This window comes from Xanthobacter sp. ZOL 2024 (assembly GCF_052932325.1).
In genome coordinates, this window is record NZ_CM128808.1 from 561724 (window position 1) to 617511 (window position 55788).

At 69.5% G+C, this 55788-nt stretch carries 52 protein-coding genes (2 of these 52 cut by a window edge); 25 read left to right on the plus strand and 27 right to left on the minus strand.

Going from position 1 to position 55788, the window contains the following annotated elements; genetic code table 11:
• The 4 genes from ACU4E7_RS02780 to ACU4E7_RS02795 form a co-directional block, all read right to left on the minus strand.
• Positions 1–745: the 5' portion of a glutamate-5-semialdehyde dehydrogenase gene (locus tag ACU4E7_RS02780; RefSeq protein ID WP_447021578.1), read on the minus strand. Its footprint begins 497 nt before the window's first position; 745 of the gene's 1242 nt are visible here — the first part of the coding sequence; the start codon lies at positions 743–745; its stop codon lies off the left edge, out of view.
• 290 nt (positions 746–1035) lie between these two features.
• Positions 1036–2178 (minus strand): glutamate 5-kinase, encoded by a 1143-nt coding sequence (proB, locus tag ACU4E7_RS02785; protein ID WP_238120568.1) that lies wholly within the window; start codon positions 2176–2178, stop codon positions 1036–1038.
• 155 nt (positions 2179–2333) lie between these two features.
• On the minus strand, positions 2334–3368 hold the full coding sequence (gene obgE / locus ACU4E7_RS02790) for a GTPase ObgE (protein WP_238120567.1): 1035 nt from the start codon (positions 3366–3368) through the stop codon (positions 2334–2336).
• An 84-nt stretch (positions 3369–3452) separates the two neighbouring features.
• Positions 3453–4082, minus strand: a complete 630-nt coding sequence (locus tag ACU4E7_RS02795) for a ferritin-like domain-containing protein (RefSeq protein ID WP_447020571.1) — start codon at positions 4080–4082, stop codon at positions 3453–3455.
• Positions 4083–4319: 237 nt separating this feature from the next.
• Here ACU4E7_RS02795 and ACU4E7_RS02800 point away from each other — a divergent pair, with 237 nt between their 5' ends.
• Positions 4320–6521, plus strand: coding sequence for a primosomal protein N' (locus ACU4E7_RS02800; RefSeq protein ID WP_447020572.1), 2202 nt, complete (start codon positions 4320–4322; stop codon positions 6519–6521).
• A gap of 24 nt (positions 6522–6545) precedes the next feature.
• Here the strand turns inward: ACU4E7_RS02800 and ACU4E7_RS02805 are convergent, their stop codons facing one another.
• Positions 6546–7109, minus strand: coding sequence for a hypothetical protein (locus ACU4E7_RS02805; RefSeq protein WP_447020573.1), 564 nt, complete (start codon positions 7107–7109; stop codon positions 6546–6548).
• A 716-nt stretch (positions 7110–7825) separates the two neighbouring features.
• Between ACU4E7_RS02805 and pdeM the strand changes: the two genes are divergently transcribed.
• Entirely contained in the window at positions 7826–8518 is a 693-nt protein-coding gene (gene pdeM / locus ACU4E7_RS02810) for a ligase-associated DNA damage response endonuclease PdeM (protein ID WP_447020574.1), read from the plus strand.
• Positions 8519–8599: 81 nt separating this feature from the next.
• Here pdeM and ACU4E7_RS02815 read toward each other — a convergent pair whose 3' ends face one another.
• The 3 genes from ACU4E7_RS02815 to ACU4E7_RS02825 all read right to left on the minus strand — a co-directional run bounded on the left by ACU4E7_RS02815 (position 8600) and on the right by ACU4E7_RS02825 (position 11277).
• On the minus strand, positions 8600–9175 hold the full coding sequence (locus tag ACU4E7_RS02815; protein WP_447020575.1) for a Smr/MutS family protein: 576 nt from the start codon (positions 9173–9175) through the stop codon (positions 8600–8602).
• The gene (gene mltA, locus ACU4E7_RS02820; protein WP_447020576.1) at positions 9172–10329 is read right to left on the minus strand and encodes a murein transglycosylase A; all 1158 of its coding nucleotides are present in this window, start codon (positions 10327–10329) and stop codon (positions 9172–9174) included. Before mltA ends, ACU4E7_RS02815 begins: the two co-directional genes overlap by 4 nt.
• Positions 10330–10554: 225 nt before the next feature.
• Positions 10555–11277 carry a Tim44/TimA family putative adaptor protein gene (locus ACU4E7_RS02825; RefSeq protein WP_447020577.1) on the minus strand — a complete coding sequence of 241 codons (723 nt, stop codon included), beginning with the start codon at positions 11275–11277 and terminating at the stop codon, positions 10555–10557.
• 339 nt (positions 11278–11616) lie between these two features.
• Between ACU4E7_RS02825 and ACU4E7_RS02830 the strand changes: the two genes are divergently transcribed.
• Positions 11617–12555 (plus strand): glucokinase, encoded by a 939-nt coding sequence (locus tag ACU4E7_RS02830; RefSeq protein ID WP_447020578.1) that lies wholly within the window; start codon positions 11617–11619, stop codon positions 12553–12555.
• Between the two features lie 27 nt (positions 12556–12582).
• Here the strand turns inward: ACU4E7_RS02830 and ACU4E7_RS02835 are convergent, their stop codons facing one another.
• The gene (locus ACU4E7_RS02835) at positions 12583–13443 is read right to left on the minus strand and encodes a LysR substrate-binding domain-containing protein (protein WP_447020579.1); all 861 of its coding nucleotides are present in this window, start codon (positions 13441–13443) and stop codon (positions 12583–12585) included.
• Between the two features lie 122 nt (positions 13444–13565).
• Between ACU4E7_RS02835 and ACU4E7_RS02840 the strand changes: the two genes are divergently transcribed.
• On the plus strand, positions 13566–14489 hold the full coding sequence (locus ACU4E7_RS02840; RefSeq protein WP_447020580.1) for a DMT family transporter: 924 nt from the start codon (positions 13566–13568) through the stop codon (positions 14487–14489).
• On the opposite strand, the gene ACU4E7_RS02845 is transcribed toward ACU4E7_RS02840, so the two are convergent.
• Positions 14477–15367, minus strand: a complete 891-nt coding sequence (locus ACU4E7_RS02845; protein WP_447020581.1) for a hypothetical protein — start codon at positions 15365–15367, stop codon at positions 14477–14479. The two genes, ACU4E7_RS02840 and ACU4E7_RS02845, sit on opposite strands and share 13 nt — an antisense overlap.
• 272 nt (positions 15368–15639) lie before the next feature.
• Here ACU4E7_RS02845 and ACU4E7_RS02850 point away from each other — a divergent pair, with 272 nt between their 5' ends.
• Both ACU4E7_RS02850 and ACU4E7_RS02855 read left to right on the plus strand, forming a co-directional pair.
• Complete coding sequence (locus ACU4E7_RS02850) at positions 15640–16428, plus strand: Bax inhibitor-1/YccA family protein (protein ID WP_238120557.1); 789 nt, start codon at positions 15640–15642, stop codon at positions 16426–16428.
• A 221-nt stretch (positions 16429–16649) separates the two neighbouring features.
• Positions 16650–17171 (plus strand): N-acetyltransferase family protein, encoded by a 522-nt coding sequence (locus tag ACU4E7_RS02855; RefSeq protein ID WP_447020582.1) that lies wholly within the window; start codon positions 16650–16652, stop codon positions 17169–17171.
• Positions 17172–17246: 75 nt separating this feature from the next.
• Here ACU4E7_RS02855 and argB read toward each other — a convergent pair whose 3' ends face one another.
• Positions 17247–18152: an acetylglutamate kinase gene (gene argB, locus ACU4E7_RS02860; RefSeq protein ID WP_447020583.1), complete on the minus strand. Its 906-nt coding sequence runs from the start codon at positions 18150–18152 to the stop codon at positions 17247–17249.
• A 321-nt stretch (positions 18153–18473) separates the two neighbouring features.
• Here argB and ACU4E7_RS02865 point away from each other — a divergent pair, with 321 nt between their 5' ends.
• A complete protein-coding gene (locus tag ACU4E7_RS02865) occupies positions 18474–20051 on the plus strand; it encodes a hypothetical protein (protein ID WP_447020584.1) in 1578 nt (525 codons plus the stop codon).
• Between the two features lie 95 nt (positions 20052–20146).
• Positions 20147–21280, plus strand: coding sequence for an alpha-D-ribose 1-methylphosphonate 5-triphosphate diphosphatase (locus ACU4E7_RS02870; protein WP_447020585.1), 1134 nt, complete (start codon positions 20147–20149; stop codon positions 21278–21280).
• Positions 21281–21301: 21 nt separating this feature from the next.
• On the opposite strand, the gene ACU4E7_RS02875 is transcribed toward ACU4E7_RS02870, so the two are convergent.
• Entirely contained in the window at positions 21302–22378 is a 1077-nt protein-coding gene (locus ACU4E7_RS02875; protein WP_447020586.1) for a DUF2125 domain-containing protein, read from the minus strand.
• Positions 22379–22534: 156 nt separating this feature from the next.
• Between ACU4E7_RS02875 and ACU4E7_RS02880 the strand changes: the two genes are divergently transcribed.
• Positions 22535–23107 carry a gamma-glutamylcyclotransferase gene (locus ACU4E7_RS02880; protein WP_447020587.1) on the plus strand — a complete coding sequence of 191 codons (573 nt, stop codon included), beginning with the start codon at positions 22535–22537 and terminating at the stop codon, positions 23105–23107.
• A gap of 163 nt (positions 23108–23270) precedes the next feature.
• Here ACU4E7_RS02880 and ACU4E7_RS02885 read toward each other — a convergent pair whose 3' ends face one another.
• The 5 genes from ACU4E7_RS02885 to ftsE all read right to left on the minus strand — a co-directional run bounded on the left by ACU4E7_RS02885 (position 23271) and on the right by ftsE (position 27063).
• On the minus strand, positions 23271–23729 hold the full coding sequence (locus tag ACU4E7_RS02885; RefSeq protein ID WP_238120550.1) for a hypothetical protein: 459 nt from the start codon (positions 23727–23729) through the stop codon (positions 23271–23273).
• A 32-nt stretch (positions 23730–23761) separates the two neighbouring features.
• Positions 23762–24562 (minus strand): lysophospholipid acyltransferase family protein, encoded by an 801-nt coding sequence (locus ACU4E7_RS02890; RefSeq protein ID WP_447020588.1) that lies wholly within the window; start codon positions 24560–24562, stop codon positions 23762–23764.
• A 24-nt stretch (positions 24563–24586) separates the two neighbouring features.
• Positions 24587–25381, minus strand: coding sequence for a YdcF family protein (locus ACU4E7_RS02895; RefSeq protein ID WP_238120548.1), 795 nt, complete (start codon positions 25379–25381; stop codon positions 24587–24589).
• A 70-nt stretch (positions 25382–25451) separates the two neighbouring features.
• Positions 25452–26417, minus strand: coding sequence for a cell division protein FtsX (locus ACU4E7_RS02900; RefSeq protein ID WP_447020589.1), 966 nt, complete (start codon positions 26415–26417; stop codon positions 25452–25454).
• Entirely contained in the window at positions 26404–27063 is a 660-nt protein-coding gene (ftsE, locus tag ACU4E7_RS02905) for a cell division ATP-binding protein FtsE (protein WP_238120893.1), read from the minus strand. The genes ACU4E7_RS02900 and ftsE overlap by 14 nt, the downstream gene beginning before the upstream one ends.
• A gap of 182 nt (positions 27064–27245) precedes the next feature.
• Here ftsE and hpt point away from each other — a divergent pair, with 182 nt between their 5' ends.
• Entirely contained in the window at positions 27246–27782 is a 537-nt protein-coding gene (hpt, locus tag ACU4E7_RS02910; RefSeq protein ID WP_238120546.1) for a hypoxanthine phosphoribosyltransferase, read from the plus strand.
• 6 nt (positions 27783–27788) lie between these two features.
• On the opposite strand, the gene ppc is transcribed toward hpt, so the two are convergent.
• Positions 27789–30587 (minus strand): phosphoenolpyruvate carboxylase, encoded by a 2799-nt coding sequence (gene ppc, locus ACU4E7_RS02915; protein WP_447021579.1) that lies wholly within the window; start codon positions 30585–30587, stop codon positions 27789–27791.
• A 123-nt stretch (positions 30588–30710) separates the two neighbouring features.
• Positions 30711–31616 (minus strand): hypothetical protein, encoded by a 906-nt coding sequence (locus tag ACU4E7_RS02920; protein WP_447020590.1) that lies wholly within the window; start codon positions 31614–31616, stop codon positions 30711–30713.
• Between the two features lie 172 nt (positions 31617–31788).
• Here ACU4E7_RS02920 and ACU4E7_RS02925 point away from each other — a divergent pair, with 172 nt between their 5' ends.
• The 3 genes from ACU4E7_RS02925 (at position 31789) to ACU4E7_RS02935 (ending at position 33036) form a co-directional block, all read left to right on the plus strand.
• Positions 31789–32091: a hypothetical protein gene (locus ACU4E7_RS02925; RefSeq protein WP_238120544.1), complete on the plus strand. Its 303-nt coding sequence runs from the start codon at positions 31789–31791 to the stop codon at positions 32089–32091.
• 37 nt (positions 32092–32128) lie between these two features.
• Positions 32129–32407, plus strand: a complete 279-nt coding sequence (locus ACU4E7_RS02930) for a hypothetical protein (RefSeq protein ID WP_238120543.1) — start codon at positions 32129–32131, stop codon at positions 32405–32407.
• A gap of 104 nt (positions 32408–32511) precedes the next feature.
• Positions 32512–33036 carry a prolyl-tRNA synthetase associated domain-containing protein gene (locus tag ACU4E7_RS02935; protein ID WP_447020591.1) on the plus strand — a complete coding sequence of 175 codons (525 nt, stop codon included), beginning with the start codon at positions 32512–32514 and terminating at the stop codon, positions 33034–33036.
• 177 nt (positions 33037–33213) lie between these two features.
• On the opposite strand, the gene ACU4E7_RS02940 is transcribed toward ACU4E7_RS02935, so the two are convergent.
• Positions 33214–34905, minus strand: a complete 1692-nt coding sequence (locus ACU4E7_RS02940) for an acyl-CoA dehydrogenase family protein (protein WP_447020592.1) — start codon at positions 34903–34905, stop codon at positions 33214–33216.
• 97 nt (positions 34906–35002) lie between these two features.
• A complete protein-coding gene (locus ACU4E7_RS02945; protein WP_447020593.1) occupies positions 35003–36094 on the minus strand; it encodes an FUSC family protein in 1092 nt (363 codons plus the stop codon).
• A gap of 234 nt (positions 36095–36328) precedes the next feature.
• On the opposite strand from ACU4E7_RS02945, the gene ACU4E7_RS02950 reads away from it, so the two are divergent.
• Both ACU4E7_RS02950 and ACU4E7_RS02955 read left to right on the plus strand, forming a co-directional pair.
• Entirely contained in the window at positions 36329–37207 is an 879-nt protein-coding gene (locus ACU4E7_RS02950; RefSeq protein ID WP_447020594.1) for a YihY/virulence factor BrkB family protein, read from the plus strand.
• A complete protein-coding gene (locus ACU4E7_RS02955; RefSeq protein WP_447020595.1) occupies positions 37204–37674 on the plus strand; it encodes an MmcB family DNA repair protein in 471 nt (156 codons plus the stop codon). Before ACU4E7_RS02950 ends, ACU4E7_RS02955 begins: the two co-directional genes overlap by 4 nt.
• 26 nt (positions 37675–37700) lie before the next feature.
• On the opposite strand, the gene ACU4E7_RS02960 is transcribed toward ACU4E7_RS02955, so the two are convergent.
• Together ACU4E7_RS02960 and ACU4E7_RS02965 are read right to left on the minus strand one after the other, a co-directional pair.
• On the minus strand, positions 37701–38255 hold the full coding sequence (locus tag ACU4E7_RS02960; RefSeq protein WP_238120537.1) for an ActR/PrrA/RegA family redox response regulator transcription factor: 555 nt from the start codon (positions 38253–38255) through the stop codon (positions 37701–37703).
• 80 nt (positions 38256–38335) lie between these two features.
• On the minus strand, positions 38336–39691 hold the full coding sequence (locus ACU4E7_RS02965; RefSeq protein WP_238120536.1) for an ActS/PrrB/RegB family redox-sensitive histidine kinase: 1356 nt from the start codon (positions 39689–39691) through the stop codon (positions 38336–38338).
• A 173-nt stretch (positions 39692–39864) separates the two neighbouring features.
• On the opposite strand from ACU4E7_RS02965, the gene ACU4E7_RS02970 reads away from it, so the two are divergent.
• Entirely contained in the window at positions 39865–41295 is a 1431-nt protein-coding gene (locus tag ACU4E7_RS02970) for a polyhydroxyalkanoate depolymerase (protein WP_273546098.1), read from the plus strand.
• Positions 41296–41368: 73 nt separating this feature from the next.
• Entirely contained in the window at positions 41369–42127 is a 759-nt protein-coding gene (locus ACU4E7_RS02975; RefSeq protein WP_238120535.1) for a M48 family metallopeptidase, read from the plus strand.
• Positions 42128–42246: 119 nt separating this feature from the next.
• On the opposite strand, the gene ACU4E7_RS02980 is transcribed toward ACU4E7_RS02975, so the two are convergent.
• Together ACU4E7_RS02980 and ACU4E7_RS02985 are read right to left on the minus strand one after the other, a co-directional pair.
• Positions 42247–43305 carry an AbrB family transcriptional regulator gene (locus tag ACU4E7_RS02980; RefSeq protein ID WP_447020596.1) on the minus strand — a complete coding sequence of 353 codons (1059 nt, stop codon included), beginning with the start codon at positions 43303–43305 and terminating at the stop codon, positions 42247–42249.
• On the minus strand, positions 43302–44543 hold the full coding sequence (locus ACU4E7_RS02985; protein WP_447020597.1) for a pyridoxal phosphate-dependent aminotransferase: 1242 nt from the start codon (positions 44541–44543) through the stop codon (positions 43302–43304). The genes ACU4E7_RS02980 and ACU4E7_RS02985 overlap by 4 nt, the downstream gene beginning before the upstream one ends.
• Before the next feature lie 214 nt (positions 44544–44757).
• Between ACU4E7_RS02985 and ACU4E7_RS02990 the strand changes: the two genes are divergently transcribed.
• Positions 44758–45348 (plus strand): malonic semialdehyde reductase, encoded by a 591-nt coding sequence (locus ACU4E7_RS02990; protein ID WP_447020598.1) that lies wholly within the window; start codon positions 44758–44760, stop codon positions 45346–45348.
• A 77-nt stretch (positions 45349–45425) separates the two neighbouring features.
• Here the strand turns inward: ACU4E7_RS02990 and ACU4E7_RS02995 are convergent, their stop codons facing one another.
• Entirely contained in the window at positions 45426–45875 is a 450-nt protein-coding gene (locus tag ACU4E7_RS02995) for a GlcG/HbpS family heme-binding protein (RefSeq protein WP_447020599.1), read from the minus strand.
• Between the two features lie 61 nt (positions 45876–45936).
• Positions 45937–46785 carry a bestrophin-like domain gene (locus tag ACU4E7_RS03000; RefSeq protein ID WP_447020600.1) on the minus strand — a complete coding sequence of 283 codons (849 nt, stop codon included), beginning with the start codon at positions 46783–46785 and terminating at the stop codon, positions 45937–45939.
• 218 nt (positions 46786–47003) lie between these two features.
• Between ACU4E7_RS03000 and ACU4E7_RS03005 the strand changes: the two genes are divergently transcribed.
• The 7 genes from ACU4E7_RS03005 to truB all read left to right on the plus strand — a co-directional run.
• Complete coding sequence (locus tag ACU4E7_RS03005) at positions 47004–47519, plus strand: universal stress protein (RefSeq protein WP_447020601.1); 516 nt, start codon at positions 47004–47006, stop codon at positions 47517–47519.
• 312 nt (positions 47520–47831) lie between these two features.
• Entirely contained in the window at positions 47832–48674 is an 843-nt protein-coding gene (rimP, locus tag ACU4E7_RS03010; RefSeq protein ID WP_447020602.1) for a ribosome maturation factor RimP, read from the plus strand.
• Positions 48674–50272, plus strand: a complete 1599-nt coding sequence (gene nusA, locus ACU4E7_RS03015; protein WP_238120527.1) for a transcription termination factor NusA — start codon at positions 48674–48676, stop codon at positions 50270–50272. Before rimP ends, nusA begins: the two co-directional genes overlap by 1 nt.
• Before the next feature lie 19 nt (positions 50273–50291).
• Positions 50292–51095, plus strand: a complete 804-nt coding sequence (locus ACU4E7_RS03020; protein WP_238120526.1) for an RNA-binding protein — start codon at positions 50292–50294, stop codon at positions 51093–51095.
• On the plus strand, positions 51092–54268 hold the full coding sequence (gene infB, locus ACU4E7_RS03025; protein ID WP_447020603.1) for a translation initiation factor IF-2: 3177 nt from the start codon (positions 51092–51094) through the stop codon (positions 54266–54268). The genes ACU4E7_RS03020 and infB overlap by 4 nt, the downstream gene beginning before the upstream one ends.
• 278 nt (positions 54269–54546) lie before the next feature.
• On the plus strand, positions 54547–54963 hold the full coding sequence (rbfA, locus tag ACU4E7_RS03030; protein ID WP_447020604.1) for a 30S ribosome-binding factor RbfA: 417 nt from the start codon (positions 54547–54549) through the stop codon (positions 54961–54963).
• Positions 54960–55788, plus strand: partial view of a tRNA pseudouridine(55) synthase TruB gene (truB, locus tag ACU4E7_RS03035; protein ID WP_447020605.1) — the 5' portion only. 254 nt of this gene lie beyond the right edge of the window; 829 of the gene's 1083 nt are visible here — the first part of the coding sequence; its start codon is at positions 54960–54962; the stop codon falls past the right edge of the window. The genes rbfA and truB overlap by 4 nt, the downstream gene beginning before the upstream one ends.

Genomic DNA, 55788 nt, shown 5'->3' on the forward strand with positions numbered 1-55788 from the left:
GGCGCATCTTGGCGTTCAGCACCACGGTCTTGGCCATGTCGAGGTCGGCCGCCTTGTCGATGAACACATGGACGATGCCGTCCAGATGGGAGAACACCGGCACCCGCGCATCGCTCTGCACCCGGGCCACCAGGCTCTTGCCGCCACGCGGCACGATCACGTCGACCGTGCCCTCCAGGCCGCCGAGCATGAGGCCCACCGCCGCCCGATCGGAGGTGTCGACGAACTGCACCGTATCGGCCGGCAGGCCCGCGGACGCAAGGCCAGCGACAAACGCCCGATGGATGGCCCCCGAGGAGGCCAGGCTGTCGGAGCCGCCGCGCAGGATCACCGCATTGCCGGAGCGCAGGCAGAGCGCGGCGGCATCGGCGGTCACATTGGGCCGGCTTTCATAGATCACCCCGATCACCCCCAGCGGCGTGCGCACCCGCTCGATGAGCATGCCGTTGGGCCGTTCCCAGCGCTCGGTCACCTTGCCGACGGGATCGGCCAGGCCCGCCACCGCCTCGATGCCCTCGGCCATGGCCTCGATGCGCGCAGGGGTGAGGGAGAGCCGATCGAGGAACGAGCCGCTCACCCCTTCCGCCTGGGCGCGGGCCACATCCCGCGCGTTGGCGGCGAGAATGTCGGCGGTCGCTGCCCGCACCGCGTCGGCGGCGGCTTTCAGCGCGTTGGTCTTGGTGTCCGCATCAGCGAGGGCGAGAACACGCGCGGCGGCGCGCGCCCGCTTGCCCATGGCCAGCATGGCCGCGGCGAGATCGGCCGGCGGCACCGCGCGCTCCGCGGCAGCGGGAACGGTCAGGCGGGCGGCAGAGGCGATAGCCATGGCGAAACTCACGATCAGGAACGACACCGCCCCCGGCCCTGTGAAGTGTGGCCCGAGAGAGGCAACAGAGCGTGTTCTTTAGCACGCTCCTGGGGAAATACGACAGATGCTCGGTCGAGAAGCGTTAATATGGTGCCGTTGAGAGGAATTCGAGACGTGATCGCGCGGCTGTGACGCGCGGCTATAAGGCTCGGGTGTGATGCGCGCGCTCACTCCACGCCGAGCGCCATGTCGTCCCGATGCACCATTTCCGAGCGCCCGGTGATGCCCAGCAGCGCCTCGATCTCGGCGGTGGGCCGGCCCATGATGCGACCCGCGTCGTGGGAATCATAGGCCACCAGCCCCCGGCCCACCTCGGCCCCATCGGGCCCGCGCAGCAGCACCGCATCGCCGCGCTGGAATTCCCCCTCCACCCGCTTCACCCCCGCCGGCAGCAGGCTGGCGCCGCGGCGCAGGGCCGCCACCGCGCCCTCGTCCAGATAGAGGGTGCCATGGGGCTCCAGGGCGCCGGCGATCCAGCTCTTGCGCGCCCGCACGGGATTGGCGGAGGTGAGGAACCAGGTGCAGCGCCCGCCCTCGCGGATGCGGCGGAGCGGATTCTTCACATGGCCGGAGGCGATCACCATGTGGGTGCCGGCGGCGGTGGCGATCTTGCCCGCCTCGACCTTGGTACGCATGCCGCCGCGCGACAGTTCCGAGCCCGCCGCCCCGGCCATGGCCTCGATCTCGGCGGTGATGCGCGGCACCACCGGAATATGGGCGGCGTTAGGGTCCTTGGCCGGCGGGGCGGTATAGAGGCCGTCGATATCGGAAAGCAGCACCAGCAGATCGGCGCTGGCCATGGTGGCGACCCGGGCCGCGAGGCGATCATTGTCGCCATAGCGGATTTCGGAGGTGGCCACCGTGTCGTTCTCGTTGATGATCGGCACCGCTTTGAGGTCCATCAGCCGCGCCAGGGTGGAGCGGGCGTTGAGGTAGCGGCGGCGCTCCTCGGTGTCGCCCAGGGTCAGCAGCACCTGGCCGGCGTTGATGTCCTCATGGCCGAGGGCCTCGGCCCAGGTGCGGGCGAGGGCGATCTGGCCCACCGCGGCGGCGGCCTGGCTGTCCTCCAGCTTCAGCGGCCCGGCCGGCAGATGCAGCACCGTGCGCCCCAAGGCGATGGCGCCGGACGACACCACCATCACGTCGCAGCCGCGCCGGTGCAGGGTGCCGATATCCTCCACCAGAGACACCAGCCACGGCAGCCGCACCCGGCCCCGGTCGCGATCCACCAAGAGGGCGGACCCCACCTTGATGACGATGCGGTGGAAGTCGGTGAGGGCGGGCGGATTGGCGGGGACCAGGGAGGTCATGGGTTCAAAGACCGAGAATGCGCGATCCGGGCACCGGGCCCGAAATGCGGGAGGAAGCGTCCCCAAACGGGAAAGGCGCGGCATGCGCCCGGGCGACGGCATAGGCCATGCCATCGCCGGAATTCAAGCCCGGCGCGCGGGCCGAGACCAGAGCCTCACGGCCGCCATTCGGGCCGTGGCTCTTCTTCCTTCTCCTCCACCCGTGCCTCTTCGACGATGCCGAGCAGGGCCCGCAGCGCCTCCTGCACCCCCTGGCCCGACTGGGCGGAGAGCAGCAGCGGCGTCTTCTTGGCGGCGCGCTTCAGCCGCTCCTTCTGCTGCTTCAGCAGTTCGGGCGAGAGCGCGTCCACCTTGGACAAGGCGACGATCTCCGGCTTTTCATCGAGTCCGTTGCCATACGCGGCGAGCTCGGCACGCACGGTCTTATAGGCCTTGCCGGCATGCTCGCTGGTGCCATCCACCAGATGCAAAAGGGCGCGGCAGCGCTCCACATGGCCGAGGAACCGGTCGCCGATGCCCACCCCTTCATGCGCCCCTTCGATGAGGCCGGGGATGTCGGCGAGCACGAACTCGCGCCCGTCCACCCGCACCACGCCGAGGCCAGGATGCAGGGTGGTGAAGGGATAATCGGCGATCTTCGGCTTGGCCGCCGTGGTGGCGGCGAGAAAGGTGGATTTGCCCGCATTGGGCAGGCCCACCAGGCCGGCGTCGGCGATCAGCTTCAGGCGCAGCCAGATCCACCGCTCCTGGCCCTCGAGGCCGGGATTGGCGCGGCGCGGGGCCTGATTGGTGGAGGTCTTGAACTGGGCGTTGCCGAAGCCGCCGTTGCCGCCTTCCAGCAGCTTGATCTTCTGGCCCACCTCGGTGAGGTCGGCGAGTACCGTCTCCTCGTCCTCATCGAGGATCTGGGTGCCAGCCGGCACCTTCAGCACAATATCGGCGCCCCTGGCGCCGGTGCGGTTGGCGCCCTTGCCGTGATCGCCCTTCTTGGCCTTGAAATGCTGCTGGTAGCGATAATCGATCAGGGTGTTGAGGCCGTCGACGCACTCGATCCACACGTCGCCACCGCGGCCGCCGTCGCCGCCGTCGGGGCCACCGAATTCGATGAACTTCTCGCGCCGAAACGAGACGCAGCCGGCACCGCCGTCGCCCGAGCGCACATAGACCTTGGCTTGATCGAGGAATTTCATGGCCAGGAGGTAGACGGGCGCTTGAAGGAACGCAAGGGGGACACCCAAAGAACGGGGCCCGGCGGAACCAGGCACCCCATCGCCTCAGGCGCCGCGGCGGTGTCGCCCGGCGAGCAGCGACAGCGCTCCAAGCCCCAGCGCCACGACCCCTGCCAGCGCCAGAGCCACCGGCACGCCGGATGACGGCGCGCCCGACGCCGGGCGGTCCCGGCCCGGCGTCGCGGCCGCGAAGGGCTGCCCCCGGCCCCGGCCGCCGCCCGCGCCGCGGCGGGCAAGGCAGCGCTGGAAGGCGGGCAGATGGCGCTCACCAGAAGCGGTTTTCAGAGCGTTGAAGACCGCCACCGCATCCGCCGGCATGGGGTACGAGAGGAAGTTCTCATACATGGCCACATTTTCGATCTCGTCGGCGACGCCGGCGGCGCAGCATTCGGCAAGGGTAGCGGGCAACACCACCTTCCCCGCCCAGTCGTTGACCGGCAAGGGCACCCCATGGCGCGCGCACAGGCGCTGCAGCGCCTGGGCATGGGCCGCTTCGGAATGGACGATATTGGCGAACGGCCGAACCGGGCCGAACCGGCGGATCACCGCGTCATAAACCGCCAGCGCATGCCATTCGTCATAAAGGCCGATGCGCAGGGCCTGCACGAGAGGCGGGCGGGGATCGTTGGGGTCGATGCGGCGGGCCGCCAGCAGGCGGGCGTCGGGATTGCTCATGATGTCGCTCCTTCCCTTACGTCTACCGCTCCACACCACCAGCCGCATTGCGATTCATCATCGCTCAATGGGCCCCGGCGCGGGGCATGGGGCGGGGCATGAGGCGTGGCATGGGGCGGCGCTGGCGTCACCGGGGACGGCCACGACGTGGCAACCCGCCGTGGCGCCATCGCCCGCGGGCCGCTCGCGATCACCCCGCCCTTTGACCTTTGCCGCCGGCCGGCCCAAAACACCGGCATGTCGCCGCCCTTCCCGCCGCCGGCCCTGCCCACCGTCGATGTCCTGCTGCCGCTCGGCCTGGACACCCCCTATTCCTACCTCCGGCCCGAGGGCATGCGCCTCCATCCGGGGGATCTCGTGAACGTGCCCCTCGGCACCAAGAGCGTGATGGGCTGCGTGTGGCCACGCGATCCGGCGGCGGAAAGCAAGCCCCTCGACGTCAGGAAGCTGAAGGCGGTGAAGACCCGGCTCGATTATGCGCCGCTGCCGCCGGATCTCCTGAAGCTCATCGACTGGATGGCCGATTACACCCTCGCCCCGCGCGGCATGGTGCTGCGCATGGCCCTGCGCCACGGGGAAAGCCCCGGCCCGGGTCGGGAGCGGGTGGGGGTGCGCGCCACCGGCCGCACCCCCGAGCGCATGACCGCCGCCCGCGCCCGTCTGCTCGCCTTCGTCTCCGACGGCTTCATCCGCGGCAAGAGCGAGGCGGCGCGGGAGGCCGGCGTGTCGCCGTCCGTGGTGGATGGGCTGATCGACGACGGCGCCCTGGAATCCCTGGTGCTGCCACCGGAACCGGCGGCCTATCCGCCGGACCCGGACCATGCCACCATGCCCCTCTCCGAGGTGCAGGGCGCCGCGGCCGAGACCCTGAAGGCGGCGGTGGCGGCCCATGCCTTCAAGGTGTTCCTGCTGGATGGCGTCACCGGCTCGGGCAAGACGGAAGTCTATTTCGAGGCGGTGGCCCAGGCGGTGCGGGACGGGCGGCAAGCCTTGATCCTGCTGCCGGAAATCGCCCTCACCCAGGCGTTTCTGGATCGCTTCACCTCCCGTTTCGGGGTGAAGCCGGCGGAATGGCATTCCGGCGTCTCGGCGCGCCGGCGGGCGAAAATCCTGAACGGCGTCGCCTCCGGCGAGGTGAAAGTGGTGGCGGGGGCCCGCTCGGCCCTGTTCCTGCCGTTCCAGAACCTCGGCCTGATGGTGGTGGATGAGGAGCACGACCCCGCCTACAAGCAGGATGACGGGGTGTGCTACCACGCCCGCGACATGGCGGTGGTGCGGGCGCGCCTGTGCGCCACCCCCATCGTGCTCGCCTCCGCCACCCCCTCCATCGAGACCGAGGTGAACGCCCGGCGCGGCCGCTATAGCCGGCTCGCCCTGCCGGTGCGGTTCGGCGGCGCCAAGGTGCCCGGCCTCACCCCCATCGACCTGCGGCGGGAAGGCCCGCCGCGCGGGCGCTGGATCGCCCCGCGGCTGGAACAAGAGATCAACACCACCCTGGAGGCGGGCGGACAGGCGCTGTTGTTCCTCAACCGGCGCGGCTATGCCCCACTGACCCTGTGCAACGCCTGCGGTCACCGCATGCGCTGCCCCTCCTGCACCGCCTGGCTGGTGGAGCACCGCTTCCGCCGCCGCCTTACCTGCCACCATTGCGGCTATCAGGCGCCGGTGCCGGAGGAATGCCCCAAGTGCGGCGCCAAAGACAGCCTGGTGGCGGTGGGCCCCGGCGTGGAACGGCTGCAGGAGGAGGTTCAGGCGCTGTTTCCCACGGCCCGCAGCCTGGTGCTCTCCTCCGACCTGTTGGGCGGGGTGGAGCGCATGCGCGCCGAGCTCGATGCGGTAGCGAAGGGCGAGGTGGATGTGGTGGTGGGCACCCAATTGGTGGCCAAGGGCCACAATTTCCCGGGTCTTGCCCTGGTGGGGGTGGTGGATGCGGACGTCGGCCTCGGCCAGGGCGATCCGCGCGCCGCCGAGCGCACCTTCCAACTGGTGCACCAGGTGGCCGGCCGCGCCGGACGCGGCAAGACCGAGGGGCGCGGCTTCATCCAAACCCACATGCCCGAGCATCCGGTGATGAAGGCGCTGGTCACCGGCGACCGCGAAGCCTTCTACGACAGCGAGATCGCCGCCCGGGAGGGCGCCCAATTGCCGCCGTTCGGCCGCATGGCGGGGCTCATCGTCTCCGCCAGCGAAGCCCATGTGGCGGAGGGCTTCGCCCGACGCCTCATCGCCTGCGCGCCGATCCGGCCCGATGTGCGCATCCTCGGCCCGGCGGAAGCGCCGCTGGCGGTGCTGCGCGCCCGCCACCGCTGGCGCCTGCTGGTGCGCTCGCCCCGCGGCACCGACCTTTCCGCCTATCTGCGCGAATGGCGCGCGCTGGCCCCCAAGCCCACCGGCAACATCAAGGTGGTGATCGACGTGGACCCGCAGAGCTTCCTGTGAGGGCCGAAGCGCCATCAGGCGCACTCAGCCATGGGCCTTTGCGCAGTCCTTGGCGATCTCGCTGTGGGTTCTGAGACGAAACGGAAAGAAGGGGAAAAGCGTTGCCGCAATCCGCGTCCATTTGCTGATCTTGAAGCACTCCTCGTCGGAGGAACCGAGAGCCTTTGCAGCGGCATTATAGGCAACCGCATCCGGAACATCCGCAATCGGTGGCTCGTCTGCATAAATCCGCACCATGTCGCCAGACAATTGACAGATTTCTTTCTGATCATCTGCCGCCATAGCCTCGACCCGCGCGAGGATATCGTAGTATTTCTGCTGCAAGACTTGGTGAGTTCGCGCCCGCCCCCCAAAATCAAACACCAGTTGAATGGCGCCCAGAGCGGCGGTTGCGACACCGAGCCAAACATCGGCAGCAGAGTCTCCCAGGATCCGGCTCGCATTGGCTGCCGCGGCGGTGCCCAGGAGAATGATCAGGAACGTTACGATGCGATTGGCCGCCTCGAGCCAGCGACGCCGAGCGGTGTGATAGAGCGCGTTCCGAAGCGCATGGAAGCGAAGCCCCTCACGGGTTTTCAGATCGCTCATGTCTTGTCTTGCTCCGGATCGGACCCGGGCGGCGGCGGGAGCTCTTTTTCCTGTTCTGACTTCTCCTTCACCAAGGACTTCGGCATGGGCCGCGGACCGCAATGGCTGATCGCCGGCGAACTCTTCTCCGGCCACAATCGACCCGCGATAGGCCGCGCCTCCGGGCGACCGGGCCTCTTATCGTCGCGATCCGCCATGTTTCCATCCCCTGCCGAAAAGGCCACCTGCCACAAAACGGAAAAACGACCGGACACAGCAACCGGCCCCACGCGCTTCGCACCAAGGCTCCTCATCGGAGCAGCGCGCAGACCTGGACCGGCGAAAAGCTCACCCTCTAGCCACCACCCGACTTCGGACCGGGAGGAGACTCCGCCGGCTTAGGCGAATCTGATGCGCCCGCGGGCTTGGTGTGCGCAGGCTTCGGCTTCCCACCGAGGGATTCCGGCGCCGGCCGTGGCCCCATCGACTCCATAATTGCCTGCTGCGCGTGCGATGGCCCGCCGGGCTTACCACTCTCCGTAGCCATGACCATAACCTTAGATTGTTTATGACTTAAATAACCTCATAAATTGTAATTTATTTCTACCTCCCTTCACATCCCGGATGGGCTGCATCGAACGCGACTAATCCGGCAAGCGACAATCGCTGTATCCGTTACACTCATTCCCCGCCCCGCCGCACTGTCCCTGCACCGCTCGCCCATGCACAATCCGCCCATGCTCGCCGCTGCCGAATCGCCTGTCACCACCATCGCTCTTGCCGGCGCGGAGCTGGTGCTCGACCCTTTGGGGGCGGCGCTGTGGGTGGAGGAGCGGCTGCTGGTGGTGGCCGACATGCATCTGGAGAAGGCCTCGGCCTTCGCCCGGCGCGGCCAGATGCTGCCGCCGTTCGACACCGCCGAAACCCTCGCCCGCCTCACCCGGCTGGTGGAGCAGCACCGGCCCCGCGCGGTGGTGGCCCTGGGCGACAGCCTGCACGACCGCTGGGCGGATGAACGGCTGGCGTCCGCGGCCCGCGACACCCTCCGCCAGCTCGCCTGCGGCTGCGATCTGATCTGGATTGCCGGCAATCATGATCCCGCCCCCCATGGTCTGGGCGGCCTGTGCGTGGACACCCTCGCGCTCGGCCCGCTGCAGCTGCGGCACGAGCCCAGCCCGGGACCGGCCGTGGGGGAAGTCTGCGGGCACCTGCACCCCGCCGCCCGCGTCGGCGTGCGAGGCGGCAGCGTGCGGCGGCGCTGTTTCGTCACCAATGGCGCGCGCCTGATCCTGCCCGCCTTCGGCGCCTTCACCGGCGGCCTCGACGTGCGGATGCCGGCCATTGCCGACCTGTTCGCAGCGGACGATTTCGAGGTGCATCTGCTGGGCGAGGGCCGCACCTTCCGCATGCCCGCCTCCCGGCTGCGATAGCCCCCTGGCGCGCGCCGGCGACGCACCGCAGCGCCATCGCGGTCCATCGGCCTTGAAGGCGCGTCTCGGCGTGACCGGCCCCTAAAGGGCCCCGCGCCGGCGGCGGATGCGCACGTAGAGGGCGCCCTCCCCGCCATGCCGGCGGCTGGCGGCCTCGAAGCCCAGCACTACCGCGCGCAGATCCGGCTCCGCCAGCCACAGCGGCACCGCCCGGCGCAGCACGCCGCGCCCTTCACCGAACGGCGCGGCGCCCAGCCGCTCCGGATCGCCCTTGCCGGTGATCACCAGCACCACCGCATGGCCGAGCGCCTGCGCATCTTTCAGGAACAGGCGCAGGCGGTGGTGGGCGGCGGCCTGGGTCAGGCCGTGCAGATCGAGGCGGGCATCCACCTCCGCCCCCCGCCCGAGGCGTCGCCGGGCCTTGGGATCCAGCGGCGCCAGCGGTAACGCGGCCTTTGGCCGCGCCGCCGGACGCAGCGGCGCGGCCTGGGCCTCCCGTGGCGGCGGCGGTTCCGCGAGCGACGACAACGGCCCCTCGGCCGGCGGGCCCGGCTCCGCGGCGGGGGCCGGGCGCAGCGGTGTCACGGCCTGCACCACATGCGCCCACAGCGCCCGCTCCTCGGCGCTCAGAATGCGGCGGCGGGGACGCCGGCTCATGGTGCTTTCGGCTCCTGCCTGTCATCGGCCGCAAAGCGCGGTGCCAGCATGATGAAGCGGCCGGGATGGCGCAGCCGGCCGGCCACCGCCCCCGCCTCCGGGCCGGCCCCCAGATAGAGATCCGCCCGGGCCGGGCCGACGATGGCCGATCCCGTATCCTGCGCGATCATCAGCCGCCGGAACGGCTCCAGCACGCCGGGGCCGGTCAGCGGCAGGTCGGCGGCCACGAACACCGGCGTGCCATAGACATGCAGCCTGCGGTCCACCGCGAGCGAGCGCCCGGCGGTCAGTGGCAGGCCCTGCGCGCCCAGGGGACCTTCGGCGCCGGACAGGGGCACGGCCTTGAAGAAGACGAAGGCGCGGTTTTCCCGCCGCAGCAGCCGGCCCGCCTCGGGATCCTGCTCCATGAAGGCGCGGATGCGATCCATGGACATCTCGTCTTTGGGCACCAGCCCGCGGGCGATCAGCAGCCGGCCGACCGGGGTATAGGGAAAGCCATTGTAGCCATCGTAATTGAGCCGCAGCACCGTCCCATCCGGCAGCCGCACCCGGGCGGAGCCCTGGATCTGCATGAAGAACAGGTCGATGGGATCCCGCAGATAGACGATCTCCAGGCCGCGCCCGGCGAGAGCGCCATCCTCGATCTCGGCACGATCGTAATAGGGCACCGGGCGCACCCCATCCTGCCGCCACGCCGCGCCGCCGTTGGCGGTGGGCCCGGCGGCCATCACCAGGTCGTCGGGCCGGGCGTAGACCGGCACGTCGAAGCCAGCGCCGGGGCGCAGCGCCCCTTCCACCTCGGGTTCGTAATAGCCCGTGAAGAAGCCCCCCTGGCGGCCGTCCGGACGCACCTCATAGGGCTGGAAATTGGCCTCGAAGAACAGCCGCGCCACACGCCCGGTGGGCGCCGCCACGCCCAGCGCCGCAGCCGCCGCACAGGCGTGGCGCAGGCCTGCGCGCAGACCAGGGGACGCATTCGACCCGGCGCCGGGACGCAGGGCCGCGCAGCTGTCGCGGAAGGTCAGGAAGGCCGCGGCCAGGTCGTCGTCCGCCCAGCCCGGCACCGCGGCGAAGTCCAGCGGCGCGAGATCGGCACCGGGAAGGACCGGCGGCGGCAGCAGAGTGAGCGGGGGCAGCAGGGTGAGCGGGGGCACGGCAGCTCCAGGCGGCTCCAGCCGGGACGCGGCCGCCCCGGCGTGCGGCATCGCGCCGTTCAATCCCAGCGCCAGCAGAAGCGTGGCGCCGGCCATGCGCCACCGCCCGCCCGCCCGCCAGCAGCTCAAACGGCGAGGGGACGCCCCATTCTCGGAGCATGGGCCCCTGCGGAACAGGCCTTGCGACAGGTCGCGCACCACCGGCGCCCCCTCACACGGATGCCCTTAGGCCGATGTGCCGGTCTGCACCAGCTTCCAATTGGGGTCGCGGGAGCCGAGATCGCGGGCGAAGGTCCACACGTCGGTCACGTCGGCCACCGTATCGGGGCTGCCATCCACCACGCTGCCGTCGCGGCCCCGCGTCACGCTCACCAGCTGCGACACGAAATGCACGGTCAGCCGGGCGGTCCGCCCCTCCATCACCGCGTTCTCCAGCTCGGCCTTGGAGATGGCCACGAAACGGCTCTCCATGCTCTCGCCCCGGCTCTCACGATCGGCAATGGCGGCAACAAAGCTGTCGTAGACCTCCTTGGCGAGGAGATCCTTCAAGGTCCGCCGGTCCCCATTGGCGAAGGCGGTGACGATCATCTCATAGGCGGCCTTGCTGCCGGACAGGAAATGCTTGGCATCGAAATCCGGCTCCTGGCGGGCGATCTCGTCCAGGGTGGCGGCCATGGCGCTGCCTTCCGGCGCGACACCCTCCCAGCGGTACTTGGGCGCCTCTTCCTCCTCCGCTTCGGCGGCTGGCGGAGCGCCCGGGGTGGTGGTGTTGCGCTCGGGCAAGCTCACGACATTGTCACCGGTGGGCTGCGGCGGCCGGGCGGTGTCGCGGGAATAGGGATCATACGGCGGGCGTTCGCGGCCGGTGCGCTGGCCCAGCACGCTGCGCAGCCGCACGAAGATGAATACGGCCAGGGCCAGGAAGATGATCGTATAGATATCGAGCACTGCGTTTCGCCATGCCTTGCGGCGCCGCGACCCATGCCGCCGCGCCTGTTGCCTCGGGAAAGGCGCGCCCGCCGGAATGTCGCCGCATCCGGACCGCGCCTCATCTGCCATATGTACGTCGAACGGGGCCTGTCGCCAGCCCTCACCACCGCCTGCCGCACATTTTCTGATCCAGCTTACGGCAGGTCACGATCCCGCGCCACCTGCCCGTCATGCATCGGCGCAGTTGTGCTCCGCGCCCGCCGCACTGCGGCCGCGCCGGCGAGGCCGTGGGTGTCCTTTCTTCCTTTCTCAACGTTCCACCCCTAGATTGCCCCGGCCCACCTGACCGGACGAACCATGGCTCCCACCGTCTTGCTTGCGGACATCGGCGGCACCGTCACGCGCATCGCGCGGGCCGGCGCCGATGGCGCGCCTTTCGACATTCGCCTGGAGGCGAATGATTCCTACGGTTCCATCGAAGAGTTGCTGAGCGCCTATCTGTCGACCACCGGCGGCGAGGCGCCCCGGGCCGCGGTGCTGGCGGTGGCTGGGCCTGTGGATGGCGACGAGGTGCGCCTCACCAACCGGGACTGGTGCTTCACCCGGCCCGGCCTCGCCGCCGCCTTCGGCTTCGAGCGGCTGGAGGTGCTGAACGATTTCGTCGCCTTCGCCCACGCCATCCCCGCTCTCGGCCGCGATGACCTGCAGAGCGTCGGCGTCGGTCGCGCCATGAAGGGGCGGGCCATTCTCGTCTGCGGCCCGGGCACCGGCTTCGGCACCGCCCTGCTGCAACCCCAGGGCGACGGCTATGAAGTGCTGCCCAGCGAGGCCGGTCACATGCGGTTCGGCGCCGTCACCACCGACGAGGCCCGGGTGATCGCCCACATGGTGCGCGATCTCGGCCCGGTGGTGGTGGAACATGTGCTGTCCGGCGGCGGCCTGGTGCGGCTGCACCGGATCCTGTCCGGAGAGCAGCTCTCCTCCCACGCCATCATCAAGGCCGCCACCCAGGGCCAGCTCTGCGAGAAGGAGAGCTGCGCCATCTTCCTGCGGGTGCTGGGGCGGGTCATGGGAGACCTCGCGCTCACCTTCCAGGCGTTCGGCGGCGTCTATGTGGGCGGCGGGGTGGGGCGCGCCATGGCCCCCCTGTTCGCCGACAGCCCATTCCGCACCGCCTTCGAGGAGCACCCCCCGTTCGCCGACCGGCTGGCACAGATTCCCGTGCAGGTGGTGACCCATGCCGCCCCGGGCCTGATCGGCGCCGGGCGCGTCGGCCGCCGGCTGCTGCGGGCCTAGTCTCCGCCGGCCCGGCTCACCCCCCGCTCAGGCCGCACGGCGGGCGCCGGCCTCCTCCTCGCAGAAGGCGATGATGGCGGCGGCCAAAGCGTCCACCGCCGCGGCCGGGCGCTCCGCCAGGCACAGGGCCAATTCGGTGGGCTGGATCGCCGGCAGGCCGTCGGCCGCCGCCAAGATCCGCTGGCCGGGCGCACAGGCGCGGCGCTCCAGCAGGGCCACCCCGAGGCCCCCCGCCAGCGCCGCCTCGATGCCCACCAGGTTCGGGCTTTCATAGGCGATGCGCCAGTCGCGGCCGGCGCGCTCCAGCGCATGCACCGCCCGGTCGCGATAGAGGCAGCCCTGCGGGAACGCCACCAGCGGCACCGGCGCGTCCGGCGCCGGCTCGAACGGCCCGGCCACCCACACCAGCCGCTCCGGCCACACCGCCCGCGCCGGCAGGCCGCCCGGAGCGCGCTTCATCAGCGCCAGATCCAGGTCGCCGCGCGCGAGGTCCGCCGCCAGGGCACTGCTGAGGGCGCAGCGCACGGACAGGCGCACATGGGGATGGCTGCGGGCGAAATCGGCGATCAATCCGGTAAGGGCGGCCACCGCGAAATCCTCCGGCATGCCCAGCCGCACCACCTCCACACTGCCCTCGGCCAGCGCCGCCCGAGCCTCGGCGCTGAGGGCGAGAATCCGGCGGGCGTAGGACAGCAGGCGTTCCCCCTCGCCGGTGAGGCTCACCGTCCGCGCGCCGCGCACCAGCAGTTCGTGGCCCGCCTGCTCTTCCAGGCGCCGCACCTGCTGGCTCACCGTCGATTGAGTGCGGTGCACCCGCTCGCCGGCACGGGTGAAGCCCCCGGCATCCACCACGCTGACGAACGCCTTGAGGAGGTCGAGATCGAACATCGGCGCCACATATTCATATTTCCACTACCGAACATCAAAACATCGAATTTCTAAATGCACCAGCCCTGTGCATGCTGGTGATGGCCCACTGTCGTCGCACGGTGGCGCTTCTAGGATGCCTGATGACCACACCCCTGACCTCCACCGCGCGCGCGCCCTCCGGCTTCGATGGCAGCCTGGTGCCCATCATCCTGTTCTGCCTAATCTGGAGCTCCGCCTTTGCCGCCGCCAAGACGGCGGTGGTCGACTGCCCGCCGCTGCTGCTGCTGTGCGCCCGCTTCCTGCTGGCGGGGGGCGTGCTGCTGGCGGCCTGTGCGCTCATGGGCCAGTTCTCGCGCATCAGCTGGCGGACCCTCGCCATGTTCGCGATCATCGGCACTCTGAACAACGCGGCCTATCTGGGCTTCAGCTTCATGGGCATGACCACGGTCTCCGCCGGCTTCACCGCCGTCGTTGTCAGCGCCACCCCGCTGCTCACCGCCCTGGCCGCCGCGCCCCTGCTGGGGGAGCGCCTGACGCCGCGCAAGCTGGTGGGGCTGTTGCTGGGATTCGTCGGGGTGGCGTTCGTGCTGCGGTCGCGACTGGGCCAGGGCCATGAAGACCCCCTTGGCACGGTGTTCGTGCTGGCGGCCCTGGTCTCCCTCACCGCCGGGACCCTCGCCTACAAGCGCATGCGTCTGCCCGCCGGCACGCTGGTGATGGGCAGCGGCATCCAGGCCCTCGCCGGCGGGGCGGTGCTGGCGCCCATCGCGTTCCTCATGGAAGACCCGGGGCAGGTGCACCTCACCCCCTCGCTGGTCACCGCCTTCCTCTATCTCACCCTCGCCGGATCGGTGGGGGCCTTCAGCCTGTGGCTGCTGATCCTCAACCGCTCCAGCGCCACCAAGGCCAGCGCCCTGCACTTTCTGATGCCGCCCCTGGGCCTCATGTTCGGCTGGCTGCTGCTGGGCGAGACCGTGCCGCCCCTGGACATTCTCGGCATCGTGCCCATCGCCCTCGGCATCCGGCTGGTGACCACCCAGCGGGCATCGGTTCAGAAGCGATAGAGCGCACTCAGCACCAGCCCATTTTCCTGGGGGGCATTGCGAGCGAAATAGGTGGTCACCACAGCCGCCTGCAGGGTCAGGGCCGCGCTCCAGTCGAAGGCGGCCCCGAGCTGGAGCTTGTAATATTCGTACGACACATCGAAATAGGGCCCCTCGCCGGCGCCCTCCGACATGACGTTGAAGAACTGCACCAGCCCCTGCCAGCGCTCGGTGAGGCGCACCCCCAGGGTCACATCCAGGTGCAGTTCATCCGGCGGATCGCCAAACCGCTGGCGCTGCGCCAGTTGCAGGTCGAGAAACGCCGCCCGCTCCCACAGCATGAACGAAAAGCCCGCCAGCAGCCGCAGGTCCAATTCGGGGTCTTCATAGCCGACCGCGGCGGCGCTGCGGGACTGGCCGGTGCCGGAAAACCGCCCGACCACCTGGCCGGAGACCACCACCCCCTCCCCCTGCCAGAGGCGGACACGGGCGCCGGCGTCCGTATAGCCAAGGCCGGTGTAGGACGAGGGGTCGGGCGCGCCCAGGGACACCGACAACAGCTGTGGCGCCGCCAGCACCGTCAGCCAGTCGGTCAACCCATACTCAAAGACCAGCGTCACCTCGGCCTTGTCATAGGGACGACTGTCGTAAAGAGCCGATGACGGGCCGAACTCGGACGACGCGTGGGCCAGGGTGGTCTGGGCGATGATCTGGCCTTCCCCGGGCCGCAGGGTCCACGCACCCGCCCGCGCCTCCTCCGGGCACAGGAGCATGGCGAACGGCCACAACAGGGGCGACCACGCCGCGACGCCGACGAACGGCAGGCCCCGAGTCTCCTGTGTCCTGTGCGTCTCCCGTGTCGCCAGCACCGCATGCGCGGTGGACGCGCGGCCGTGCACACGGCGTGCGCCCGCCGCACAACGCCATAGATCGCGGGTCCGCCCCCCAGCAGATCTCATCGCCGCCACACCCCCTGATCCACTATAGCGGATGCCGCAACCAGACGGGAGCGGAGAAGCGCGCCAAATGGCCCCTGACCTAGAGTGACCTTGCGTAAATTTCATCTTGGCTCGTCTTGCCCGGCTATGCCGAACCCACCATATTGACGCACGAACCCCCCGGTCCGTGTCGGGCATGGGCCGGGTTTGAAGTTTCTTAAAGGGGAACGACGATGTCCGATTATGATCGCAACGTCGCCGGGCGTTGGAACCCGTCGGTGGCACGCTCGCAGGCCGCGATCGACCAAGGTCTCCGCTCATATATGTTGAGCGTGTACAACTACATGGCGCTGGGCCTCGCCATCACCGGCGCGGCTGCGCTCGGCATCTACATGCTGTCGGTGACCACCGATCCGAGCCTGGCGGCGGGCCGGGTGGCGGGCGGCATCATGCTGACCCAGTTCGGCTACACGCTGTTCGTGAGCCCGCTGAAGTGGGTGGTGATGCTCGCGCCGCTGGCGGCCGTGTTCTTCCTCAGCTTCCGCATTGAGCGCATGAGCGTCTCGGCGGCCCAGCTCACCTTCTGGCTCTATGCCGGCCTGGTGGGTGTCTCGCTCGCCACCATCTTCCTCGTGTACACGCACGAGAGCATCGTCCGGGTGTTCTTCATCACCGCGGCCTCGTTTGGTGCGCTGAGCCTTTATGGCTACACCACCCAGCGCGATCTCTCCGGCATGGGCTCGTTCCTGATGATGGGCCTGTTCGGCATCATCATCGCCTCGCTGGTGAACATCTTCCTCGGCTCCACGATGCTGCAGTTCATCGTGTCCGTGGTCGGCGTTCTGGTGTTTGCGGGCCTCACCGCCTACGACACCCAGCGCATCAAGGAGATGTATTTCGCCGGCGACGATACGGCCGTGATGGGCAAGAAGGCCATCATGGGCGCCCTTGCCCTCTACCTGGACTTCATCAACCTGTTCATGATGCTGCTCCAGCTGTTCGGCAACCGCGGCAACGACTGACGCTGCGACGCCCGACGGATCTTCGGAAACCCCGGCTTCGGCCGGGGTTTTCTTTTGCGCCGCGCCGATGGCAGCCCCGCTCGGCGACGCATGACCAAAGCGCATGAACCAAGGGCATGCGGGGTTGCTATAAGAAGAGCCGCCCGCCGCGTGGGGCACCCCGGCCAGCCCCTGGCCGGGCCCACGCGGCGCCCGTTCTAAAAGCCCTGGAAAGACAGGCCATGCCGATCCGCGCCGCCTCCCCAGAAGACAGCTCCGCCATCGCCGCCATCTATGATGCCGCCGTGCTCGCTGGCACCGCCTCCTTCGAGATCGACCCGCCCGGGCCCGAGGAGATGGCGCGCCGCCGCCAGGCGGTCATCGACGCCGGCTATCCCTTCCTGGTGATGGAGGAAGACGGCCGCGTTGTGGGCTATGCCTATGCCACCGCCTTCCGTCCGCGGGTGGCCTACAAGCACACGGTCGAGAATTCCGTCTATGTGGATGAGACCCAGCACGGCCGCGGCATCGGCAAGGCGTTGCTGGAGGCGCTGATCAGCGAATGCGAACGCCGCGACTTCCGCCAGATGGTGGCGGTGATCGGCGACAGCGGCAATGCCGGTTCCATCGCCTTGCACCGGGCCTGCGGCTTCGCCCCCATCGGCATCCTGCCCGCCACCGGCTTCAAGCTCGGCCGCTGGATCGACACGGTGCTGATGCAGCGCGCCCTGGGCGCCGGCGCCACCACCGCGCCAACCCTCTGAACACATGTGTGGCCCCGCGCTTTACGGCGCGGGGCCACACCATCGGGTCAACAGGGGCGCGGCGTGGCCCGGGGGTCAACGGGTGATGAGGGTGCCCGCGCCGTGGTCGGTGAGCAGCTCCAGGAGCACCGCGTGGGGCACCTTGCCGTCGAGGATGACCACGCCTTCCACGCCCTTCTCCAGGGCGTAGATGCAGGTTTCCACCTTGGGGATCATGCCGCCGGAGATGGTGCCATCGGCGATCAGCGCATGGGCCTCGGCGATGGTGAGCTTGGGGATCAGCACCTTGTTCTTGTCGAGCACGCCCGGCACGTCGGTGAGCAGCAGCAGCCGCTTGGCGTGCAGCGCGCCGGCGATGGCGCCGGCGAAGGTGTCGGCATTCACATTGTAGGTGCCGCCATCCACCGCCGCGGCCACCGGCGCCAGCACCGGGATGAGGTCGCGGCCGAGGATCTGGTCCAGCACCATGGTGTCGACCGTGTCGGGCTCGCCGACAAAGCCGAGGTCCACCACCTGCTCGATCTTGCTGCCGGGGTCCACCACGGTGCGGTTGGCCTTGCGGGCCCGCACCATGTTGCCATCCTTGCCGCACAGGCCGATGGCCTTGCCGCCCGCCTCGTTGATGAAGCCGACGATCTGCTTGTTGATGGAGCCGGCCAGCACCATCTCGACGATCTCCACCGTCGCCTTGTCGGTGATGCGCAGGCCGCCGGCGAATTCGGACTTGATGCCGAGCTTGGACAGCATGGCGCCGATCTGCGGGCCGCCACCATGCACCACCACCGGGTTCACGCCCGCCTGCTCCAGCAGCACGATATCCTGGGCGAAATGACGCGCCACCTGCTCGTCACCCATGGCGTGGCCGCCATATTTCACCACCACGATGGCATCATCGTAGCGCTGCATGTGCGGCAGGGCCTTGGCCAGAACCTCGGCCTGCAGCTGGGCTTCCGCGATGGAATTGGGGGCGATGGCGCTCATGACGGGGCTCGCAGGCTGAAGGGATGCCGGACGGCGCCCTCATAGCCGGTTCGGCGCGCGCCGGGAAGGGTGGCGGGATCTGTTGATGGCCCGCCGCGTCCCCATTTTCAAGATCACGAGAACGTGATCAAAATCCGCCTCCGGCCCACCACAATCGAGGTGCGAAGAGCGCGGCCGAACCGCGCTGACGCGGCTGCGAAGGCCCGTTGTTTTTCGCGGGTCGGCGCACACTGACGTCAGCCTTTCCTGAAGTGACCTACGCGTCGTACCCCTCAACCCAGCGTGCGCATCCCCGATGCGCCTCGCAAGGCAGAACACGCCATGTCCGCGCCTTCCCGTCTGCCCCCGCGCCGGCCGCTCAACCTGTCCGTGCGGACCATCGCCATCCTGTTCGTGGTGTGCCTGGCTCTGGTGTCCATCCCGATCCTGACCCACCCCATTCCGCCGCTGTCGGATTATGTGAACCATCTGGCGCGCATGCATGTCATCGCCGCCCTGCCCCACGACAAGGATCTCGCCCGCTTCTACGCGCTGGACTGGTCGATCCTGCCGAACCTCATGATGGATCTGGTGGTGCCGGTCATCGACCGCTTCACCAACATCTATCTGGCCGGTGAGATCTACACGCTGATGTGCTTCGCGCTCATCGTCGGTGGCACCCTCACACTGCATCGCGCGCTGTTCGGCCAGTGGTCCGCCATCCCGCTGCTGGCGTTTCCGCTGCTGTACAACAGCATCTTCCTCATCGGCGTGATGAACTATTATTTCGGCATCGGCCTCGCGCTGTTTGCCCTGGCGTTCTGGAGCCTGCTGCGGGAGAAGCCTTGGCCGTGGCGGTTCGCCGTTTCCACCCTGTTCATCGTCGCCCTGTTCTTCTGCCACCTGTTCGCGGCGGGGGTCTATGCGGTGGGCATCCTCTCGTTCGAGCTCGCCCGCCTGTTCGGGCGGCGGGAGACGCCGCTGCTGCCGCGGCTGGTGGATTTCGTCGCCTCCGGCCTGCCGTTCGCCATCATCATCCCCATGCTGCTGGCGAGCCCCACCTGGGGCCTGTCCACCCAGAACATCTGGGAGCCGCAGGGCAAGCTGCAGGGCGTCGAATTCGTCATCAACGTCTATTACGACCTGGTCGCCTTCGGCCTCACGGCGGTGGTGGTGCTGGCGGCGGCCTGGGCCATTCAGCACCGGCTGCTGCGCACCGCGCCGCTGCTGCTGCCGCTGCTGCTGGTGTCGGTGACCATCTATCTCGCCATGCCCCGGGTGGTGTTCGCCACCTATATGGCCGACCAGCGCATGCCCATCGCCATCGCCTTCATGGTGCTCGCCACCATCCGCGTGGACCTGCGCCACCGGCTGGCCCAGCGCGGCTTCATCGCGGTGCTGCTGGTGCTGCTGGCGGTGCGCGTGGGAGAGGTGCAGCTGGTGTGGAACCGGCTCAGCCAGTGGACCACCAATTTCGACAAGTCCATCACCCTCATCCACCCCGGCTCGCGGGTGCTGGTGGCCTATGCCGACCTGCAGGGCGGCAATGATCCGCGGGACCTTGGTCTCGTGCATGCGGCCTGCCTCGCCATTATCGAGCGCTCGTCTCTGGTCACCACCGCCTTCACGGTGAAGGGCAAGCAGATCCTCAGGGTCAACCCGCCCTATCGCGACCATGTGGACACCGAGGACGGCACCCCGCCGCAGGTGGAGCAGCTCCTCATTACCGAGGACGAGCCCACGGTGGACGGGCCGCGCTATTGGGACCTGTGGCCCAGGAATTTCGATTACGTCTATCTGCTCTTCACCGAGCGCGGCGCGCCGAATCCCGACCCCGACCGGCTGAAGATGATCTATGAAGGCGAGCGCTTTCAGCTTTATCAGGTCATCCCCCCGCCCCCGGCCAGCGCCGAGAAGTGAGGGTCGACCGGCAGGCGCTCCCGGTCACGGGGGCGTCATGCTTTTCTGGCAGGCCCTCGCCTCTCAGCCGTCTGCCACGACCGGATCGTCTTCTGATGGAAACCGTCTACACCCACGCCCGCCTCATCCTCGACGACACGGTGCTGGACGGCACGCTGGTGGTGCGTGATGGCCGCATTGCCGCCGTGGAGCCAGGCCGCAGCCGGCTGCCCGGGGCCGTCGACTGCGCCGGGGACTATCTCAGCGCCGGCCTCATCGACCTGCACACCGACGCGCTCGAAACCCATTTCGTGCCGCGCCCCAAGGCCTATTGGCCCGATGCCCGCGCCGCGGCGCTGGCCCATGACGGGCAGATCATCGCCAGCGGCATCACCACCGTGTTCGACGCCATCTGCGCCGGCGGCTTCGACCAGGCCAAGGCGGCGCGGCGCGACCTGTTCACGGTGATGCTCGATGCGGTGGAAAACGAGCAGGCGCTGTTCCGCGCCGATCACCGCATCCACCTGCGCTGCGAGATGACCGACCCGGACCTTCTGGCGCTCGCGGAGCCGGCCCTCGGGCGCGCCGCCGTGGGCCTCGCCTCGCTCATGGACCACACCCCCGGCGCGCGGCAATGGCGCAATGTGGACAGCCTGCGCACCTTCCTGCTCGGCATCGGCAAGACGGCGGAGGAGACCGAGACCGAGATCGTCGAGCGCTCCGCCCGGGGCCGCGCGGCGGTGGCGCGGAATTTCGAGCCCCTGGCGGCACTGCTGCGGGACCGGGGCGTGGTGCGCGCCAGCCATGACGACACCACCGTAGAGCATGTGGAAATGGCGCGCGGCGCCGGCTGCGTGATGAGCGAGTTTCCCACCACCCGTGAGGCCGCCGCCGCCGCCCGCGCGGCGGGCCTCGCCACCATCGGCGGGGCGCCGAACGTGGTGCGTGGCGGCTCCCATTCGGGCGGCGTCGCCATGCGGGACCTGGCCGCCGCCGACCTCCTCGATGCCCTGGCGTCCGATTACGTTCCCGCCAGCCTGCTGCAGGCGGCAGTGGGGCTGCATCGCATCCACGGGGAGCCCCTGCCCCGCGCCTTCGCCCGCGTCACCCGCGCGCCGGCGGAGATGGTGGGTCTCACCGATCGCGGCCGTTTGGCCGTCGGCCTGCGGGCCGACGTGCTGCGCTTCCGCGTGGTGGACGATACGCCCGTGGTGCGCGAGGTGCTGGTGGCCGGCGCCCGCATGCATTGAGCGCGCCGGGAGACGCCCGCCCTAGAAGGCCGGCGGCACCATGCCTACCGGGAAGCCCCCCAGGCGCAGGGTGCCATCCTTGAACGACAGCGCGAAGGTCACCCCCGGCCGCCCATCCACCGGACCTGGACGCCCGACCATGGCGAGCGCACCGACGATGGGCGAGAGCTCGCTGGGGATGACGCCGGCGCGATCCAGCTGCTTCACCAGGTCGTTCAGACCGGAGAAGCCGAGATCGAGATTGCCATTGAGGCGCCCCTGCGGATCAAGGCCCAGCACGCCCTTGGCCGAGGCGGAGAGGTTCGGCGCCGACACGGTGAAGCGCTCCAGCCGCGCCACGCCACCGGCCGCCGCCCAGGCCCGCAGCCGCTGCACCAGCGGCATGGGTCTCAGGTCCGCAGCGGCGGTGACGATGCCCTGCACGGTGACGTCCACCGGCCCCTCGCTGCCAGCCTCCTTGAACAGCGCGCTTTCGCCACCGTTCAGGCCGAAGGCATAGTCGAGCGCATCCGGCCCCGCCTTGCCCGGCAGCCGCCGCACATGGAATTCCAGCAGCCGCGCCATGAGCAGCGGGCCCTGCGGCGCGCCCACCGCTTCCGGCTTCTCCAGCACCGGCTCGTGCGCCACCAGGGAAAAGCGCTGCGGCTGGCCGCTCAGATCACCCACGCCGCTCATCTGCAGCAGGCTCCACCGCGCCAGATAGGCCGCGCCGGTGGTGAGATCCTCCACCCGCGCCGGCCCGGTGAACTCCGCCACGATATGATTGGGCGCCCAGATCTGCGCCACGGTGCGCGACGACACGGCCGTGACACGCATCGCATCGCCGCCGCGGGTCTCCAGGCTCGGCGTGGCGCAGGTCAATTCAAAACGGAAGGGGAACCCTCCCAGTCGCCGGTCCGGACAATTCCACACCCGCCCGAGCTTGGCCTCGCGGCCCACCCAGGCATCGAGCTCATGCTCGGCGCGGTTGGCGGCATAGACCCACACCGCGCTCCACCCCACCGCCAGCAGCACCAGCAGCGCCACGGGCGCGATGACGATCCAGCGCCGGGCACGGCTGCGGCGGGGAGGCTTGGAAGGCTGATCGGCGGCCGTCATGGGGATCCTTGGGGGCTGATCCATGGGGAACAACTGGAACCGGCGCACGGCCGGCGACCGCCTCGCGAATCGCGGGGGGTCCCTTGCAGCCGGGCGCCCACGCTGTTAGGCGACGCGGGGTTGCAACTGTCAACGCCGAGAGCATCGCCGAACATTATGAGCGAAGTGCGGGAGCCTTGCCACGACCACTGGGTGTTCGCCTATGGCTCGTTGATGTGGAACCCTGGGTTCCCCTTCGAGGAGCGCTGCGAGGCGCGCCTCATCGGGGCCCATCGGGCGCTGTGCGTCTATTCCTTCCACCATCGCGGCACGCCGGAGCGGCCCGGGCTGGTGTTCGGGCTGGAACGCGGCGGCTCCTGCCGCGGCATTGCCTATCGGGTCGCGCCGGCCCATTGGCCGGACACCCATGCCTATCTCACCGCGCGGGAACAGATCTCCGGCGTGTATCTGGAAACCACCCGGCGGGTACACCTGCTGGATGGCTCGCGCCGCGCCGCCCCGGCCATCGCCTATCTGGTCAACCGGGGGCACAGCCAATATGCCGGCATCCTCGATCGCGAAGAGCAGCTGCGGCTGGTGCGGCGCTCCCACGGACAGTCCGGTCCCAATGCGGATTATGTGATCGCCACTGTCGGCAGCCTCGAGGCCATGGGACTCGCTGATCCCGAACTCAGCTGGATCGCCCGGCAGCTGCGCCACCCGGCCCATCCCGCCGGCGACGCCCCCTAGCCAGCACGCCCGGCGCGCGGCGCGACGGTTCACGCCTCATATCGGCAGGAGAGAGCCGCGCGAGAAGCGCGCGGCACGACCGGCGCTGTAAGCCACCGTGGTGCACAACCCCGTCCCGCCCGCACGCGCTGTAGCGCCCGGCCGGTGTGGGTGGTCGTCCCCCTCAGGCGGCGTGACGGCCACCACAGGGCGCCGGCAGCAGGCCGGCAAAGCGGGCGCGACCCTCGGAGCCGCGCGGCCGTCCCTCGCCGGCGCGGGCATCCACCGTGCGCGGCTGCGGCGCCGGCCGGTTGAGATAGCGCCGCAGGCCTTCCGCCTGTTCGTCTTCGCCCAGCACATGGATGTGGATTTCTTCCGCATCCAGCCGCTGCGCCGCCTGACGGGCCACCTCGCCGGCCGGGCCCACCCACATGGCGATGGAGCCCGCCGGGGTGCGCCGCGCGACGATGGCGACGGCATCCGGATAGTCCGGCGCCGCATCGGCGGGATAGACCGAGAACACATGCCGCGTACCGTCGGTGTCACGCCAGAAGCGATAGCGCGCGCCAAGGGCGCCATGCTTCAGGCCGCTGAGGCAGCCGGCATCGGACAAAGGGGTCAGGAGCGAATCAGTCGCGTTCATGGGAACGAAACTAGAACACCCAAGAATCCCGATCAAGAGTTTTCCACAGGGGTGGACAGCGGGGATCCCGCCAGCCGGTCGGCCAGCTCCTTCGGCGCCCGCGCGCCGAGCTCCCGCAGCCCGGCTTCGAGCAGGCGGTCGCTGGCCCCTTCGATGTCGTGCTCCAGGCGCGCCATGAAGTCGGCGCGGCCCAACCCCGCAGGGATCGGCGGCAGGATCTCGACCCGGATCGTCCCCGCCCGCTTGGTGATGGCGCGGCGCGGCCAGAACAGGCCCGAATTGAGGGCGATGGGCAGGCAGGGCACGTCGAGGGCCCCATACAGATGCGCCACGCCGAACTTGTAGTCGGGCGGCGCCCCCGGCGGGCGGCGGGTGCCCTCGGGAAAGATGAGGATCTGCCGCCCCTGCCCCACCTCGACCCGGGCCGCCCGGGTCATGGCCTTCAGGGCCGACATGCCGGCGCTGCGGTCCACCGGAATCATCCCGGTCTTGGCGAGGAACCAGCCGAACACGGGAATGCGGGTCAGTTCCCGCTTGAGGATGAAGGCGGGGTCGGCGAACAGCGGCAGCAGCGCGAAGGTCTCCCACGCCGACTGGTGCTTGGCGGCGATCAGCAGCGGCCCGGGGGGAATGTTCTCACGCCCGCGGATCTCCACCCGCGTGCCGCACAGGAGCCACAGAAGGGTGTTGTTGGTGGCTACCCAGTACCGCACGGCGGTCCGCCACAGGGCCGCGCGGGAGAGGAAGGGCAAGAGCGGCGTGAACGCCAAGAGATAAAGCGTCGTCACCAGAAAGAAGACCATCTGGAACACGAACGAACGCAGCGCCGTCACCGGGCAAGCTCCCCTCCGCCGGCATCAGGGCGAAACGCGCGCCTCGGCGGGGGCGTGCGACCGCGCGGCGTCGGCCTCGGCCACGGCTTGCGCCGGGCGGATCTTCGCCTTAGCCATCATGTACTTCAAATATTCCTTGAAGAGCAGCTTCAGGGTGGCGGGATTGCGCCACCATTGCTCCGCCTCCATCCGCGAGGTGACCACGGGATAAGCCACCAGCTCCACATCGGGCAGGGAGCGGTTCAGTTCCACCAGGGCGCGCGGCATGTGCCAGGCGGAGGTCACCACCACCAGCGAGCGGAAGCGCTGGCTGCGCGCCCATTCGGCCGCCTCGATGGCATTGCCCCTTGTGTTGAGGGCCTTGTGGCCGAGATCGATGCAGCAGGTCAGCAATTCCTCGCCCGATGGCAGGGTGCGCTTGAGCTCGAGCGGAGAAGTGATGGGATTGACCCCGGTGATGAGCAGCCGCCGCCCCCGCCCCTCCGCCAGCAGATTGACCGCGTCAGCGATGCGCGAGGCCCCACCGGTGAGCACCACGATGGCGTCGGCGGGCTTGATCTGGATGGGCTCGCGCACCGGGATCTGCGTCAGGAAAGCAAGGAAGCCGGCGAACACCGTCAGGCCACCGAGACCCACCAGCAGCACCACCGCGATGAGACTGCGGCGCAGCAACTGGCGGCGCCAGCCACGACCCGGCGCAGGCGCAGGCCCAGCCTCGGCCTGTGCGGCCGCGGTCAGCGCGTCGTGCTCCTCCGCCGTGCGCCCCTCTTCGTTGCGATGCTCGGATCGGCCAGGGGGCGACAAATCAGTCGCGTTCATACCCCAACCTTGCGGGCTGAATGCGGCGGCGGCGAGGACTTCACCGCCGCATGCGCGACGGCTGCGGCCTTCATTGGATCGTTCTCAACGTACGGTAAACGGTGATGCGCGACGTGAGCGCCGTCGCCAGGGCCACCACCAGCACCGCGCCGGCAATGCCCACGAAGCCCCAGATGCCGGGGTTGAGCCAGCCGAGGAAGGTCGGGTCCTCCGGATCGCCCACCAGCCCGAAGCGCGGCAGGCCGACGATGGCGCCGAACAGCAGCGCTGCGGCGCAGCCGCCGATCACCCCGCCCTGGGCGCCGATCTTCAGGAAGTGCCGCTGGAACTGGGCGGCGATGAAGCCGTCGCGGGCGCCGACGAAATGCAGCACCTCCACCACCGCCCGGTTGGTGGCCACCGCCGCCCGGGTGGCGAACACCACCGAGAGGATGGTGGCGAGCCCCACCAGCACCAGCAGCACCACCCCGGTGAGCACGACCCCTTCCGCCATGGCGCCGAGCCGGCGCGACCACAGGCGATGATCATCCAGGGAGGCGGTGGGAATGCGATCGGACAAGGTGCGGCGCAGCTTGGCGAAATCCACCGCCGCGCCGGGCGCGAGCTTCACCACCACCACCCGCGGCACCGGCAGGTCGCCGAGGTCGAGCCCGGCGCCGAGCCACGGCTCCAGCAGCCGCCCGGTTTCCTCTGTGGAAAGGATATGGGCATCGGTGACGCCGGGCGTGGTGCGGGCGATCTCGGCGGCCTGCTGTACCTGGGCGTCGGTGAGCTTGCGGTCGCCGGCGCGGATCTGGATGGTCACCTCGCGCGTCACGTCCGAGCGCCAGTGGCTGGCGGTGGAGCGCACCGCCAGTGCCGCGCCGATGGTGAGGGAGGCGAGAAAGGTCATGATGGCCACCACCGCCACCAGCGCCCGGCCGGCGATGGTGGCGCCGGGCACGATGGAGGTCTGCGGCCGCGCCTTGGGCGGGCGCGGCGCGCCCTCGGCGGCCTTTGGCGCGCCGTTGGCGGGGGCGGTGTCAGTCGTAGACATAGAGGCGACCGTCCGCGATCACGAGGCGCCGGGCGTCGTACTGGTCCATGAGCGCGATGTCATGGGTGGCCAGCAGCACGGATGTCCCGGTGCGGTTGAGTTCGATGAACAAGCGCAGCAGCCGCCGCGCCAGCGTGGGATCCACATTGCCGGTGGGCTCGTCCGCCAGCAGGAATTCCGGCCGGCCGATCAGCGCCCGGGCGATGGCCGCCCGCTGCTTCTCTCCCCCGGACAGCACCGGCGGCAGCACGTCCATACGATCGCCCAGGCCCACCCAGTGGAGCAGTTCGGTGACTTCGCCGCGATAGCTCGCCTCCTCCTTGCCGAGCACCCGTAGCGGCAGGGCCACGTTCTCATAGGTGGTGAGGTGGTCGAGCAGGCGGAAATCCTGGAACACGATGCCGATGCGCCGGCGCAGCACCGCCACCTCGTCCGGATCGAGCGAGGACACGTCGCGCCCGAACAACGTGATGAGGCCCCGGGTCGGCCGCAGCGACAGGAACAGCAGGCGCATCAGGGTGGTCTTGCCCGCGCCCGAGGGGCCCGTGAGAAACTGGAACGACTTCGGCGCGATGCTGAAGGTCACGTCCTTCAGCACCTCCGAGCCCATCCCGTATCGCAGGCCGACATTCTCGAACCGGACCAGATGTTCCACCCTTCCCCCGAATCGTCCGTGGCAGTTGCGAAAGCAACATAGACGATGCCGGCGGGCCCGCCCACCGCCGGGCCGTGGGCGGCACCGGTGGTGCCAGGGATGGCGGTGGGCGGGCGGCGATCTGGACGGCTGCGGGCATCCGGTCCATGCTCCCCGCCTTGCTGAGAGGAACCATGTCCCTACCCAACATCTCCGTGCTGTATGACGAAAACCGCATTGCCGCGCGCAATCACGCCATAGCCGGCGAGATTGCCGCCATCGAACCGCAGAACCTGCTGGCGGTGGCGGTCCTGAAGGGCTCGTTCATGTTCGCCGCCGATCTGCTGCGGGCCATGCATGCCTCCGGCCTGGTGCCGGAAGTGGAGTTCATGCACCTGTCGTCCTATCGCGACGCCACCGTCTCCTCCGGCCATGTGGATATTCTGCGCGACCTGGAAAGCGACGTGCGCGACCGCGACGTGCTGCTCATCGACGACATCCTGGAATCCGGCCGCACCCTGGCCTTTGCCAAGGACCTGATCATGGCGCGGGGCGCGCGGCGGGTTCTGGTGTGCGTGCTGCTGGAAAAGCCCGGCAAGCGGGCGGTGCAGATCAAGGCCGATTTCGTCGGCTTCGAGTGCCCCGACGTGTTCGTGGTGGGCTACGGCATGGACGTCGCCCATGCCTATCGCCAATTGCCCTTTATCGGGCACATCCAGGGCCTGGAGTGAGCCGCCTCAGCCGGAGTTGCGCAGGCCCGCCGAAATGCCGTTGATGGACAGCTGAATGCCGTGCAGCACCTGCTCGGCATCGGTCCTCCCGGCGCTTTTTTCCCCTCGCCGATGTAGCTTCAGGAACTCGATCTGCAGGTGGTTGAGGGGATCGAGGTAAGGGAAGCGGTTGCGGATGGAGCGATCGAGGGTCGGGTTGCCCTCCAGCAGCCGCTCCTGGTCCATGATGGCGTTGAGGTGGCGCACGGTGCGTTCATATTCAGCCCGGATGCGGCCGAAGATCGCCGCACGCAGCGCCGCGTCCTCCACCAGCTCGGCATAGCGCGAGGCCACCGCCAGCGAGCTCTTGGACAGCACCATGTCCATGTTCGACAATTGGGTGCGGAAGAACGGCCACTGCCGGTACATGTCCTTGAGGAGCGCGAGCCCCTGCGGGCCACGGGCGGCGAGGAACGCCTCCACGGCGGCGCCGAAGCCATACCAGCCGGGCAGCATCAGCCGGCACTGGGCCCAGGAAAACACCCAGGGAATGGCCCTGAGCGCGGTGATTGCCCGCGTCTTGGTGCGCGAGGCCGGCCGTGAACCGATGTTCAAGGTGGCGATCTCGCTGATCACCGTGGAGGCCCAGAAATAGTCCTCGAACCCCTCGGTTTCGTAGACGAGGGCGCGATAGGCCTGGAACGCGGTGGCGGACATCTCCTCCATGGCGCTCAGGAAAGCGGCGCGCGGCGCGCTCTCCTGGGGCTGCAGCAGCGAGGCATCCAGGGTGCCGGCCACCAGCAGCTCCAGGTTCCGCCGGCCCACCTCCGGGTGGGAGTATTTCGAGGAGATGATCTCGCCCTGTTCGGTGATGCGGATCTGCCCGTTCACCGCACCGCCCGGCTGGGCCAGGATGGCATCATAGCTCGGCCCGCCGCCGCGCCCCACCGAGCCGCCACGGCCGTGGAACAGGCGCAGCCGCACCTGATGGGCGCGGAACACCTCGATGAGGCCGATCTCCGCCTTGTACAATTCCCAGCCGGAGGTGACGAAGCCGCCGTCCTTGTTGCTGTCGGAATAGCCGAGCATCACCTCCTGCTCCTGCCCCCGGCTCGCCACCAGCCGGGCATAGGCGGGCAGTGCCAGGGCCGCATCCATCACCCGGGCGCAGGCCTGCAGGTCGCCGATGGTCTCGAACAGGGGAATGATGTTCACCGCGCTGGTGCCCGCGGCGGTGACGAGGCCCACTTCCTTCAGCAGCAGCGCCACCTCCAGCAGGTCGGAGACGCTTTCGGCCTTGGAGATGATGGCGTTGGGAATGGCCAAAGGCCCCAGCGTGCGGTGGGCCTCCGCCGCGGCGCGGAAGATGGCGAGCTCGGAGCGCGTCTCCTCGGAATAGTCCACGAACGGCGAGGCGAGCAGCCGCGCGGTGCCCAGTTCCCGCACCAGCAGCGCCACCCGCGCCGCCTCGTCGAGGCCGGCATAGCCGGTGCCCGGCGCCACCTTCTCGAACAGCTCCGCCACGGTGCGCGCATGGACCTCGGAATTCTGCCGCAGGTCCAGGCAGGCGAGATGAAAGCCGAAGCAGTCCACCGCCCGCCGCAGCAGCCGCAGCCGGCCCCGCGCGAGGATCCGCGAGCCGTTGGCGCACAGGGAATGGTGGATGACATCCAGATCGGCCCGCAGCGCCGCCGCCTCGCCATAGGGCCGCGCCGACCCTGGCGCAGCGGCGCCGTCGAGGGTCAGCGCCGTGGCCCGCAGCCGCTGCAGGATGTGGGCGAGAACCAGCCGATAGGGCTCCTCGCGCCGGCTGAGGGAGGGATCGGTGGACGCCGCCGCCAGTGCCTCCAGCTCCGGCGAAACGCCCACCAGGCGGCCGGCGATGGACAATTCCGACGCCAGCGCCGTGAGCTCCGCGTCGTAATGGGCGAAGATGCGGGCCCGGTGCAGACGCATGGTCTGCTCGAGCACCTCGGCGGTGACGAAGGGATTGCCGTCCCGGTCGCCGCCGATCCAGCTGCCCATGCGCAGGAAGGAGGGCAGCTCCCGCGCGGCCGCAGGCGTCTCGCGCGCCCCGTCTCCGGTCACGTCCCCCGTGCCCTGCCGCGCCAGCTGGTCCTCCAGGGCGCAATAGAGGCGCGGCAGCTGATCGAGGAAGGTGTAGTCGTAATAGGACAGGCCGTTGGTGACCTCGTCCTGGACGGTGAGCTTGATCCGGCGCAGCAGCGCCGTCTGCCATAAGGTGAGCACGGCGCGGCGCAGGGCGTCGTCCTCCGCCTCCCGCTCCTCCGGGGTGGGGGCCACCCGTTCGCGCCGGTCGAGCAGAGCGGCGATTTCCATTTCCCGGTTCAGGGTGCTCTTGCGCCGCACTTCGGTGGGATGGGCGGTGAGCACCGGGCTGATGCGGGCGCCGGCGAAGACATCCGCCAGCACCTCGGGCGCGATGCCCCGCGCCGCCGCCGCATCGAAGGAGAAGCCGAGGCTGCCCGGCAGGGGCGGCGCACCGGCGATGGCGCGCGCCCGCGCCAGCCGGATGTGGTGCTGATCCTCGGCGAGATTGGCCAGGTGCGAGAAATAGGAGAACGCCCGGATGATCTCCACCGCCCGCTCCGCCGACAGGTGCGCCAGCAGCGCCTCGAGATCCTGGCGGGCGGCCTCGTCGCCATCGCGATGAAAGCGGATGGACGTCCGGCGGATCTGTTCCACCAGATCGAACACCACCTCGCCCTGCTGGGCCCGCACGGTGTCGCCGAGAATCCGGCCGAGCCGGCGGATGTCCGCCCGCAGGGGCAGATCGTCCAGGCTGTGGTTCTGGCCCTCGTCCATCGGCTCAGCGGCCAATGGCTCGGCGGTGTCGAACTGCGGCTCGTACCCCGTCATCCGCGCTCCCCCATTTCTGTCGTTGCACGTCAGTCTCAGGGAATTGATGGGATGGCGGAAGGCGTGAGATCAGCGCAGGGGGGCCGGCTCCGCCAGCGATGCCTTGGCGGCGCACGCCAGCAGCGCGAAGGTGGCGGCGAAGAAGTCCGCCAGCGCGTCATGGCCGAGCGCCGTCAAGACGCCGCCACCGCCGCCCTCGTCGCGCTCCACCAGCCCGGCCGCCTGGGCATCCTTCAGCAATTGCAGCACATGGGCGCGGGACACATGGAACCGCCGGGCGAGATCCGCGATGGAGGGGCTGGGCTGGGCGCTCGCCTGCGCCACGTGCAGGGACAAAAGCACCATCAGGCCGCTGTCGCGATCGGCGAGGTCGGCCAGCAGCGGCGCGTGGTCCAGCACCCGGAAACCGGAGCGGAAGCTGTCGCCGAGGGCGATGGCCAGGCGGTTGAAGAAGGCGGGATCATCGAGCCGGGCCGCCACCGTGGCCACCTGCGGATCGATCTGCGAAATGGCCTGGAACTGGCTCACCCAGCGCTGCCGGTGCAGCGCCAGCATTCGCGCCGTGGGGGCCAGCGGCTTCGAGCGCCGGTCGCCCCCCTCTTCCACCGGGGCGAGGTAGCCGCCCCAGCGCATCAGCGCCAGCATGGCCTTGGCGCGGCCCCGGCTGCACACGCCGGTTTCCGCCGCCAGCGCCGCCATGCGTCCGACGGTCAGGCTGCCGCCCTGCACCTCCGGCAAAGCATGCAGATAGAGCGCGAAGAAACCGAACAGCGTGCGCCCGCGATCATTCAACACCCGGTTGAGCAGACGGTTGCCCGTGTAGAGCGCGGCGAGCGCTGCCGCGCTCGACGTCATGGCGCGGGCGAAATCCGGATGGGCCTTGAGCCGCTCCAGTGTCGCCGCGCTTACCCCATCCACCAGCCATGCGGGCGCCGGCGCCGCAGCGCCGGCCGCCCATTGCTTCACCCCAATCACGATGCCCCCCGCACGGGCTCACCGCGCGCAGCCCTCGACCTGCGGCGGAACCTCACCTGATCCCCACGACCACGAAAAGGGCACAATCGGCCCATTGCGGTCAATGTTCGTCATTGAGATGCCCCCGTCACCTGCCTAGCGGTGGGGCGTTCCTCCTGTCACGAGGCAGATCATGAAACGGATCGCCCTTTCCGCCCTGGCGGCGCTCGGCCTGCTGGGCCTGGCGGCCCCCACCGCGGAAGCCGTTGTCTATTGTAAGAGCGTAGGTGTGCCCAAGGGCTGCGTGGCGCGTCCGGCAGCGCCGGCGGCACGGGCCGCGGTGCACTGCACCCGGCCCGGCTATCCGGTCGGCTGCGTGCCCGGTGCCGGCGCGCCGGGCGTTGGCGTCACCCGTGGCGTCGGCGTGGGTGCCCCCGGACCGGGCGTCGCCCCGGCCAATGCCGGCGGCCCCGTCAACCGGGTCGGCATCCGCTGACGCCCGTTCCCACCGCATCACAGGAGACAGAAGAGTGATGAAGACGTTCGTTTATGCGTGCGCCACCCTCGGCGCGCTCGTGGCCGCCGCCCCGGCCTTCGCCGACCAGGCCGCCGCCACCAAGTGCGCCTCGGGCCTCGATGCCAACGGCCAGGCCATCTATGCGGCGGCGGCGCCGCAGGCGGCCTCCACCTCCGACCTGCGCGGGCTGATCACCAGCGTCACCAAGTCCCTGGTGACCGGCGGCACCGTGCCCATGGGCGCCGCCCGCGGCGCGGCGGAAGCCGCCGGCACCTGTCTCGCCAAGCTGCGCTGAGACCACGCGACAGGGGCGCCGCGCGGCCGGCCCTTGCCGGAACCGCGCGGCGCCCGTTATGGAGGGGGCACCCCTGATGCCCCGCTTGGGGCGGAGCCCTGCTGATGCCGCTCACGCCCGATGCCCTGCTGGCCCTCCTGGCCGCCCACCAGATCCCGGCCGAAACCTTCGATCACCCACCGCTGCACACGGTGGCGGAATCCAAGCTCCTGCGCGGTGTCGTTCCCGGTGCGCAAACCAAGAATCTGTTCCTGCGGGACAGCAAGAAGAACTACTTCCTGATCTCCCTGGCCGCCGATGCCGTGGTGAACCTCAAAAGTCTGCGCGAGCCGCTCGGCGCCCGCGGCTCGCTCTCCTTCGCCAGCCCGGAAGCCTTGTTCGAGCGGCTCGGCGTGCTGCCCGGCTCGGTCACCCTGCTGGCCCTCGCCAATGATCCGCAGCACACCGTCACCGTCGGCATCGACGCGGCCCTGCTGGCGGCCGATGCCATCGGCTGCCACCCGCTCACCAACACCCGCACCACGGTACTGACGCCCGCCGCGCTGCGCGCCTTCCTGGCGCTGACCGGCCACAGCCCCATCCCCCTGGCGCTGGCGCCAGCCGCCTCGGACGCGTCGCCGTCCGCCTGACAGCGCCTCGGGACGCCGCCCTGCCAACATTCCTGAAGGCTGACGCCGCTTCCATGCGCGGGGGCACGCGCGCCCCGCTTCGACGCAAAAACGGCGGGGCGAGCGCCGATCCACACAGGATCCGACGCCCACCCCGCCGATGCCGCAGTGGCCCGCCCGGAGCCCGGGCGGGGAAGCTCAATTGCCGCCGTCGAGCAGGCGGCGGGCGATCACCTGGGCCTGGATTTCCGCCGCGCCCTCGAAAATGTTGAGGATGCGGGCGTCGCACAGGATACGCGACACCGGATATTCCAGCGCGAAGCCGTTGCCACCATGGATCTGCAGGGCGTTGTCCGCCGCCGCCCAGGCAACGCGGGCGCCGAGCAGCTTGGCCATGCCGGCCTCCAGATCGGTGCGGCGCCCCTCATCCTTGGCGCGGGCGGCAAAATAGGTGATCTGGCGGGCGATCATGGTCTCCACCGCCATCATCACGATCTTGTCGGCCACCCGGGGGAAGGCGAACAGCGGCTTTTTGAACTGGATGCGCTCCTCGGCATATTTCAGGCCCACCTCCATGGCTGCCTGGGCCACGCCCACGGCGCGGGCGGCGGTCTGGATGCGCGCGCTCTCGAAGGTGGTCATCAGCTGCTTGAAGCCCTGGCCTTCCTCGCCGCCCAACAGATTAGACGCCGGCACCGTGAAGCCGTCGAAGCCGATCTCATATTCCTTCATGCCGCGATAACCGAGCACCTCGATCTCGCCGCCGGTCATGCCCTCGGCCGGGAACGGAGTCTCGTCAGTGCCGCGCGGCTTTTCCGCCAGCAGGATGGACAGGCCCTTGTAGCCCGGCTCGTTCGGATTGGTACGCACCAGAAGGGTCATCACGTCGGCGCGCACCGGATGGGTGATCCAGGTCTTGTTGCCGGAGACCTTGTAGACATCGCCCTCCTTCACCGCGCGGGTGCGCAGGGAGGCAAGGTCCGAACCGGTGTTGGGCTCGGTAAACACCGCCGTGGGCAGGATCTCGCCGGAGGCGATCTTGGGCAGGTAATGGGCCTTCTGGTCCGCAGTACCGCCGGCCAGGATCAGTTCGGCGGCGATCTCCGAGCGGGTGCCCAGCGAGCCGACGCCGATATAGCCGCGGGACAATTCCTCGGTGACCACGCACATGGCCTCCTTGGGCAGGCCGAGGCCCCCGAAATCCTCCGGAATGGTGAGGCCGAACACACCCATCTCCGAGAGCTGGGCGATGATCTCCAGGGGGATGTACTCGTTCTTCAAGTGCCATTCGTGGGCATGGGGCGCCACTTCCGCTTCCACGAAGCGGTGCATCTCCGTGCGCATGGCCTCCATGGTCTCGTCGAGACCCGCCTCGCCGATGGTGCCGGTGGGATGGGTGGTGCGGATGATGTCGGCGAGGGCGGCGCGGCTGGCGGTGGTGTTGCCATGGGCCAGCAGCTGGGCGATGGCCGGTTCGGCCGCCAGCTCGGAGATGGTGGAGATAGGCAGGTAAAGGTCGGTGAGCCGGACAATCTCGCCCTGGCTCATGGGAATGCCGCCAAGGATCTGGGCGACATACTCGCCGAGGCCGATCTGCACGATCAGCTTCTCGGTGGCGCCGAACTTGCCCATGTCGGCCAGGCGGTCGGCATAATGGACCAGCTCGCGCACGGAGAAGACATAGGTGGCGAGCCAGGCAAGGCCATGGGTGGCGCGCTGCTCGCGCTCCAACAGCGCGGACGAGATCTTGCCGCCCTCGCTCACCTTGGCGCGAATCGTGGAGGTCGCTTCCGCCAGCAGTTTCTCCAGCGTGTCCGTCGCCACCCGGCCGAGGGCGACCGCATCGATGGGGCTCTGATCGAGCGGACGGAGGGCAGCGGTGGCGGACATGGACGATCTTCTCCCATTCGTTGTGCAACGCGAAATCTATCCTTGCCCCGGAACCATTCCAAGGCAATGGCAGATTGAATCCCGATAGAATTACCCCTCACTCGCCGCTGGCATCCATCTCGGCCAGGCGCTGGGCGAGGTCGTCGAGATTGTCCCGCACATGGCCGCAGGCGGAAATGGCGGCAAACAGCGCGGTCAGCTCGGCGCCGCCCATGCTGTCGAGATTGCCGGCGGCATTGAGCCGGTCCACCTCCCCCTGGAGGGCGCTCACCGCCGCCCGCGCCGTCAGGGCCGCGCCGGTGACATCCACATCCTTCTCACCGTCCAGCCGGCGGGCCAGGGTGGACATGTAATCGGCGAGCCCCGCCACCGCCGCGTCGAGGTGCGGCGACACCAGCGCCACCAGCGGCGCCGACAAGGTGGCGTCCGCCCCGCGCAGCAGGATGATCACCGAATGCCACAGCCGCCGGCAACTGCGCACCACCGGCGTGGGATCGGAATAGCCCGACAGGGCCCGCTCGGCCTTCGCCTCGGCGATACGCGCGTCGGCGGCGCGCAGGGCATTGCGGGCCTGGGTGTTGAGACTGTCGATGCGCGCCGGGTCGAGCCCCCGCCCCAAAACCCCGTCGCGCCCCAGCGCCAGCAGCGTGCCGCACAGCCGCACCGCCGTGGCGCAGTGGGGAAACAGGAAGAACAGGGCGCGGGCCGGCAGCACCAGAAGCGCGCACAACACCCCGACCACGCCGCCCACGCCGATCTCGAACACCCGGTGCAAACCCGACACCCACGGATCCAGATGGGAGGGATCGGACAGCACCACGATCACCACCGTCACCGGCGCCAGCTTGTACTTGGCCGATTTCGCCGCCAGCGTGCTGGTGACGAACACCGCCACCGCCAGGGTCAGGAAGGTGAGCCCCATGGACGGGCCGGCGATGATGGCCGCCACCACGCCGACCACGCCGCCCACCACCGTGCCCAGGGCGCGGTCCACCGCCACCGAGAGGCTGGCGCCGATGGTGGATTGCACCACCAGCACCGCCGTCAGCACCGCCCAATAGCCGTTGGGCAGGCTCAGTCCATAGGCGAGGCCATAGGCCGCCACCGCCGCCACGCCGGCGCGAAAGCCGAGCTTGTACTGGGCGGGCGTGAACAGCTTCAGAAGACGGGTGAGAACAGGGCTGGACATGGGCTCCCTCGGTGGGACCGGCCGAAGAAGACCAATGGCACGGTCCGGCGGCGGCCTCCCGTTACGGCAGAACAGGCGGGGCCGGCAATCTAGCATGCTCCCACCGGCACGCACCGGCAGCGGTGGCGACATCCACATGCGACGGCGACCGAGAAGGCGGAGAGCAAGGTGGAGAACGGAGTGACTTGCCATCCGCAGCGGAAAGCCCGATGTCTCGCGCAACCGGGAGCCGACATGCTGCGCCGCACCCTTCATATCGTTCTCGACGCGGTGTGGACCTTCACCGCCGATGACGGCTGGGCCATCGCCAGCCACATCGCCCTGTCGGCGCTGATGTCGCTGTTCCCCTTCCTGATCTTCGTGACGGCGCTGGCCGGCTTCCTGGATCTGCGGCCGCTGGCCGACGAAACCATCCAGATCATCCTGGAAAGCTGGCCCCGGCAGGTGGCCCAGCCCATCGCCCACGAGATCCACAATGTGGTGAACCAGGTGCGCACCGACGTGCTCACCTATGGCGTGGCCCTCGCCATCTACTTCTCCTCCAACGGCATCGAAAGCCTGCGAATCGGCCTCAACCGCGCCTATGGCGTGAAGGAGATGCGCGCCTGGTACTGGCTGCGGCTGGAATCCATCGGCTATGTGATGCTGTCGGCGGCGGCCATCCTGGCCCTGTCGTTCCTGGTGGTGCTGGGGCCGCTGCTGTGGCAGGCGGCGGTGGCGCAGCTGCCGGCGCTGGCGCCGTTTTCCAGGATCGTCACACTGGCCCGCTTCGCCGCCACCTCGATCATCCTGGTGGTGGCGCTGCTGGTGGCCCACCTTTGGTTGCCGGCAGGGCGGCGCAGCCTGGGCGAGGTGGCGCCGGGCATCCTGGTCACCCTGGTGTTGTGGCTGGTGGGCGCCTCGGCCTTCGGCACCTATCTCGCCGAATTCCCCGGCAATTACGTCTCCACCTACGCCGGCCTGTCGTCGGTGATGATCGCCCTGGTGTTTTTGTACCTCACCGCATCCATCTTCGTGTTCGGTGGCGAGTTCAACGCGGCCATCGCCCGCGATCGCCAAGCCCGCCGGCCGGCGCCCGCCGGGGAACAGGCGACGGCACCCGGGACCCCATGACCGGGACCACGCCCAAGCCTGATGGGCGCCAATCGGCCACCGCGCTGGCGGTGCAGCGGGGCGTGTTGCGCCACCTGGCCGCCCATGGATGGGTGGGGATCACCGAATTCGCGCTCGCCTCCGGCCGGCGGGCCGACGTGCTCGCCATCGACGGGCGGGGGGAGATCGCCATCATCGAGATCAAGTCCTCGCTGCAAGATTTCCGCAGCGACGGCAAATGGCCGGAATATCGCGCCTTCTGCGACCGTCTGCTGTTCGCGGTGCCGGCCGATTTCCCGGTGGAGGTGCTGCCCCAGGACGTGGGCCTGCTGCTGGCCGATGGCTTCGGCGCCGCGCAGATGCGGGAGGCGCCGCGCCATCCCCTCGCCCCGGCCACCCGCAAAGCCCTGACCCTGCGGCTGGCCCGCACCGCCGCCAGCCGCCTCACGGCGCTCCACGATCCGGCCCTGCTGCGGCAGGATCTGTGACGCCGGCGCGGCGGGTCGGCTTCGCCTCAGCGCGGCGCGCGCTTGGCCAGGATGCGCTGCAACGTGCGCCGATGCATGGACAGCCGGCGGGCGGTCTCCGAGACATTGCGGCCGCACAGTTCGTACACCCGCTGAATGTGCTCCCAGCGCACCCGGTCGGCGGACATGGGATTTTCCGGCGGGTGCGGCTTGTGATCACCGCTGGCCATCAGCGCCGCCACCACGTCGTCGGCGTCGGCCGGCTTGGCGAGATAATCGACGGCGCCGAGCTTCACCGCCGTCACCGCGGTGGCGATGTTGCCATAACCGGTGAGCACGATGGCGCGGGCGCCCGGGCGCTGCCGCTTGAGGGCGGAGATGACATCGAGACCCGAGCCATCGCCGAGGCGCATGTCCACCACCGCATAGGCCGGCGCCGCCTCATCGACGCGCGCCAGGCCATCGGCCACGGTTTCCGCGCTGGTCACGAGGAAGCCCCTGGCTTCCATGGCCCGCGCCAGGCGCTGCAGGAAGGAGCGATCGTCATCGACGATCAGGACCGTGCGGTCTTCCCCCACTTCGAGCGGCGTCGTCTCATTCATCGTGATCTGTCCTCGTCGACCTGCTGCGCGGCCCGAGCCCGCGCCCTGAGTGCAATGGCACCGGAACCCTGTGCCGGCTTTTACCCTTGTTTAGAGGCAGAATAGCCCGCTCCGCGTCCGTTTGTCGCGTCATGTTCCGCTTCTATGGCCAATGCCGGGCGCGGCCAAGTGATCCGGATCAATGCGCCGGTCTGCGGCGGCGGCCGGTTCTCGAAGGTGAGGCTGGCGCCGGTGCGCTCCAGCAGGGTCTTGGCGATGAAGAAGCCGAGCCCGAGTCCACTCTCCTCATCCTCGTCCTGGCGGTCGCGGGCGCGGGAGGTCACATAGGGCTGGCCGATGCGGGCGCTCACCTCCGGGGAGAAGCCCGGCCCGTCGTCCTGCACCACGATGACGAGGCTGGAGGGCGTCCACTCAGCGGCGATGTCCACCCGGCTGCGGGCGAAGTCCACCGCATTCTCCACCAGATTGCCCAGGCCATAGAGCAGGCCCGGGTTGCGGTTGATCACCGGATCATCGGCGTGTTCCAGCGCCTCGATGCCGATGGTGATGCCGAAATTGCGGTGCGGCTCCACCACCTCCTCCAGCAGCAGGCGGATCGGCATGCGGTCGAACGGCGCATCGCCGGAGCGCAGCGAGGTCAAGGTCTGCAGAATGTCGCGACAGCGGCTGACCTGGTCGCGCAACAGCGCGACATCCTCCGCATAGGGGTTGTCGGGCGGCATGGAGCGCTGCATCTCCTTCACCACCAGAGCGATGGTGGACAGCGGCGTGCCCAGCTCGTGGGCGGCGGCGGCCGCCAGCCCGTCGATGGCCGACAGATGCTGTTCGCGGGCCAGCACCAGTTCCGTCGCCGCCAGCGCGTCGGCCAGTTCCCGCGCCTCCTCGGCGATGCGCCAGGCATGCATGCCGATGAAGCCGATGGAGACCGTGAGCGCCACCCAGATGCCCGCGAGATAGAGGTCCGGCAGCACCGGCACCGCATCCCCCGCCCAGGGCAGCGCCCGGGCCCAAAGGCCGACCGCCCCGGCGCAGGCCGAGGCCAGGATGCCGAGCAGCACCGTCGTGCTCCACGCCAGGCCGGTGGCCGAGATCATCACCGGCGCCAGATAGAGCAGCGCGAATGGATTCTTGAGGCCGCCGGTCAAGTAAAGCAGCGCCGTCAGCTGCAGCAGATCATAGGCGAGCAGCGGCCCGGCAGCGGCGTCCGACAGGCGCCGGGCCACCGGATACTTGGCCCGCAGCAGCACATTGACCAGCGCCGAAAGAATGACGACCGCCAGGCAGGAGCTCAGCGGCAGCTGAAATCCGAGCAGCAGACTGACCACCACCAGGGCCGCGATCTGCCCGGTGATCGCCAGCCAGCGCAGACGAATCAGAGTGTCGACCCGAAGTCCAAAGGACCGCCCATGCAGAGGAGGGGCGAATGCTGGATTCATCTCATTCACTTTCACGCAAGGTTCGGCGCGTAACACTCAATGTCGCAAAGCGCGACAATGTGACATCTTGGCCATAGTGCGAGATGAGATCCCGCCTATGTCTTTGGTTGGCATTGACCGCGATGGAAACAGGGCACAACCTGCGTCTCCAAATAAAATAGCGAGGAACGCACATGGCCATCGGAGAGTTCACGGGGGCGACACAGCGCCCGGCGCACGTGGAAACTGGCGTGGATCTCGGTCTGTCGACGCCGTTGTACTGGCTCTACGAGATGGGACATGCTGCTCTTAATCCCTCCCGCGCCATGGCCGACGCCAGCCGCCTGTTTCTGAAAAATCCCATTAATCCGGTCTCTCACACCACGCTCGGCAAGTCGATGGCGGCGGCGTGCGAATTGTTCGAGCGCACCACCCGACGTTACGGAAAGCCCGACTGGGGAATCACCGAGACCGTGTCCAACGGCCAGCGGGTGCCGGTGCATCTGAATACCGTCTGGCACCGGCCGTTCTGCAATCTGCTGCATTTCGAGCGGGCGTTCGAGCATCCGCCGCGGCAGCGCCAGCCCAAGCTGCTGGTGGTCGCCCCCATGTCGGGGCATTACGCGACCCTGCTGCGCGGCACTGTGGAAGCCATGCTGCCCAACCACGACGTCTACGTGACCGACTGGGTGGACGCCAAGCTGGTGCCGGCCTCGGAAGGGCAATTCACCCTCTCCGACTATGTCGACTACATCATCTCCATTTTCCACCGCCTCGGCGGCGACTGCCATGTCATGGCGGTGTGCCAGCCGGCGGTGCCGGTGCTGATGGCGGTGGCGCGCATGGAGGCGGAAGACGACCCCTATGTGCCCAAGTCCATGATCCTCATGGGCGGCCCCATCGACACCCGCGAAACGCCCACGGCGGTGAACGCCCTCGCCAAGGATCGCGGCATCGACTGGTTCCGCCGCAACGTCATCACCACCGTGCCGTGGCCCCATTCCGGCGCGCTGCGCGAGGTCTATCCCGGCTTCCTGCAGCTCAACGGCTTCATGAGCATGAATCTCGACCGCCACCTGCAGGCCCATTGGGACCTGTTCACCCACCTGGTGAAGGGTGACGGCGATTCGGCGGAAAAGCACCGCGAATTCTATGACGAATATCTCGCCGTCATGGATCTCACCGCTGAATTCTACCTCGAGACCGTCGAGAACGTGTTCATCACCCACAGCCTGCCCAAGGGTGAGATCATGCATCATGCCCAGGTGGTGAAGCCGGAGGCAATCCATCGCGTGGCGCTGATGACGGTGGAAGGGGAGAAGGACGACATCTCCGGCATCGGCCAGACCAAGGCCGCCCATCGCCTGTGTCCGCGCATTCCAGAGGACAAGCGGGCCCATTGGGAGCAGCCGGGCGTCGGCCATTACGGGGTGTTCAACGGCTCCCGCTTCCGGGCCGAGATCGCACCGCGCATCGCCGATTTCATCCTGTCCCAGGAGCTGCCGCGCGGCACGGTGCGCGACAAGGTGGAGCCGGCCCCCGCCCCCACCGGCAGCGACGAGCCCGACGTGTTCGCCCTACCCGCCAAGGTCACCGCCCTTTATCCCCGGAATGCTGCGCCCTAGCTCTGGTCGGGGGCCCGCGAACCGGAGAAGATGACATCAAATCGTCATCAGGCTCCTCAAGACTGGTGCCCTCATGCCGCTGTTTCGCCGCCAGGACCTGAAGGCGCCACGGGCGCCCACCGAAGCCATCGAGCTGGCGCTCGATGGTGAGGTTCTGCACGTCGCCGTGCGCCGGCATCCGCAGGCCCGGCGGCTCACCCTGCGGGTGCGCGCCGCCGCGCGCGACGTCACGCTGACCGCTCCGCCCCACGTCTCCGCGGCCACCGCCGCCGATTTCGTGCACCGGCATCGGGAGTGGGTGCGGGTGCGCCTCGGCCGGCTGCCGGAGGTGGTGCCCTTCGCCCCGGACGCGCTGGTGCCCATCCGTGGCGTGCCCCACCGCATCATCCACCGCCCCGAGGCCCGCGGCACCGTATGGCTGGGCGAATGGGAGCCGGGCGCCCCGGCCCTGTTCGTGGCCGGCGCGGCCCCCCACGTGGCCCGGCGCGTCAGCGATTTCCTCAAGCGCGAAGCCCGGCGGGAGCTCACCACCAGCGTGCGGCGTCACGCCCAGGCGCTCCAGGTCGAGGTGGGCCGGCTGACCCTGCGGGATACCGCCAGCCGCTGGGGCTCCTGCTCGGCCCGGGGCGATCTCTCCTTCTCCTGGCGGCTGATCCTGGCGCCGCCATCCGTGCTCGACTACCTCGCCGCCCATGAGGTGGCGCATCGACTGGAGCTGAACCACGGCCCGCGCTTCTGGCGGCATGTGGAGCGGATCTTCCCGGCCCGGCGCGAAGCCGAGGCCTGGCTGCGCCACCACGGGGCGAGCCTGCACCGCTACGGCGCGCCTTAAGGTCCATCCACCGTCAGCAGAGGCCACCGGAAGGCCCACGCGGATGGGGAGCCATCAGCGGCGCCTGCGGCCTGGACCGTCGGCCCCGCGCCCGGCCGCCCTGTGTGCTCCCCTGTCCTTCAGGTCTTCGGCGGGTGGGCGAACAGAACGCGCGTAAGCACTGGCAGGGCGATGGACAGGCCCACGAACCGGAACAGGTGGTGGGCGCTCATGAAGGCCGGGTCATAGCCCATGGCGAAGCCCAGCGCCGCCATGGCTTCCAGCGCGCCGGGCGCGAAGGCGGTGAGCACCTTGCCGAAGTCGTCGCCGGTGAGGTGCACGGCGCACAGGGCGAAGGCGGCGGACACCACGATGGAGACCACGAACGCCCCCACCGACACCACGATGTAGGAGCGGATGGTGGCGAGCCGGGTGCCGAGGAAGCGCACCCCCACCCCGGCGCCGAGCACCACGAAGGCCGGCAGCAGCAGCAGCGGCGGCACCACGGCATCGGACCAGCCGCACAGGTGCATGCCGGCACTGCCGACCAGGGCCCCGACGATGAGGCCGCCCGGCAGCCGCAGCGCCGCCGCCGCAAGGCCGCATGCGGTGGTGACGGCGAACAGGATGAGGACATCCAGCATCCCGGAGACATGGGGCGGCGGCTGCAGCCCGCCGCCCGCGAGGCCGGTGACGCCCAGCACATTGGGCAGCGCCGCCACCAGCAAGAACAGCCGCACCGTCTGCACGAAGGCCACCTGCCGCAGGTCGGCCCGGGTCTCCTCCGCCATGGCCATCACCGCCGAGAAGGCGCCGGGGGTGGAGGCGAACAGGGCGGTCTCCAGCGACCAGCCCGCCACCCGCGTGAGGAACAGCACGCCGGCGAGCATGCTGCCCACCACGCTGGCGGCCAGACACGCCATGCTGATGGGCCAGCTGCCGGCCCGCACCAGCATGTCCGGGGTCAGCACCGTGCCCATGGAGGTGCCGAGGATGATGAAGGCCACGAACCGCAGCCCCTCCGGCACCGCCACCTGCACCCCCGCCAGCGCCAGGACGAGGGTGAACACCAGGGCGCCGGAGATCCAGCCGGCCGGCAAGCCGAGCCACCAGAACACAGCGCCGCCGAGCGCGCCCGCGCCCAGTGTGGCCAGGGCCGCCAGCCCCTGTTGCACGGCGGCGGGCGAGGGGCCTTTCACGAGCGGTCGAACGCGGTCTCGAGGGCGGGCGCCGCTGCCCCACCATGGGCGCGGATCCAGGCGGAGAGCCGGCGCGCGGCCTCCTCGAGCTGAACCGCGCCACGGGCGAAGCACAGGCGCATGAAGCCCTCGCCACCGGGCCCGAAGGCGGTGCCGGGAGCGATGCCCACATTGGCCTCGTCCACCAGCCGCAGCCCTAGCCGGGCGACATCCCGATGGCCGTTGATGCCGAAGAACAGGTAGAAGGCGCCATCGGGCTTCACTAGATCCACCTTGCCGGTGGCCAGCAGCGCATCGGCGACGATGTCCCGGCCGGCCCGCGCCCGGGCGATCTGCTCGGCCACGAACGGCTCGCCCTGCTCCAGCGCGGCGATGGCACCGCGCTGCATGAAGGCGGCGACGCCGGAGGTGGAATATTGGATGAGGTTCTCCACCACCTGCCCGAGCCGCGGATCCGCCTCGATCCAGCCGATGCGCCAGCCGGTCATGGCCCAGTTCTTGGAGAAGGTCTGCACGAAGACGATATGGTCGTCCGGCGTCATGATGTCGTGGAACGACGGCGCCCGGGGCGCATCGGCATAATAGAAGCGCCCGTAGATCTCATCGGCGATGATCCACAGACCATGGCGGCGCGCCAGCGCCAGCACACCCTCCAGCTCCGCCCGGGTGGCCACGAAGCCGGTGGGGTTGGCGGGCGTGTTCATGAAGATCGCCCGGGTGCGGGGCGTCACCGTCGCCTCGAACCGCTCCATGTCGAGCCGGAAGCCATCGGCGCCGTAACGGAAGGGCACGGCCACCGGCACCGCGCCGGTCTTCTGGGCCGCGGCGGCGGCATTGGGCCACGAGGGCGAGGGAATCAGCACCTCGTCCCCCGCCGCGAGCGCCATGGCGAACGCGATGAGAATGGATTGCATGCCCGATCCGGTCACGAAATACCGCTCTGGATCCTCGGCCACGCCATACACCCGGCTCATGTAGCGGGCGATGGCCGCCCGCAGCTCCGGAAGGCCGCGCTGCCAGGTGTAGAAGGTCTCGCCGGCGTGCAGCGCGGTGGCGGCCGCCTCGCAGATGAAGGCGGGGGTCGGTACATCTCCTTCCCCTGCCCACAGGGGAATCATACCCGGCCGGTCGCGCCCATAATTCATCACCTCGACGATGCCGCTCTCCGGCAAGGCGAGAATGTGCGCGCGCACCTGCTCAAGATAGGCGGCATCGGTGACGGAGGGTGACAGCGGCATGACGAAATCCTGAACCTGCGACGTGTTCGGCGCCGGACCATAAGGCCGCCGCGCGCCGGAAACCCATCAAATCGATTGAAACACCCATCACCGGTGATGATGGGCTTGCACCACCGCAACATGGTTTTGCGAACCGAGCCATTGTTGCCACCGCCCCGGCTGCCTAAATGGCAGTGACCACCTTTATTGCCCCTTCCCTTCTTCGGATTTTCCCATGACTCAGAAGATCGACCAGGCTGCCATCGACCAGCTTTTCCTCAACGCGCGCTCCCACAACGGCTGGACCGAGACCCCGGTGACCGAGGCGGAGCTGCGGGCGCTATACGACATCGTGAAGTTCGGCCCCACCTCGGCCAACACCCACCCGGCGCGCTTCGTCTTCGTCACCAGCGCGGAGGGCAAGGAGCGCCTGAAGCCGGCGCTGTCGCCCGGCAACCTCAAGGCCCTGGCGGCGCCCGTCATCGCCATCGTCGGCTATGACCTGAACTTCTATGACAAGATTCCGGAGCTGTTTCCGCACAACCCGGGCTTCCGCGACCTGTTCGTGAACACCCCGGCGATGGTGGAACCCCACGCCTTCCGCAACTCGTCCCTGGAAGGCGCCTATCTCATCATCGCCGCCCGGGCCCTGGGCCTCGACGTGGGTCCCATGTCCGGGTTCGATGCGGCCAAGGTTGATGCGGAATTCTTCCCCGGCGGCACGGTAAAGACCAATTTCATCGCCGCCATCGGCCATGGCGACCATTCCAAGCTGTTCGATCGCCTGCCGCGCCTCGCTTTCGAGGACGCCGCCAAGATCGTCTGATCCTTCAACCCTGCCCCGGGAAGACGCCCCTCGCCGGCCCTGCCGGCGGGGGGTTTTTGTTGCGGTCGGCCGGCGGCTCAGTCGACGCCGGGATCGGCGGTGAAGCCGGCGGCAACGATGCCGGCGATGGCACAGGCCTCGTCATTGTCCGAGGTATCGCCAGACACCCCGACGACGCCGATGATCTGGCCGGCGCCGTCGCGCACCAGCACCCCGCCGGGCACCGGCACGAGCGAGCCGCCGATGGCGCTGGCGGCGGCGCTGATGAAGAAGGGCTGGTCCTTGGCCCGCTTGAACAGGGAGCGCGAGCCGATGCCCAGCGCCAGGGCGCCATCGGCCTTGCCGCGCGCGATCTCGCCGCGCTTGAGGCTGGAACCGTCCTCCGCCGCGAATGCCTTGAGCGCGCCGCGGACGTCGAGCACGCAGATGGCCAGCGGGTTCATGGCCTGCGCGCGGCCATGGGCGAGGGCCGCGGCAATGAGGACTTGCGCCTGATCGAGGGAGAGGTCGGCGGCAGAGGCGGTCATGGGGATCTCCAATGGTCGAGGCGGGCGCCCCTCGGGGTGGGTTGAGCTTGTCTAGACCAAATCACCGGGGCGTTGAATGGGTGGGGGGCGATGGCGCGGGCTGAAGCGGCGCCGATTTCAGGCGCGCCTCCAGCTGCGCCTCCACCTTCACCAGCGGCGCCGGCGAGACGCTGAGCTCGCCCTGGAACGGACGATCCATGATGAACAGCAGTGCGCTCAGCATGCCGAGACCGGCGATATAGAGAATCGGCAGCGGATGGCGCGCCTGCGCCCCCTGCAGGCAGGCCGCGCAGGCGAACAGCAGGCACAAAAGCGCGCCGAGCACCCACCACATCACCGTCGGCAGGCCCCCCCGGGCGATGCCCAGCCGCGCCGCCCGATCGTCCTGCACATCATCGAGATTCTTGTCGATGTCGTTGGAAAAGCGGGCATCGAGCGGCAGATTCTCCAGCAGCGCATCCACCTCCAGCTGCAGGCGCGCCAGCGCCGCCGCGGTCTCCGGCGCCTCGCCGCCGCCGCGGCGCATGGCGGCCCAGCCGGAGGTCACCACCTCGCGCACATAGGCGCGCAGCGCCAGCCGCGCCGGGCCGGGATCCATGATGGACGAGGCACCGTTGAGGGCGCGATCGAGCTGGTAGACGTTGGCCGCCTCACGGCTGACGTTCAGATCCGCGGTGCGGAACTGGCCGATGGCCTGCACCAGCGAGAAGCTGAGGAACACCCCCGCCAGCGGTCCCAGCACCTTGAAGGTGTCCAGGGCGGCCGCCGAGCGCGCCTCCGCGCCCTCCCGCGGCAGCAGCCGCCCCAGCCGGTGGACGAGGGCCAGCACCAGCAGCAGCACGACGGCGACGCTCAGCACGATCAGGACGTTCGGCCACTGCGCAAGGTGGTCGGCAAAGCTGACGATCATCGGGGGCCCCTCCTCCACGAGGTCCCGCCCGCCACGGGCCCCACGGCGCCTCTTAGTTCAAGGTTGGCCATGGCGTCCATCGCTGCGGGGGCGACTTTTTTCACCGTGCCGGCCCCGGTCGTGGCAGCATGCGCCACCGTCGAATCTTTCCGCCGTGCCGCGGCCGCCCGCCCCAGATGCGCGGGCGCAGCCGGCGCGCCGGACCGCCCGAGGCCGCCATGACCGCAGCGTCCACCTCCGCCTTGCCCCGCCGCAGCCGCGAGCCGGGGCATCGTCGCAAGTTTCTGGTGGTGGTGGACGACACGCCGGAATGCGACCGCGCCGTCTATTACGCCAGCCGCCGTGCCGCCGGCACCGCCGGAGCGGTGGTGCTGCTCGGTGTGCTGGAGCTCGAAGGGGCGCGCCAGCAATGGCTGGGAGTGGCCGACCTGATGCGCGCCGAGGCCCATGACGACATGAGCAGCCGGCTCGACAAATTCGTCGCCCGCGCCCGCCAGGTGGCCGGGGTGGATGCCGAAACCGTGATCCGGGAAGGCTCCAAGGCCGAGGCGGTGACGGGCCTCATCGCCGACGATCAGGATATCGCCATTCTGGTGCTGGGCGCCGGAGTGGGCAAGGAGGGCCCCGGCCCGCTGGTCAGCGCGCTGGTGGGCTTCCAATCCGGGCATTTCCCGGTGCCCATCACGGTGGTGCCGGGGGCCCTCACCGATGCCGAAATCGACGCCCTCGCCTGACCCGCCCCGCCGCCGCCCGGGCGCCTGCCCGACCCACGCCGGTTGCAGCCCACCTTGTAGCCCGGCCTTGCACCCCGGCCTTGCACCCGGCGGGATTCCCGCTATATTAGCCCCGTCCCCTGATGGGGATGCCTCAGCGCCATCGCAGTCGAAGGTGATGAGAGTGGGCCCCACCGGGACCCGCTCCGTTTCTGTTTATCCGGCCTTCCACGCCGGACCGGCCACGAACCGCGCAGGCCAGTCTCCGCCCCAAGCGGACCCGTTTCCCAGCCGCGCGCCATCGGCGCCCGGCGCCAGCCGTCCCGGAGGGACATGACCGAGACCCTCGTCGCGCTCGACGATCCGAACGAGCCGCGCCTCATCACCGAAACCGGAGTGGCCGCCCGCGTGGCCGCGATCGCCGACGGCGTGCTCGGCGGGCTGGGCTATCGGCTGGTGCGGGTGAAGGTGACGAACCGCGATGGCGGCACGGTCCAGATCATGGCCGAACGCCCCGACGGCACCATGAGCATTGACGATTGCGAGGCGGCCTCCCGCGCCCTCTCGCCGGTGCTGGACGTGGAAGACCCCATCGCCAGCGCCTATCGCCTGGAAATGTCCTCCCCCGGCATCGACCGCCCGCTGGTGCGCCGCTCCGATTTCGTGCGCTGGGCCGGACACGAGGTGAAGGTGGAGATGGCCGCCGCCGTGGCCAGCCGCAAGCGCTTCCGCGGCCTGCTGATCGGCGTCGAGGGCGATAGCGCCGTGGTGCGCCGCGATGACGCCCGCGCCGACGAGGACGCCACCGTTCAGCTGCCCATGGCCGACATTCACGACGCCAAGCTGGTGCTGACCGACGCCCTGATCACCGAGGCCCTGCGCGCCGCCAAGGCCGCCGGCCAGGAGCTGGACGACGACGAGGAAGCCTTCCTCGAAGGCGCCGACGGCGAAGCTGCGGACGACGCCGACGCGCCCGCCGAGAGCGCGTCTGGCCGCAAGACCGCAGCCAAATCGACCGCCGGCAAGCCGGCGCCTGCGGGCAAGGCTGTGGCCAACAAGGCCGCTACCGGCAAGGTGGCGGGCAAGAAGGCCAAAGGCAAAAAGGCGGGGGCCAAGAAGTCCAACGCCAAGAAATCCAATTTTGAGAACACCGGCAGCGTGAAGGAGACGCACTGATGGTGGCCGTCAGCGCAAACCGACTGGAGCTTCTGCAGATCGCCGACGCGGTCGCCCGTGAGAAGTCCATCGACCGCAGCATCGTCATTGCCGCCATGGAGGATGCCATCGCCAAGGCCGCGCGCTCGCGCTACGGCCAGGAGACGGACATCCACGCCGACATCAATCCGCGCACCGGCGAATTGCGCCTCGCCCGCCACCTGCTGGTGGTGGACCAGGTGGAGAACCCGGCCACCGAGATCACCCTGGATGGCGCCCGGCGCCACAATCCGGCGGCCCAGGTCGGCGACACCATCGCCGACACCCTGCCCCCGTTCGATTTCGGCCGCATCGCCGCGCAGAGCGCCAAGCAGGTGATCGTGCAGAAGGTGCGCGAGGCCGAGCGCGACCGGCAGTATGACGAATACAAGGACCGCATCGGCGAGGTGCTGAACGGCCTCGTCAAGCGCGTCGAGTATGGCAACGTGGTGGTGGACCTCGGTCGGGGCGAAGGCATCCTGCGCCGTGACGAGCTGCTGCCGCGCGAGACCGTGAAGACCGGCGACCGCATCCGCGCCTACATCTATGATGTGCGCCGCGAGCCGCGCGGCCCGCAGATCTTCCTCTCCCGCACCCATCCCCAGTTCATGGCGAAGCTGTTCGCCCAGGAAGTCCCGGAGATCTACGACGGCGTGGTGGAGATCAAGGCGGTGGCCCGCGATCCCGGTTCCCGCGCCAAGATCGCCGTCATCTCCCGCGATTCGTCGGTGGATCCGGTCGGCGCCTGCGTCGGCATGCGCGGCTCGCGCGTGCAGGCGGTGGTGAACGAGCTGCAGGGCGAGAAGATCGACATCATCCCCTGGAATCCGGACATCGCCACCTTCATCGTCAATGCCCTGGCCCCTGCGGAAGTGGTCAAGGTGGTGCTCGATGAGGAGCGCGAGCGCATCGAGGTGGTGGTGCCCGACGCCCAGCTGTCGCTGGCCATCGGCCGTCGCGGCCAGAACGTGCGGCTCGCCACCCAGCTCACCGGCTGGGACATCGACATCATGACCGAGCAGGAGGAGAGCGAGCGGCGGCAGAAGGAATTCGCCGAGCGCACCAAGATGTTCTCCGAGGCTCTGGACCTGGACGAGATGATGGGCCAGCTGCTCACCTCCGAGGGCTTCACCTCGGTGGAGGAGATCGCCTATGTGCCGATCTCCGAGCTCGCCTCCATCGAAGGCTTCGACGAGGACACCGCCGCCGAGCTGCAGTCCCGCGCCCGCAAGCACCTCGCCGAGGTGGAAGAGGCGCTGGATGCCCGCCGCACCGAACTGGGCGTCGAAGATGCCCTGAAGGATGTCCCCGGCATCACCTCCAAGATGCTGGTGGCGTTCGGCGAGAACGACATCAAGACCGTCGAGGACCTGGCCGGCTGCGCCACCGATGACCTCATCGGCTGGAGCGAGCGCAAGGATGGCGAGACCATCCGCCATGCCGGTGCCCTGGACGGTTTCGAATTCACCCGCGAAGACGCCGAGCATCTCATCATGCAGGCGCGCGTGGCGGCTGGCTGGATCAGCGCCGACGACCTCGCCCCCGCGGGCGAGGACGACGACGCCTCCGCCAACGCCTGAGATCAGGAGATGACCCACGGTGCTTGCACAGCCTGTCGAGGACGAGACGGACGAGGGACCGCGCAGCGTGACTGCCGCGCGGGCGCCTTTGTCACGCCTGTGCCTCGCCACGCGGCAGGTCACCCCGGTCACCGACATGATCCGCTTCGTGGTGGGGCCGGACGGAACCATCGTTCCCGACCTCACCCGTAAGCTGCCCGGACGCGGGGCCTGGGTCTGCGCCACCCGTGGAGACCTCGAGACAGCGTTGAAGCGCAAGGCCTTCGGCCGCGCGTTCAAGGGCAAGGGCAAGGCCGGCCCCGAACTGGTCGCCCTCGTCGACACCCTGCTGGACAAGGACGCCCGCGCCAGCCTTTCCCTTGCCAACAAGGCGGGACAGGTGGTGACCGGCAACGCCAAAGTCGAATCCGCACTCTGCTCCGGGAGCGTCGCCGTGCTGCTGCACGCCGGCGACGCGCGCCCCGACGGCGTACGAAAGCTCAACGCCCTGGCCCGCCAGATTGCCGCAACGTCCGACCATGAGGCGCGCCATGCGCCGATGGCGATCGTCGATTGCTTCCCCGGCATTGATTTGGACTTGGCGTTAGGGCGGTCAAATGTGGTACATGCGGCCCTGCTTGCGCATCCGACGACGGCGGGATTTCTCGCGCGCTGCCGCAGGCTCGAACGTTGGCGGACCGGATCGTCCGTCGATGGCGAGCGCGGGGCGGGTCCCGTGAGCAGTGCCCAGGCGGCTCTAAGTCCATCGGGAGAGGACCAGAACCGCACAGGTGAGGACAGCAGCCGCGCGCCCGGCCGGATGCAAGGAACGGATAAGGTATGAACGATACGAAGACACCCGGCGACAAGACGCTCCACCCCGCCCCCGGCAGCAAGACGCTCACCCTGAAGCGCCCGGTGGAGCAGGGCACGGTGCGCCAGAGCTTCAGCCATGGCCGCTCCAAGGCGGTCGTGGTGGAGAAGGTGAAGCGCCGCGTCATTGCTCCCGGCGAGACGGGGCAGGCCGCCCCGGCTGCGCCCGCGCCCGCGCCGGCGGCGCCGGCCGCGCCACGTCCGGCTGCGCCCGCTCCCAGCGCGCCGGTGGCCCCCGTCGAAGCCAAGGCGCCCGCGGCGCCGGTGCCGGCAGCACCGCCCGCGCCCGCGCCCGAACCCGTCGCCAAGGCGCCCGAACCGGCCAAGGTGGACGTGAAGGCCGAGGTGAAGGTGGAAGCACCGGCGCCCGCGCCGACCGCGAAGCCGGCCGACGTGCCGGCTGACATGCCCGTCGAAAAACCGGTTGAAGCCCCTGCGGCCCCCGCTCCGGAAGCCAAGCCTGTGTCCTCTGCTCCCACCACGCCCGTTGCCCCTCCGGCGCAGGCGGCGGCGCCTGCCGCCCCGCGTCCCGCGACGTCTTCGACTTCCTCCGGCAGCCGCGCCTCCAGCGGGCCGCAGAGCAGCTCCGGCTCCCGTTCCGGCAGCTCGGCCGGCACCGCGCAGCGCTCCGGCCAGGCCGGCGCCCAGCGCCCCGCGGGCCCCGGCGCCAGCCGCCAGGGTCAGCAGGGCCATGGTCAGGGCCAGCAGGGTCGCGGTGGCTCCGGCGAGCGCCGGCCCGGTGGTCCCGCCGGCCGCCCCGGCCAGCGCCAGGGTGGATCTGGCGTGGTGCTGCGCACCCTGACCGATGATGAACGCAATGCCCGCGCCAACGCCCTTGCCGACGCCCGCGTCCGCGCCGTCGAAGAGCAGCGCATGGCCGAGGAGCGCCGCGCCGCGGAGGAGGAAGCCCGCCGCCGCGCCGAGCGTGAGCGCGCCGAGCGCGCCGAGCGCGAGGCCGCCGAAGCGCGCAAGCGCGAAGAGGACGCCCGCCGCGCCCAGGAAGAGGAAAGCAAGCGCCGCGCCGAGCAGGAAGCGCGCAAGCGCTTCGGCGACGAGCAGGGCTCGACCGGCACCAGCCGGCCGGCCGGTGGCGCCGCGCGCCCCGCTGGCACCACCACGGCCCGTCCGCTCGCCCCCCGGCCCGCCGGCACCGCCGAAGCCGAGGAGGAGGAGCGCCGCGCCGCCCGTCGCGGCCCCGGCGCCCGCCCCGCCGCCCCGGTCAAGGTGCCCCGCGCCCCCGCCGGCCCGGAAAAGCAGCGCGGCCGCCTGACCGTCGTCACCGCTCTGTCGGGGGATGAGGAGCGCCAGCGTTCGGTGGCCTCGTTCCGCCGCCGCACCCAGCGCATGACCGGCAACCGCGCTCAGGAGAGCAAGGAAAAGATCGCCCGCGAGGTGATCCTCCCCGAGACCATCACCATCCAGGAACTCGCCAACCGCATGTCGGAGCGGGGCGTGGACGTGATCCGCCTGCTGATGAAGCAGGGGCAGATGCTGAAGATCACCGACGTGATCGACGCCGACACCGCCGAGCTGATCGCCGAGGAGATGGGCCACACGGTGCGCCGCGTCTCGGAATCCGACGTGGAAGAGGGCCTGTTCGACACGCCCGACGCCGCCGAGGACCTGCTGCCGCGCCCGCCGGTGGTGACCATCATGGGTCACGTCGACCACGGCAAGACCTCGCTGCTGGACGCCATCCGCAAGGCCAACGTGGTGTCCGGCGAGGCCGGCGGCATCACCCAGCACATCGGCGCCTATCAGGTGACGGCGCCGTCCGGCGGCAAGGTCACCTTCATCGACACCCCCGGCCACGCCGCCTTCACCGCCATGCGTGCCCGCGGCGCCAAGGTGACGGACATCGTGGTGCTGGTGGTGGCCGCCGATGACGGCGTGATGCCGCAGACGGTGGAAGCCATCCATCACGCCCGCGCCGCCGGCGTGCCGATCATCGTGGCCATCAACAAGATCGACAAGCCCGGCGCCAAGCCGGAGCGGGTGCGCACCGAGCTGCTTCAGCACGAAGTGCAGGTGGAAAGCCTGGGCGGCGAGACGCTCGAGGTGGAGGTCTCCGCCAAGGAGCAGCTCAACCTTGACAAGCTGCTCGACGCCATCTCGCTGCAGTCGGAAATCCTCGATCTCAAGGCCAACCCCGACCGCGCCGCCGAAGGCACCGTGGTCGAGGCGAAGCTCGATCGCGGCCGCGGCCCGGTGGCCACCGTGCTGGTGCAGCGTGGCACCATGCATGTGGGCGACATCGTGGTGGCCGGCGCCGAATGGGGCCGCGTGCGCGCCCTCATCTCCGACCTCGGCAGCAACGTGAGCGAGGCCGGCCCGTCCATGCCGGTCGAGGTGCTCGGCTTCAACGGCACCCCGGAGGCGGGCGACCGCCTGGCGGCGGTGGAGAACGAAGCCCGCGCCCGCGAGATCACCGATTATCGTCAGCGCCAGAAGCGCGAGAAGGCGGCGGCCCGGTCCTCCGCCATCCGCGGCTCGCTGGAACAGATGATGAGCCAGGTGAAGTCGTCTGGCCGCAAGGAGTTCCCGCTCATCATCAAGGGCGACGTGCAGGGCTCGGTGGAAGCCATCATCGGTGCCCTCGAGAAGGTCGGCAACGACGAGGTGCAGGCCCGCATCATCCATTCGGGTGCCGGCGGCATCAACGAGAGCGACGTGACCCTGGCGGAGACATCCGGCGCGGTGATCATCGCCTTCAACGTGCGTGCCAACAAGGAAGCCCGCGACGCCGCCGACCGGGCGGGCGTGGAGATCCGTTACTACAACATCATCTACGACCTCGTGGATGACGTGAAGCACGCCATGAGCGGCCTGCTCGCCCCCATCACCCGCGAGACCATGCTGGGCAATGCGGAGATCCGCCAGATCTTCGCCGTGTCCAAGGTCGGCAAGGTGGCGGGCTGCCTGGTCACCGACGGTGTGGTGGAGCGCGGTCAGCATGTCCGCCTCATCCGCGACAACGTGGTGATCCACGAGGGCAAGCTCTCCACCCTCAACCGCTTCAAGGATGCGGTGAACACGGTGCACGCCGGCCAGGAATGCGGCATGTCCTTCGAGAACTACCAGGACATGCGCGAAGGCGACGTCATCGAGTGCTATCGCGTGGAGACGGTGCAGCGCTCGCTCTGAGCAGCCCCGCCCCTGGCGCCCCCTCTCCCCAGCGGAGAGGGCGACGCCGCGACGACGCCCCCCTCTTCGACCCCGGATCGCCGGTCGGCGCCCCCCTTTCAAGGCGGCGGCGGCGAACCGGAGAAAGGGTTCGTTGCCCCCCCGGGAACCCAAGGGGCGCCTCGGGGCTTGAGACATATGGAGTGAACCGGAGCGGCATGGTCCAAACCCATCCGCTCTCGACTTGAAGACAAGACGCCCCGGCCCCGCCGCGCGGTGTCGAAGAGGTTTTTGAACAGATGAGATCCCAAGCCCGCACGGGAGGCGGCCCCTCCCAGCGCATGCTGCGCGTCGGCGAGCTGGTGCGCCACGCTTTGGCCGACGTGCTGTCCCGCGGCGACCATATCGACCCGGTGCTCTCCGGCCATATCATCACGGTGCCGGAAGTGCGCATGTCGCCCGACCTGAAGATCGCCACCTGCTTCGTCATGCCCCTGGGTGGCAAGGACATCGGCGCAGTGATCAAGGCCCTGGCGGCCAACGCCCGCCACCTGCGCACCGAAGTGGCGCACCGGGTGGAGCTGAAATCCGTGCCGGAGCTGCGGTTCCGTGAGGACACCTCGTTCGCCGAGGCTGCCCGCATGGACGCGCTGCTGCGCACCCCCGAGGTCGTCCGCGATCTCGACAGTGACGACGAAGAGACCAACCGCGAATGACAACCGCATCTGCCGCATCCGCCGCTCCCGCCGCCGCGCCGGAGGAACCCGAGGCCAGCCCCGCCGCCGACGCCCAGCGCCCCCCGCGCGGCCACGGGCGCGGAAACGACAATCGCCAGCAGGACAACCGCCCCCGCACGCCCAAGCGCGACCTCGACGGCTGGGTGCTGCTCGACAAGCCCACGGGCATGACCTCCACCCAGGCGGTCACCGTGGTGAAGCGCCTGTTCTCGGCCAAGAAGGCCGGGCACGCGGGCACCCTGGATCCGCTGGCGTCTGGCTGCCTGCCCATCGCCTTCGGCGAGGCCACCAAGACCGTTCCCTATGTGATGGATGGCCGCAAGACCTATCGCTTTACCGTCCACTTCGGCATCGAGACCGATACGGACGATGCCGAGGGCAAGCCGGTGGCCACCTCCGAGCTGCGCCCGAGCGACGACGAGATCCTGGCCGCCCTTGCCCCCTTCCGGGGCGAGATCCAGCAGGTGCCGCCCGCCTATTCCGCGCTGAAGATCGGCGGCGAACGCGCTTACGACCTGGCCCGCGAGGGCGCGGACGTGGTGCTGGAGGCGCGGCCCGTCACCATCTATCGCCTCGACCTGGTGGAACGGCCCGATGCCGACCATGCGGTGCTGGAGGCGGAGTGCGGCAAGGGCACCTATGTGCGCGCCATCGCGCGCGATCTCGGCCGGGCCCTGGGCGCCCGCGGCCATGTCTCGGCGCTGCGACGCACCTCGGTGGGCCCGTTCCTCGAGGATGACCTCGTTTCCCTGGATGAGCTGCGCGAGCGCGCCGACGCCGGCGAGGCGGATCTGATAGAGGCGC

Bases quoted from the DNA above. Each gene is read 5' to 3' on its own strand.
- ACU4E7_RS02870 (WP_447020585.1), top strand. From the start codon at position 20,147: ATGGAAACCGTCTACACCCACGCCCGCCTCATCCTCGACGACACGGTG.
- pdeM (WP_447020574.1), top strand. From the start codon at position 7,826: ATGCTCGCCGCTGCCGAATCGCCTGTCACCACCATCGCTCTTGCCGGC.
- ACU4E7_RS02985 (WP_447020597.1), bottom strand. From the start codon at position 44,543: ATGCCGCTGTCACCCTCCGTCACCGATGCCGCCTATCTTGAGCAGGTG.
- ACU4E7_RS02935 (WP_447020591.1), top strand. From the start codon at position 32,512: ATGCCGCTCACGCCCGATGCCCTGCTGGCCCTCCTGGCCGCCCACCAG.
- ACU4E7_RS02925 (WP_238120544.1), top strand. From the start codon at position 31,789: ATGAAACGGATCGCCCTTTCCGCCCTGGCGGCGCTCGGCCTGCTGGGC.
- ACU4E7_RS02965 (WP_238120536.1), bottom strand. From the start codon at position 39,691: ATGAATCCAGCATTCGCCCCTCCTCTGCATGGGCGGTCCTTTGGACTT.
- hpt (WP_238120546.1), top strand. From the start codon at position 27,246: ATGTCCCTACCCAACATCTCCGTGCTGTATGACGAAAACCGCATTGCC.
- ACU4E7_RS02900 (WP_447020589.1), bottom strand. From the start codon at position 26,417: ATGTCTACGACTGACACCGCCCCCGCCAACGGCGCGCCAAAGGCCGCC.
- ppc (WP_447021579.1), bottom strand. From the start codon at position 30,587: ATGGACGAGGGCCAGAACCACAGCCTGGACGATCTGCCCCTGCGGGCG.
- ACU4E7_RS02950 (WP_447020594.1), top strand. From the start codon at position 36,329: ATGCTGCGCCGCACCCTTCATATCGTTCTCGACGCGGTGTGGACCTTC.
- ACU4E7_RS02840 (WP_447020580.1), top strand. From the start codon at position 13,566: ATGACCACACCCCTGACCTCCACCGCGCGCGCGCCCTCCGGCTTCGAT.
- ACU4E7_RS02990 (WP_447020598.1), top strand. From the start codon at position 44,758: ATGACTCAGAAGATCGACCAGGCTGCCATCGACCAGCTTTTCCTCAAC.
- ACU4E7_RS02895 (WP_238120548.1), bottom strand. From the start codon at position 25,381: ATGAACGCGACTGATTTGTCGCCCCCTGGCCGATCCGAGCATCGCAAC.
- ACU4E7_RS02975 (WP_238120535.1), top strand. From the start codon at position 41,369: ATGCCGCTGTTTCGCCGCCAGGACCTGAAGGCGCCACGGGCGCCCACC.
- argB (WP_447020583.1), bottom strand. From the start codon at position 18,152: ATGAGCGCCATCGCCCCCAATTCCATCGCGGAAGCCCAGCTGCAGGCC.
- ACU4E7_RS02850 (WP_238120557.1), top strand. From the start codon at position 15,640: ATGTCCGATTATGATCGCAACGTCGCCGGGCGTTGGAACCCGTCGGTG.
- nusA (WP_238120527.1), top strand. From the start codon at position 48,674: ATGGTGGCCGTCAGCGCAAACCGACTGGAGCTTCTGCAGATCGCCGAC.
- ACU4E7_RS02885 (WP_238120550.1), bottom strand. From the start codon at position 23,729: ATGAACGCGACTGATTCGCTCCTGACCCCTTTGTCCGATGCCGGCTGC.
- ACU4E7_RS02960 (WP_238120537.1), bottom strand. From the start codon at position 38,255: ATGAATGAGACGACGCCGCTCGAAGTGGGGGAAGACCGCACGGTCCTG.
- ACU4E7_RS02955 (WP_447020595.1), top strand. From the start codon at position 37,204: ATGACCGGGACCACGCCCAAGCCTGATGGGCGCCAATCGGCCACCGCG.
- rimP (WP_447020602.1), top strand. From the start codon at position 47,832: ATGACCGAGACCCTCGTCGCGCTCGACGATCCGAACGAGCCGCGCCTC.
- ACU4E7_RS02875 (WP_447020586.1), bottom strand. From the start codon at position 22,378: ATGACGGCCGCCGATCAGCCTTCCAAGCCTCCCCGCCGCAGCCGTGCC.
- ACU4E7_RS02800 (WP_447020572.1), top strand. From the start codon at position 4,320: ATGTCGCCGCCCTTCCCGCCGCCGGCCCTGCCCACCGTCGATGTCCTG.
- obgE (WP_238120567.1), bottom strand. From the start codon at position 3,368: ATGAAATTCCTCGATCAAGCCAAGGTCTATGTGCGCTCGGGCGACGGC.
- ACU4E7_RS02945 (WP_447020593.1), bottom strand. From the start codon at position 36,094: ATGTCCAGCCCTGTTCTCACCCGTCTTCTGAAGCTGTTCACGCCCGCC.
- ACU4E7_RS02855 (WP_447020582.1), top strand. From the start codon at position 16,650: ATGCCGATCCGCGCCGCCTCCCCAGAAGACAGCTCCGCCATCGCCGCC.
- ACU4E7_RS02940 (WP_447020592.1), bottom strand. From the start codon at position 34,905: ATGTCCGCCACCGCTGCCCTCCGTCCGCTCGATCAGAGCCCCATCGAT.
- ACU4E7_RS02815 (WP_447020575.1), bottom strand. From the start codon at position 9,175: ATGAGCCGGCGTCCCCGCCGCCGCATTCTGAGCGCCGAGGAGCGGGCG.
- ACU4E7_RS02830 (WP_447020578.1), top strand. From the start codon at position 11,617: ATGGCTCCCACCGTCTTGCTTGCGGACATCGGCGGCACCGTCACGCGC.
- ACU4E7_RS03005 (WP_447020601.1), top strand. From the start codon at position 47,004: ATGACCGCAGCGTCCACCTCCGCCTTGCCCCGCCGCAGCCGCGAGCCG.
- ACU4E7_RS02805 (WP_447020573.1), bottom strand. From the start codon at position 7,109: ATGAGCGATCTGAAAACCCGTGAGGGGCTTCGCTTCCATGCGCTTCGG.
- rbfA (WP_447020604.1), top strand. From the start codon at position 54,547: ATGAGATCCCAAGCCCGCACGGGAGGCGGCCCCTCCCAGCGCATGCTG.
- ACU4E7_RS02880 (WP_447020587.1), top strand. From the start codon at position 22,535: ATGAGCGAAGTGCGGGAGCCTTGCCACGACCACTGGGTGTTCGCCTAT.
- ACU4E7_RS02795 (WP_447020571.1), bottom strand. From the start codon at position 4,082: ATGAGCAATCCCGACGCCCGCCTGCTGGCGGCCCGCCGCATCGACCCC.
- ACU4E7_RS02930 (WP_238120543.1), top strand. From the start codon at position 32,129: ATGAAGACGTTCGTTTATGCGTGCGCCACCCTCGGCGCGCTCGTGGCC.
- ACU4E7_RS02970 (WP_273546098.1), top strand. From the start codon at position 39,865: ATGGCCATCGGAGAGTTCACGGGGGCGACACAGCGCCCGGCGCACGTG.
- infB (WP_447020603.1), top strand. From the start codon at position 51,092: ATGAACGATACGAAGACACCCGGCGACAAGACGCTCCACCCCGCCCCC.
- proB (WP_238120568.1), bottom strand. From the start codon at position 2,178: ATGACCTCCCTGGTCCCCGCCAATCCGCCCGCCCTCACCGACTTCCAC.
- ACU4E7_RS02835 (WP_447020579.1), bottom strand. From the start codon at position 13,443: ATGTTCGATCTCGACCTCCTCAAGGCGTTCGTCAGCGTGGTGGATGCC.
- ACU4E7_RS02995 (WP_447020599.1), bottom strand. From the start codon at position 45,875: ATGACCGCCTCTGCCGCCGACCTCTCCCTCGATCAGGCGCAAGTCCTC.
- ACU4E7_RS03000 (WP_447020600.1), bottom strand. From the start codon at position 46,785: ATGATCGTCAGCTTTGCCGACCACCTTGCGCAGTGGCCGAACGTCCTG.
- ACU4E7_RS02865 (WP_447020584.1), top strand. From the start codon at position 18,474: ATGTCCGCGCCTTCCCGTCTGCCCCCGCGCCGGCCGCTCAACCTGTCC.